Genomic DNA, 47,829 nt, shown 5'->3' with positions numbered 1-47,829 from the left:
ACTTTTGGCACGCTGTTGAGTTCTCAAGGAACGGACGCTTCCTTTGTACTCACCCTCTCGGGCTTTCCTCCGGGCGCTTCCCTTCGGTGTTTCTTTTTGTTCTTCGTTCTCGCGTTTCCGACTCTATCAGACTCTTTCGTGTCCGATTCCCTCGGCGCCTTTCCGGTTCCCGCTCCGGCCTTTCGGCTTTCGCGTTTCCCTTTCCGGCGGTTCCAAACTCTATCAGGACTTTCTCGGCTCCCTGACCACTCGTCTGCGAGCACGCAGAACCGGACCCAGGGATTAGGATCTGACTTGATAGATGCCGCCGAGTCCGGACGCTTGACCGCGTCGCTCGCCTCAGGCAGGACTACGACTGTACATCGGCCGTTGGGGCGGGCGCAAATCGTTTGTGCAGTGCCCCTACTCAGTCATCCGGGACCTCTCGCGCGGAACCGGGACTTTTTATGACTTACGCTTCTGAACAGTGCGTCGTCCAGGACAGGTAGTGACGGCGGCTACGTATCTCCACCCCCTGGGAGGCTTGCCATGACCAGCGTGACGTCCCCGCTTGCCGGACGCGCCATTGGGCTCTCTGCTGTACCGGACCCCGTGTTCTCCGGCGCGATGGTCGGGCCCGGCACGGCCATCGACCCCGCGCGCGAGCCCTCCGAGGCTGTCGCCCCCGTCGACGGCATCGTCGTCTCGCTTCATCCTCATGCCTTCGTCGTCGTGGACGACCAGGGTCACGGCGTCCTTACACACTTGGGTATCGACACCGTCCAGCTCAACGGCGAGGGCTTCGAGCTGCTCGTGAACAAGGGTGACACCGTGCAGCGCGGTCAGTCCATCGTGCGCTGGGACCCCGCGGGCGTCGAGGCGGCGGGCAAGTCTCCGATCTGCCCGATCGTGGCACTCGAGGCCACTGCCGAGTCCCTCTCCGGCCTCGTGGAGGATGGCGACGTTAAGGCTGGGGACGCTCTCTTCAGCTGGAAGTGACGTCATCGCCGTCCCTGACGGCAGGTAGGACATCCACCGCGGCGGCTGGGCCCGTCGCTCTATTGGAGACGGGTGAAATGGAGACAACGCTGCGAGGCGTCGGCGTGAGCCACGGAGTGGCGATCGGCGAGGTTCGGCACATGGGGACGGCGGTGCTGGAACCGCCTGCCAAGCAGATTCCCGCGGAGGAAGCCGAGCGCGAACAGGGGCGCGCTCGACAGGCTGTGGAAGCTGTCGCCGCCGACCTGAATGCGCGTGGCCATCTGGCGGGTGGCGAGGCACAGCACGTGCTCGAGGCGCAGGCCATGATCGCCCAGGACCCCGAGCTCATGGCTGACGTCGACCGACGCGTCACTGTCGGCAGCTCGGCGGAGCGCGCCATCTACGACGCGTTCTCCCACTACCGCGAGCTGCTCGCGGGCGCCGGCGAGTACATGGCCGGTCGCGTCGCCGACCTCGATGACGTGCGGAATCGTATCGTCGCCCGTCTGCTGGGCGTTCCGATGCCGGGTGTGCCGGACAGTGACGAGCCCTATGTCCTGATCGCGCGTGACCTCGCGCCGGCGGACACGGCGCTGCTCGACCCCGCGCTGGTGCTCGGCTTCGTCACCGAGGAGGGCGGGCCGACCAGCCACAGCGCGATTCTCGCCCGGGCGCTCGGTGTGCCCGCGATCGTCGCTCTGCCGGGTGCGGGTGAGCTGGCCGAGGGCACGGTTGTCGCCGTGGACGGCAGCACCGGTGAGATCTTCGTCGAGCCGAGTGCGGAGAAGAGGAGTCAGCTGGAGGCCTCGGCCGCCGAGCGCAGGGCCGCGCTCGCCGCGTCGACCGGTCCCGGTGCGACGTCCGACGGGCACAAGGTGCCGTTGCTGGCCAACGTCGGCGGTCCGGCCGATGTACCGGCTGCCGTTGAGGCGGGGGCCGAGGGTGTCGGTCTCTTCCGGACCGAGTTCCTCTTCCTCGACGACAGCACCAAGGCGCCGTCGGAGGAGAAGCAGGTCGAGGCGTACCGCAAGGTGCTCGAGGCCTTTCCCGAGGGCCGTGTCGTCGTGCGTGTGCTCGACGCCGGTGCGGACAAGCCGCTCGACTTCCTGACGCCCGGCGATGAGCCGAACCCGGCGCTGGGTGTGCGCGGGCTGCGGTCGCTGCTCGAGCACCCGGATGTGCTGCGTACGCAGCTGACGGCGCTGGCCAAGGCTGTTGAGGGGCTGCCGGTCTACCTCGAGGTCATGGCGCCGATGGTCGCCGACCGTATCGACGCCAAGGCGTTCGCCGACGCGTGCCGCGAGGCGGGGCTGCAGGCCAAGTTCGGGGCCATGGTGGAGATTCCGTCGGCCGCTCTGCGGGCGCGTTCGATCCTCCAGGAGGTCGAGTTCCTGTCGCTCGGCACCAACGACCTCGCGCAGTACGCCTTCGCGGCCGACCGTCAGGTGGGCGCTGTCTCTCGGCTCCAGGACCCGTGGCAGCCCGCGCTGCTCGACCTGGTCGCGCTGTCCGCCGAGGCGGCAAGCGCCGAGGGCAAGAGCTGTGGTGTGTGTGGCGAGGCGGCATCCGACCCGCTGCTCGCGTGTGTGCTGACCGGTCTCGGCGTCACGTCGCTTTCGATGGGTGCGGCGTCCATTCCTTACGTGCGGGCGACGCTGGGCAAGTACACGCTTGCTCAGTGCGAGCGTGCTGCGTCTGCCGCGCGGGCCGCGGACAGCGCTGAGGAAGCCCGGAAGGCCGCGCAGGCGGTTCTGTCCGGCGAGTAGCCGGAACCAGGTGTGTGAGGGGCGCTCCATCCGACATGGGTGGGGCGCCCCTCGGCGTTCAGTGGCGGTGTCCCCCTCCGGGATTGTCCTCTCCGATGGTCGGTGCGGCGCAGTAGTCGACGCCTGATTCCGGGGCGACGAGGTCACCTGACACCGCGTCGGTGCAGTAGGCGTCGAAGACCTCGGCGGCGGTGAGGGGCAGCAGTCGCTCGCCGTGCAGGCGCCAGCCCTGGACGCGGTCGCGTTTCCCGTCCGCGGTGGTGCGCATCACCACGCCCGCGGCGCTGTGCGTGGCGATCCCGACCGCGAGGACCGTGGTGAACTCCAGGGCTTCGGTCTCGTCGAGTTCCGCGTTGCCCTCGGTGTCCTGTGCCGCGTGCAGTGCGGCGAGGAGTGTCTCCTGGGCGGCGGGCACGCTGCAGACGAGGTGCCGGGTGCCGGGACTTGAGGTGTCGAGCAGCTGGACGAGCAGGTCCGATGCGCGGTTGAAGGCGGCTCGGCCGATGTCCTCGCCGCAGACGGCGCAGGCGCCGAGGCGGGCCAGGAGCATCGTCGCGTACTCCCAGGTGGCCCGGCGGACCGCTTCGTCGACGAGGTCGGGGAGCAGCTCGGCCAGGGGTTGGCCGTCATACGGCACGGTGGGCCCGGTGGCGGCGAGTTCGGCGGTGAAGCGGGTGCGGCTGGCCGGGGCGTCGGGGTCCAGGCCGGCCTCGGCGCAGTACTCCGCGTACTCCTCGGGGTCGAAGAGGGCGATGGCGGTGTGGCCGCCGTCGGATGCGAGTGACCTGAGGAGGCCTTCGGCTTGCCGGAGGTAGGTCGTGTGGTCGTCGAAGGTGAAGGTTCGGTAGCGGCGCATGGCCGCGAAGTCGTCCTCGTCGGCCAGCAGGCCGATGGTGCCGGCGACTTCGCGGCGTAGTGCGCGTCGCATGGTGGTGTGCTGAGTGCGAGCCATGATTCCCCCTGCGGTACGTCGGTCAATGCTCACTCAGAGTAATTGCGAGCACTGACAACGGCCGCTGGGCCGGAGGTCAGGAGCGTTTGCGGGCCAGTTCCTCGTAGAAGCGGAGGAGGTCGAGGTTGTCCACCGAGCCGGGGTTGACCGCCTTGTCCAGGGCGGTGCCTTGGAGCAGGCGCTTGACCGGGACCTCGATGCGCTTGCCGGTGAGGGTGTGCGGGATGCCGGGGACCTCGATGACCTCGTCGGGGACGTGGCGCGGGGAGAGCTGGGCGCGGATCGTCTGCTTGATGCGGTCTCGCAGGCCGTCGTCGAGGGTGGCGCCGGGGGCGAGGTGGATGAAGAGGGGCATCCAGTAGCCGCCGTCGGGCTGTTCGACTCCGATGACGAGGGATTCGCGGATCTCCGGGAGGCGTTCGACGGCTTCGTAGATGTCGGCCGAACCCATGCGTACGCCTTGGCGGTTGAGCGTGGAGTCCGAGCGGCCGTGGATGACGACCGATCCGTGCGAGGTCACGGTGATCCAGTCGCCGTGGCGCCAGACGCCGGGATAGGTGTCGAAGTAGCTGTCGTGGTAGCGGCTGCCGTCCGGGTCGTTCCAGAAGTGGATCGGCATGGAGGGCATCGGGTTGGTGACCACGAGTTCGCCGACCTCGTCGATGACGGGCTTGCCCTGGGGGTCCCAGGCCTGCAGGTCGGTGCCGAGGCCGGGGGCCTGGAGCTCGCCGATGTGGACGGGCAGGGTCGGTACGGCTCCGGCGAAGCAGGAACAGACGTCCGTCCCGCCGCTGACCGAGGCCATCCACAGGCCGCCGGGGGTGTCCTCGAACTCGTCGTGCAGCCAGCGGAATCCGTCGGGCGGGAGCGGGGAGCCGGTGGTGGCGACGCACTGGACGGTGGAGAGGTCGAAGTCGCGGGCGGGGTGCACGCCCGCCTTGCGGCAGGCCATGACGTACGCCGCCGACGTGCCGAAGAGGGTGGCCTTGGTGCGTTCGGCGATGCGCCACTGGGCGCCGGTGTCGGGATAGCCGGGGCTGCCGTCGTACAGGACGATCGTGGTGCCGGTGAGCAGGCCGGAGACGAGGAAGTTCCACATCATCCAGCCGGTGGACGTGTACCAGAAGAAGCGGTCGTCGGGGCCCAGGTCGCAGTGCAGGCCGAGCTGCTTGAGGTGTTCGACGAGGATGCCGCCCTGGGACTGGACGATGGCCTTGGGCAGGCCGGTCGTGCCCGACGAGTAGAGCACCCACAGGGGGTGGTCGAACGGGACCGGCTCGAAGACGGGGGCCGTGTCCGAGGCAGTGAGGGCGGCCCATTCCAGGGCGCCTTCGGGGGCCTCGGTGCCGAGCAGCGGGATGTGGACGACGGCGCGCAGGGTGGGCAGTTCGCGGCGCAGCTCGGCGACGGCGTCGCGGCGGTCGTGCTCCTTGCCGCCGTATCGGTAGCCGTCGACGGTGAACAGGACGACCGGTTCGACCTGCTGGAAGCGGTCGAGGACGCTGCGTGCGCCGAAGTCCGGGGCGCAGGAGGTCCAGACGGCGCCGACCGCCGCGGTGGCCAGGAGAGCGACGACGGCCTGCGGGATGTTCGGGACGTAGCCGCTGACGCGGTCTCCGGGGCGCACGCCCAGGGTGCGCAGCTCCGCCGCCAGGGAACCGACCTGGCGGCGCAGCTCGCCCCAGGTCACGGCGGCGGGCTCATGGGTCTCGTCAACGTGGAGGAGAGCCGGGTCGCTCGTGCGCGCGGGGTCCTCGGCGGCACGCAGGGCGTGCTCGGCGTAGTTGAGCGTGGCCCCGGGAAACCATTCGGCGCCCGGCATCGAGCGGTCGCCGAGCACGCGCGCGTAGGGCGTCGAGAACCGCACGTCGAACCAGTCGGTCACCGCTTTCCAGAACGTGTCCAGTTCGTCCACGGACCAGCGGTGCAGCGCCGCGTAGCCGCCGTCGGCGGGCGCTCCGTGGCGTTCGGCGGCCCATGCCTGGAACCGGGTGATCTGCGCGGCGGCGATCCGTTCCTGGTCGGGCTGCCAGAGCGGTGAGGGGTTCGCTGAGGACATGGATCGGCTCCCGGGCTCTACGCGTCGTATGCGTGTGTGGTGCGCGCGTGCTGGTTGTGCGCGCGACACGGCTGACAGGGACGATGCCACGTGATCGATTTCGACACCAGGGTGTGCCTCACACAGTCGGCGCGGCGGCTATGTGCCGTCACCCCAGGTGAACGGCAGTTGAACGATGCACACGCGCGGCGTCTTCGGTGGCAGGGTGAGCAGCATGAACGGTCGTGACCTGGTGCGTTCGATGAAGGCGGTCAGCTTGATCGGTACGGCGCAGGGGTTGCGTGCGGTGCGGTCCTCTTGGCGTAGGCGGCGGGTGGACGCGGCCGGGCTCGCTCCCCGGGGTGTCGAGCGGGCGCGGGTGCCCGGTCCGGTGACGGGGGTGGAGCCGGGGCCCGGAGGCGGGGTGGTGCGGTTCGCCCGTTCCGAGCTGCGGGTGCGGGTGACGACGGGCGGGGCGATCTTCTGGGGCTGGGACGGTGCGGAGCCCGATCCTTCGTACGCGCTCGTCAGCGGGAGCCCCGAGGCTGACCCCCGGGCGGTCCTGGAGCCGGACAAGGAGGGCGGCTGGCGGGTGGTGTCGGAGCGGGCGACGGTGATCGTCTCGCGGCTCGGCGCCGTGGAACTGCGGACGCCCGGCGGTCTGATGCTGCGCCGTGATCTGCCGCCTCGCTGGTGGGAGTCGGGCGGTGGTGCCGTGCGCTGGCTGCAGCGCTCGCAAGTGGCGGCGGACGCGCGGTTCTTCGGCCTTGGCGGTCGCGCGCGGGGGCCCCGGCTGCGGAACGGCAGGTACCGGCTGTGGAACACCGATCCAGGGGGTTCGTTCGGACCTGGTGACGGCCCCTTGTACATCACCATGCCCGTGCAGCTCGTCGTGGCCGATGTCGGCTGTCATCTGGTGTTCCACGACAACACGTGGGACGGCACCGTGGATGTGCGCGAGGGCGAGGAGGGCGCGGGGTCGGGGCACGACAGGGCGGGTTCGTGCGAGGTCCGCATGGCCGGCGGGCCGCTGCGGTGCTGGGTGATGGTGGGCACCCCCGCGCGCGTGCTGCACACCTGGGCCTCGCTCACCGGGCAGCCCGCGCTGCCTCCCGCGTGGGCGCTCGGGCATCACCACGCGCGGTGGGGATTCGGCAGTGAGCGCGAGGTGCGGCGGATCGTCGCCGGTTACCAGGAGCGGGGGCTGCCGCTGGACGCCGTTCATCTGGACATCGATCACTACGAAGCGCATCAGGTGTTCACCGTCGACAAGGAGGCCTACCCTCACTTGCCGCAGCTGGCCGACGACCTGCTCAAGGACGGCGTGCGTCTGGTGTCGATCGTGGATCCGGCGGTGAAGGCCGAGCCGGGCAACGAGGTCTACGACAGCGGCAGGGCGGCGGACGTCTTCGTGCGGGATGCCGCGGGGCGGACGGTGCACGGGGTCGTCTGGCCGGGGCAGGCGGTGTACCCGGACTTCACGGACGAGCGGGTGCGGGCGTGGTGGGGCGGTCTCTACAAGGAGCGGCTCGCCCAGGGGTTCGCGGGTTTCTGGCACGACATGAACGAGCCGGTGTCCTTCGCCGCTTTCGGGGAGCCGACGCTGCCCCGCTCGGCACGGCACGCTCTGGAGGGCCGCGGCGGCGACCATCGCGAGGCGCACAACGTGTACGGCCTCGGTATGACGCGCGCCGGGTACGAGGGTCTTGCAGAACTGCACCCCGAGGAGCGGCCGTTCCTTTTCTCGCGCTCCGGGTGGGCGGGAATGCAGCGCTATGGAGGCACGTGGTCCGGGGATGTGGCCACGGGGTGGCCTGGTCTGCGGGCGTCGCTGTCGCTGGTCCTCGGTCTGGGACTGTGCGGTGTGCCGTACTCGGGGCCTGATGTAGGCGGGTTCGACGGCAGTCCCTCGCCCGAGCTGTATCTGCGGTGGTTCCAGCTCGGGTCGTATCTGCCGCTGTTCCGTACGCATGCCGCGCTGCGGGCCGGGCGCAGGGAGCCCTGGGAGTTCGGCCCCGAAGTCCTGGAGCACGCGCGCGTGGCGCTCGTCGAACGCCGGCGGCTGCTTCCCTACTTCGTGACGCTCGCGCATCTGGCACGGCGTACGGGCACGCCGTATGTGCGGCCCCTGTGGTGGGGCAGTCCGGAGGATCGGGCGCTGCGTGACTGCGAGGACGCTTTTCTGCTCGGGGACTGCCTGTTGGTGGCGCCGGTGTTCGAGCCGGGGGCCGTTCGACGCACGGTTCGGCTGCCTGCGGGCCGTTGGTACGACACGGCGACCGGCCAGGCGTACGAGGGGCCTGCCCGAGTGCTCCTGGAAGCTCCGTTGTCCCGGATACCGGTGCTCGCGCGAGCCGGCGCTGTGCTACCGGTGCGGGGCGCCGACGGTGCGCTCGAACTGGAGGTGTGGGCGCCGGCGCCGGGGCGTACGGGAGGCGGCCTGGTGGTCAGGGACGCGGGGGACGGCTGGGAGCAGCCGGAGATCGAGCGGTTCGCCGCGCGGTGGGTCGGAGGCCGTGTGGTGGTCGAGCGGGACGGCCGGGCCGCCGAGGGTGCCGAGGAAGCGGCGGGCGATGTCGGGCTGCGGGTGACGGTGCGGGGAAGCGAGCAGCCTCAGATGTAGCGCCCTTCGAACCAGGCGCGCACCGCCAATGTGTGCAGGGGGAAGGCGAGTTCAGCCGGGCGGTGCAGCAGGTGCCATCCTTCGGTCTCGCCCGTGGCGGCGGGGTCCGGCAGCTCGGCCGCCGGGCGCTCGGGCAGGAGGCCGAAGAGCAGTAGGTAGCCGTCGGGTGCGCTGAGCGCCTGCGCGAGGCGGACGTCACGGCTCGCCGCACGGACACCGGTCTCCTCCTCCAGCTCGCGGACCACGGCGTCCCGCCAGTCCTCCCGGTCGTCGATGAATCCTCCGGGCAGGGCCACTCCCCCGCGCGCGGGGGCGATGGTGCGGGTCACGACGACAAGGGCGGTGCCCTTGGTGTCGTACACGGGTTGCAGTGCCACCGCCACGGGCAGCGGATTGCGGTAGGCCGCCGTGCCGCAGGCGGCGCAGGTGCGGGGCCAGGCGGATTGATGGCCCCCGTACGGTGCCCCGCAGCTCGAACAGTGGGAGCCCGGGACGGGTTCGGCGCGGTGCTGGGAGGCGGACACGCCGCGGACTGTATCTCTGTCGGATACTCCGGTGACGGTCTTTCCCCGCGGGGCCGGATCCTGATAGATGCAGGGTTCATGACAGGACTCGCCCCCGCGCTGCGGAATCTCGCCGTCACCGCCACCGCTCTCGCCGCCGTGGCCGCCGCTCCCCCGACCGCCCACGCCAAGCCCGAACCCAAGGCTCCAGATGAGTTCGTGGCGTTGCGCGACGTCGACTCGACGATCATCCAGGAGATGCGCTACCGCACGCCGCACAACTTCGTGGGTGAGCCCATCGACGGCTACAAGAAGCCGATGTGCATCCTCACGGAGCCCGCGGCGAAGGCCCTGCACAAGGCCCAGCGCACGCTGCTGCGCAAGGGCTACTCCCTGAAGGTGTACGACTGCTACCGGCCGCAGCGGGCGGTCGACCAGTTCGTGCGCTGGGCCGAGGACCTCGGCGACGTACGCATGAAGGCGGAGTTCTATCCCCATGTCGACAAGTCGCGGTTGTTCGAGGACGGTTACATCGCGGCGAAGTCCGGGCACAGCCGTGGCTCGACGCTCGACCTGACGGTCGTGAAGCTGCCCGCCCTGCCGACGCGTCCGTACCTCCCCGGAGAGCCCCTCACGCCCTGCTTCGGCCCCAAGGGCGAGCGTTTTCCCGACAATTCAGTGGACATGGGGACGGGGTTCGACTGCTTCGACACTCTCTCTCACACGGACGATCCCCGGATCACGGGAAAGCAGCGCGCCAACCGCGATCTGCTGCGCGGCGCACTGGCCAAGGTCGGTTTCGCCAACCTCCCCGAGGAGTGGTGGCACTTCACGTACAAGCCCGAGCTCTTCCCCGACACCTACTTCGACTTCCCCGTGGCACGCCGTTCGCTGCAGGGGAAGTAGCGAGTGCCGCGCTACTGACGGGATCCGGTTGCCCGTGGCACACTTCTGACGTCCCGTCAGATCCAGTGTCGTGGAGGAGCCTTGTCGCGTACGCGTACTCCCGTGGTCACCGGCTGGTTCGCCGGGGAGGGAGACAACTTCCGCCTTCTGGGCACGCGCTGCTCGGCCTGCGCCTGTGTCTTCTTCCCCCGCGAGGACGGCTTCTGCCGCAATCCCGGCTGCGCGGGCGGTGACCTCGACGAAGTGCCGCTCTCCCCGCGCGGGCGCGTCTGGTCGTACACGGACAGCCGCTACCGCCCGCCCGCGCCCTATGTGTCCGATCCGGAACTTCCTTGGCAGCCCTACACGTTGATCGCTGTGGAGCTGGCGGCGGAGCGAATGGTGGTGCTCGGCCAGTCGGTTCCGGGGGTCACCATCGCCGACCTGGAGGTCGGCATGGAGGTGGAGGTCGTCCCCGGCGTGCTCGACGAGGACGGCGGTGACGGCGAGGGCGGCGGGCACGAGGAAGAAGCAGCGACGACGTGGTACTGGCGGCCGGTGGGGGTGAGCGCATGACCAGCGAGGTGGCGGTGCTCGGCGCGGGCATGCATCCCTGGGGCAAATGGGGCCACAGCTTCATCGAGTACGGCACGGCGGCGGCCCGCGCGGCGCTCGCCGACGCCGGGGTGGACTGGCGCGACGTGAGTTCGATCGTCGGCGCCGACACGGTGCGCGGCGGCTACCCCGGGTATGTGGCCGGGGCGACGTTCGCGAAGGCGCTGGGCTGGCAGGGTGCGCGAGTGGCGAGCGTGTACGCCGCGTGCGCGTCCGGGGCGCAGGCCATCAACACGGCGCGTACGCAGATCCTCGCGGGCCTCGCCGATGTCGTCCTCGTGGTCGGGGCGGACGCGGCGCCCAAGGGATTCTTCCGGCCCGCCGGAGGGGAGCGGACCGACGACCCGGACTGGCTGCGGTTCCGCCTCCTCGGTGCCACCAACCCCACGTACTTCGGCCTGTACGCGCGCCGCAGGATGGCGGTGCACGGCGACACACTGGAGGACTTCGCCCAGGTGAAGGTGAAGAACGCGGCAGCGGGGGCACTCAATCCGAACGCGCGCTACCGCAAGCCCGTCACCGTCGACGAGGTGGCCGCGTCGGCCGTGGTCGCCGATCCCCTGCGGCTGCTCGACATCTGCGCGACCTCGGACGGAGCGGCCGCGCTCGTGCTCTCCAGCATGGAGTTCGCGCGGCGGCACGGCGCGACCAACCCAGTGCGCGTACGGGCCGTGTCGACGGTGACGCCGACGTACCCGACCACCGTCCTGGACCTGCCGGACATCGCGACGGACTCCGCCGCCGCCGTGGCGCCGGCCGACGGGACCTTCCGCGCCTCCATCGCGCACGCCGCGTACGAAGAAGCGGGCATCGGACCCGACGAGCTCTCCCTTGCGGAGGTCTACGACCTCTCCACCGCGCTCGAACTGCAGTGGTACGAGGATCTGGGGCTCTGCGGCGAGGGAGAGGGGGCCAAGCTGCTGCGGGAGGGGGCGACCTCTCCGGGAGGGCGCATACCGGTCAACCCCAGTGGTGGACTCGCCTCCTTCGGAGAGGCCGTCCCGGCACAGGCCATCGCCCAAGTGTGCGAGCTGACCTGGCAGTTGAGGGGCACGGCGGGGGCGCGACAGGTCATGGGGGCGCGTGCGGGGATCACCGCGAACCAAGGGCTGTTCGGGCACGGCTCTGCGGTCGTCGCGGTGCGCTGAGCGCTGTCACCGGCTCTCCTGCGCACCGGGCGGGGGAAGACCACGGGTGCCTGACGGGGGAAGGGCGCACGCCGGTCAACCGTTGCCGTCCGCGACCTTGACGCTCCATCACCACCGGTGAACACTTCCGGTGTCAGTCGGCATCGCCGCACTTCGGCTCCGCGCCACTCAGGGCCCCTGTACGCGCGAAGGTCTGCACGAACGGCCTGTTCAGCGGGTCATCCCCCTCTGGGCGATTCGACTGCGACGGCACGCTCGCCATGGAAGCCGAGCGGGGCGCGGGACACCCCTGCCTTCGGCTGAAGTCACCGGGCACGGCCAGGCAGTAGTCATGGGAACGCACCCTGCACGGGGTACCGGGGCCACCGCCCCGGGCGAGGGCCTAGGAGCCGCCATGTACTCGAACGGGGACATCTTCGTCGGTGAGATCATCGGCACCGCGATCCTGATTCTCTTCGGCGCCGGCGTGTGCGCCGCCGTCACCCTGAACCACTCGAAGGCGAAAGCCTCCGGATGGGTCGTCATCGCCTTCGGATGGGGCTTCGGCGTGCTCGCCGGCGCGTACACCGCGGGGCCTCTCTCCGGTGGTCATCTCAACCCCGCGGTCACGCTGGGCATCGCGATCGACACCGAAGAGTGGGGCAAGGTCTGGATCTATCTGCTCGGGCAGATGGTCGGCGCGATGCTCGGCGCCGTCCTCGCGTACCTCGTGTACTACGCGCAGTTCAACGCCAACGTCTCCCGGAACGTGAAGGACAAGCTGACGAGCGCGCACGAGCCGACGCCGACGCTCGGCATCTTCTCGACCATCCCGGAGATCCGTAACACGGCCGCCAACCTCGTGACGGAGATCATCGCGACCATCGCCCTGGTGCTGCCCATCCTCGCCTTCGGGCTCACCGAGGGGCTCGGCGAGTCCGGCACGCAGACGTTGATCGTGGCGTTCCTGGTGGTCGGCATCGGCCTCTCGCTCGGCGGGCCCACCGGCTACGCCATCAACCCGGCCCGCGACCTGGGCCCTCGCATCGTGCACACGTTCCTGCCGATCCCGAACAAGGGCACGTCCGACTGGAGTTACGCCTGGATCCCGGTGGCCGGGCCGCTGATCGGCGGAGCGCTCGCAGGTCTCATCTACAACGTAGCCTTCTGACGCTAGGGGTAGCCATGCCGGACAACTCCGAGAAATTCGTCGCCGCCATCGACCAGGGCACCACCTCCAGCCGCTGCATCATCTTCAACCACGCGGGCGAGATCGTCGCCGTCGACCAGCGCGAACACCGCCAGATCTTTCCGAAGCCGGGGTGGGTCGAGCACGACGCCACCGAGATCTGGTCCAAGGTGCAGGCCGTGGTCGCGGGGGCGATCGCCAAGGCCGGGCTCCGTGCCGACCAGCTCAGCGCACTCGGCATCACCAACCAGCGCGAGACGACGGTCCTTTGGGACCGCGCCACGGGCAAGCCCGTGCACAACGCGATCGTCTGGCAGGACACCCGGACGTCGGCTCTCTGCAACGAGCTGGGCGGCACGGACGGCCAGGACAGGTTCCGGGAGCAGACCGGACTGCCCCTGGCGAGCTACTTCTCCGGGCCCAAGGCCGCCTGGCTGCTCGACAACGTGCCGGGGCTCCGGGCCCGCGCCGAGCGCGGCGAGATAGCGTTCGGCACCATCGATTCCTGGCTGATCTGGAACCTCACGGGCGGCACGGACGGCGGCGTGCACGTCACGGACGTCACCAACGCCGGGCGCACCATGCTGATGAATCTGGCCACCCTCCAGTGGGATCAGTCGATCCTGGCCGCGATGAACGTTCCGGAGGCGGTCCTGCCGGAGATCAGGTCGTCGGCCGAGGTCTACGGCACCGCCGTCGGGCAGCTGGCCGGTGTGCCGGTCGCCTCCGCGCTCGGCGACCAGCAGGCGGCCATCTTCGGGCAGGCCTGCTATGACACGGGGACGGCCAAGAACACGTACGGGACCGGCAGTTTCCTGTTGCTCAACACCGGTAACCGGCCCGTCCCCTCCAAGAACGGGCTGCTCACCACCATGGGGTACAAGATCGGCTCCGAGGCGCCCGTCTACTGCCTCGAAGGGGCCATCGCGATCACCGGCGCCCTTGTGCAGTGGTTCCGCGACCAGCTCGGCATCATCCGCAGCGCCGACGAGATCGAGCCGCTGGCCGCGAGCGTGGAGGACAACGGCGGCGCGTACATCGTCCCCGCGTTCTCCGGTCTCTTCGCGCCCTACTGGCGATCCGACGCGCGCGGCGTCGTCACCGGCCTCACCCGGTACGTGACCAAGGCGCATCTGGCACGCGCCGTCCTGGAGGCGACCAGCTGGCAGACCCGGGAGGTCGTCGACGCCATGTACCAGGACTCCGGGGTGCAGCTGCGGACCCTGAAGGTGGACGGCGGCATGACCAAGAACAATCTGCTGATGCAGCACCAGGCGGACATTCTCGGGGTGCCGGTGATCCGGCCGAAGGTCTCCGAGACGACGTGCCTGGGCGCCGCGTACGCCGCGGGTCTCGCGACCGGCGTGTGGAACGACCTCGACGAGCTGAAGTCGCACTGGCAGCAGGACGTGGAGTGGACGCCGGTGATGGACGCGGAGGCCCGTGAGCGCGAGTACCACAACTGGCACAAGGCGGTGGAGCGGAGCTTCGGCTGGCACGAGGAGGGCGCGGGCTGAGCCCGGCGCCGAGCCGAGGAGGACCGCGGCCCGTACCCCGGTCGGCGGGGGTACGGGCCGTGGCTGTTTCGCGCGTTCACTCGCTCACGTGGTGGCGGGTTCCCTGGCCGCTGCGGCGGCCTCCATCGCGTGCTGGACGACTCCGATGAGTACTTCCTTGACGGACTGCCGCTCGCGCGCGTCGCACATCAGCACGGGAACGTCAGGATCGAGGTCGAGTGCCTGGCGCACGGCCTCGGCGGGGTAACGCGACGCGCCCTCGAAGCAGTTGACGCCGACGACGAAGGGTATGGAGCGGCGCTCGAAGTAGTCGACGGCCGCGAAACAGTCCTCCAGGCGGCGCGTGTCGGCGAGGACCACCGCGCCGAGCGCCCCGGTGGCCAGCTCGTCCCAGAGGAACCAGAAGCGGTCCTGGCCCGGGGTGCCGAAGACGTACAGGACGAGGTCCTCGCGGAGCGTGATGCGCCCGAAGTCCATGGCGACGGTGGTGGTGTGCTTGCCCGAGACGCCGCTGGTGTCGTCGACCGGGCGGCCCGCCTCGCTGAGCAGTTCCTCGGTGCGCAGCGGCTTGATCTCGCTGACGGCGCCGACGAGGGTCGTCTTTCCCACGCCGAAGCCGCCGGCCACCAGGATCTTCAGCGTCACCGGCTCGACGGGGGCCTTGCCGCGCTCAGAACGCTTGAAGATCATCGCTCGCTTCTCCTGGGTCGGTCGGGTCAGTGCTGTCGCTGGTTGCGGAGGTGTCGCGCGGGACGGGGCCGTATCCGCCGCCGCCTGGGGTTTCGATCACGAGTACGTCGCCGGGGCCCGCTTCCGCGAAGTCGCTGCCGTCCAGCGTCTGGACACCGCCGTCGGCGCGCTCCACGCGGCCTGTGCCGAGCGCTCCGGGGCTGCCGCCCGCCATGCCGTAGGGCGCCACCCTGCGGTGCTGCGAGAGCGTGGAGACCGTCATCGGCTCGCGGAAGCGGATGCGGCGCACGGCGCCGTCCCCGCCGCGCCACGCCCCGGTGCCGCCGCTGCCCCCGCGCACCGCGAACTCCTCGAGCAGCACGGGCAGACGCCACTCGAGCACTTCGGGGTCGGTGAGCCGGGAGTTGGTCATGTGGGTCTGGACAACGGACGCTCCGTGGAAGCCGTCGCCCGCCCCGGAGCCCGAGGCCACCGTCTCGTAGTACTGGTGGCGGTCGTTTCCGAAGGTGACGTTGTTCATCGTCCCGGAGCCCTCGGCCTGCACGCCCAGGGCTCCGTAGAGGGCGCCGGTGATCGCCTGTGAGGTCTCGACGTTCCCGGCGACGACGGCCGCCGGCGGCTCGGGGGCGAGCAGGGAGCCCGGCGGCACGATGATGCGCAGGGGCCGCAGACAGCCGTCGTTGAGCGGGATGTCCTCGGCGACCAAGGTGCGGAAGACGTACAGGACGGCGGCGTTGACCACCGCGAAGGGTGCGTTGAAGTTGGTGGGGAGCTGGGGGGACGTGCCGGTGAAGTCGATGGTCGCCGAGCGGGCTTCGCGGTCGACCGAGACGCGGACCCGGATGACGGCCCCCGAGTCGGTTGGATATGCGAACTCGCCCTCTTCCAGGGCGTCAATAACACGGCGTACCGCTTCTTCCGCGTTGTCCTGTACGTGCCTCATGTACGCCTGGACGACATCGAGCCCGAAGTTCTCGGTCATGCGGGCGACTTCGTCGACGCCCTTCTGGTTGGCGGCGATCTGGGCGCGCAGGTCGGCGAGGTTGGTGGCCGGATTGCGGGAGGGGTAGGGGGCGTCGGTGAGCAGGCTCAGGGTCTCGTCCTCGCGGAACCGACCACCCTCCACCAGGAGCCAGTTGTCGAAGAGGATGCCCTCCTCCTCGATCGTGCGGCTGTTCGCCGGCATGGAGCCGGGGGCGATACCGCCGATCTCCGCGTGGTGCCCGCGGGAGGCCACGTGGAACAGGACCCGCTCCCCCGGGGTGTCGAAGACCGGCGTGATGACGGTGACGTCCGGGAGGTGGGTTCCGCCGTGGTACGGGTCGTTGACCGCGTAGGTGTCCCCGGGGCGCATGCCGCTGCCGCGACGCTGGATCACCTCCTTCACGCTGGTGCCCATCGAGCCCAGGTGCACCGGGATGTGCGGGGCGTTGGCGACGAGATTGCCGTCCGGGTCGAAGAGGGCGCAGGAGAAGTCGAGCCGCTCCTTGATGTTGACCGACTGGGCCGTGGACTCCAGGCGTGCGCCCATCTGTTCGGCGATCGACATGAAGAGGTTGTTGAAGACCTCCAGGAGGACGGGGTCGGCCTCGGTGCTCGCTGCGGAACCCTCGGGCACCGCCACGCGTTCCATGACCAGGTGTCCCTCGCGTGTCATGGCCGCCTGCCAGCCGTCGTCCACGACCGTCGTGGAGCTGGCCTCGGTGATGATCGCGGGTCCGTCGACCCTCTCGCCGGGCGGCAGTTCCTCGCGGCGGTGCAGGGGCACGTCGCGCCAGGCGCCGCCGGTGTGCAGGCTGACGGTCTCCGGAGTGCCTTGGTGCGTGTCACCGGCGAGCACGGAGAGGTCGGGCTGCTCGGTCAGGCCGGTGGCCTCCACGGAGAGTGCCTCGACGACGACGGGGCGGTCCAGGGCGAAGGAGTAGGTGGTGCGGTGGCGTTCCTCGAAGACGCGGATCATGCTGTCCGGCTCCGCGAGCTCCACGGTGAGCGTGGTGTCGGTGCCGTCGTAGCGCAGTTGGGCGCGGCGTGTGACGCGGATGCGGTCCTCGGGCACGTCCTCGGCGAGGAGTTCGGCGCGAGCCGCTTCCTCCAGGTCGTCGGCGGTCTTCAGGACACGGGGCATCGCGGACGGTTCGAGGCGGGCCTCCACGGACTGCTCGCGCATCGCGGTGGTGTCGGCGAGGCCGATGCCGAGCGCGGAGAGCACTCCCGCCATGGGCGGTACGAGGACGGTGCGGATGCCGAGCGAGTCGGCGACCATGCAGGCGTGCTGGCCGCCCGCGCCGCCGAACGTGGTGAGGGCGTAGCGGGTGACGTCGTGGCCCTTCTGGACCGAGATGCGCTTGACGGCGGCCGCGATGTTGGCGACCGCGATCTGCAGATAGCCCTCGGCGACCTGCTCCGGAGTGCGGTCGTCCCCGGTGTGTTCCCTGATGTCGTGGGCCAGCTCGGTGAAGCGGTCGCGCACGAGCGTCTCGTCGAGCGGCTGGTCGCCGTCGGGGCCGAACACCCGTGGGAAGTGGGTGGGTTGGATGCGTCCGAGGACGACGTTGGCGTCGGTGACCGTGAGCGGGCCACCGCCCCGGTAGCTCGCGGGGCCCGGAGCGGCGCCCGCCGAGTCGGGGCCCACGCGGTAGCGGCTGCCGTCGAAGTGCAGCACGGACCCCCCGCCCGCCGCCACGGTGTGGATGTCCAGCATCGGGGCGCGCAGCCGTACGCCCGCGATCCGCGTGGTGAAGACCCGTTCGTACTCGCCCGCGTAGTGCGACACGTCCGTGGACGTGCCGCCCATGTCGAAGCCGATGACGCGGTCGAAGCCGGCGCGCTGCGACATGCGGGCCATGCCGACGATGCCTCCGGCGGGCCCGGACAGGATCGCGTCCTTGCCGCGGAACTGGCCCGCTTCGGTGAGACCGCCGTTCGACTGCATGAACATCAGCCGTACGCCGTTGAGCTCATCGGCGACATGCTGGACGTAGCGGTGCAGGACGGGCGACAGATACGCGTCGACGACCGCCGTGTCGCCGCGCGGGACCAGCTTCATCAGCGGGCTGACCTCACTGGAGAGTGAGACCTGCGGAAAGCCCGTGCGGAGGGCCAGTTCGGCGATGGCCTGCTCGTGGGCGGGGTGCAGATGGCTGTGCATGCAGACCACCGCGACAGCCCGGATGCCGTCTTCGTAGGCCTCGCGCAGCGGCCCGGCGAGCCGCTCCAGGTCGGGCGCCCGCAGGATCTCGCCCTCGGCGGTGACCCGCTCGTCGGCCTCGATGACCCGGTCGTACAGCAGCTCGGGCAGGACGATCTCTCGGGCGAAGATGTGGGGGCGGTTCTGGTAGGCGATGCGCAGGGCGTCGCCGAAGCCGCGGGTGATCACCAGGGCGGTCGGCTCGCCCTTGCGCTCCAGGAGGGCGTTGGTGGCGACGGTGGTGCCCATGCGGACGACGTCGATGGGTACGTCCGCCATGTCGCCGGTGGCGCCGGGGGCGGCGCCAAGGAGCTCACGGATGCCCGCGACGGCCGCGTCGGCATAGCGGGAGGGGTTGTCCGACAGGAGTTTGTGCGTGAGCAGACTCCCGTCGGGACGCCGGGCGACGATGTCCGTGAAGGTGCCGCCCCTGTCGACCCAGAACTGCCAGCCAGTCACGTCTCACTCCCGCTTCCGCGCTGTTCAGAGCGCCCGGAGGCCGTTGATCACGTCGCGCAGAATACTCTCGTCCGGCAGTTCCGCAGGAGGTACGGGACGTGTCACGTGCACCAGTTCGTCGTCGACGAGATCGCCGATGAGGACACGGATCACGCCGATGGGAAGGTCCAGTTCGGCCGCCAGTTCGGCGACCGACTGAGGGCTGTCACGGCAGAGCCCGACGATGTCCACGTGCTCCGGAGACAGCGTCCTGTCCGCCTCCGGGTCACCGGCACGGGCCTCGGCGATGACGACCGCGATCAGATCGAGGCGGTGCTGGGCCGGACTGGTGGTGCGGCCGCGCGTCATGGCGTACGGCCGCACCACAGGCCCGGCGTCGTCGTCGAACCAGCGATGCGTCCCCTGTGTCCCTTGACCGTCTTCGCTCATACCCTCCCGCTACCCTCCCGTGGGCAGGTCGGTGCGCGGCGCCGTACCCAGATGCACACCCACCCTCTTGACCAGCAGCGTCATCTCGTACGCCACCAGTCCTACGTCGGAGTCCGCGTCCGCAAGGACGGCGAGGCAGCTGCCGTCGCCCGCGGCCGTGACGAACAGGAACGCGTCGTCGAGCTCGACCACCGTCTGGCGGACCCGGCCCGCCTCGAAGTGGCGTCCGACGCCCTTGGCGAGGCTGTGGAAGCCGGAGGCGACAGCGGCGAGGTGCTCGCTGTCCTCCCTGGTCAGGTCCTGCGATACGCCGGTGGGCAGGCCGTCGCCGGAGAGCACGAGCGCCTTGCGGATGCTGGCGACCCGCTGCACCAGGTCGTCGAGGAGCCAGTTCAGCTCCCTCGCCGCCCCGGGATTGGCGATGCGTGCGTCGGCCTTCGGTGCGGTCATCGACCGTCCCCCTCAGATGTCGTTCCTGGTGCTGTGCCGTCATGGGCGTCTTCGCCCGCGGCGTTCTCTTCACGGCCACGCTGCCAGCCACGCTGGAGCGAAGCCATCCGGCTGCGTACCTCGTCGGCGTCGCGCTCCTCGGGCCTGGTCGCGGCCGGGGCCGAGTCGCGCTCCGTGCGCTGCTCCGGCCCGTCCTTCAACTGTGGGGCGAGATTGGCCTGGCGGACCCGCCGGGGCAGTCCGCCGGGTGCGGTGGTGGGCGCGGGCGCCTGGGACTCCGTACGCGAGGACTCCGTACGCGCGCTCTCCGTACGCGAGGACTCCGTGCGACGGCTGCGTCGCGGGAGGTCCGGCGGGGCGTCGGCCGCGGTGACGTCGCGGTGCGGCGGGGAGAGGTCGGGCCACGCGGACTGCGGCTCCGGGCGGCGCGGCAGGTCGATGGGCTCGGCCGCGGGACGGCCACTGCCGCGGTCGCGGTCCACGGCGCCACCCTGGGGGCGCCCCAGGGGGGCCTCACGGCGCTCGGGGCGCTCCGGTGCCGCTTCGTCGTCCTCCGCCGCGCCACGGGGCCTGTTGTGCGTCACGGGGCGACCGTGGGAGGAGACCAGCTTCGGGGTCCTGCGGCGGGGCAGCCGTACGGGGTCTTCGGGGGCCGTGTCGTCCTCGGGGGTGGCGAGGCCGCTGCCACGGCCGATACCGCCGCCGTTACCGCTGCCGCGCGAGGGCAGGTCGTCGGGGTGAGTGGGCTCGCGCTCGCCCGTCTCCCGCTCCTCGCGGGCCTGTTGGTGCTGCTCGTCCCCCTGGACCCCGGCCGTGCGGCGGCGCGGGCGGAAGAGTCCGCCGCGCTCGCTGTCGGCGTCGTCGAGGTCGCCGAGCGCGCCGGGGAAGGGGTCGAGGCCCGCCATGCCGACCGGCGCCTCCAGCTCGACGGGACCGTCGAGGAGGGACGCGGGAAGGCCGGGCAGTTGCACCGGCACCTGGCCGAGCGCCGCCTGCTTGTCGCCCGCGGCGTCGCGGCCCAGGGCCTCCTTGGGCCGCGGCCTGTCGAGACGGAACCCGATGCCGTTCGTGTCCGGTACGTCGTCCGTCAGGAGCGTCTCCGGGATGAACACGACGGCTGTGGTCCCGCCGTACGGAGAGGGCTGCAAGGAGACGCGTACGCGCTGGCGCTGGGCGAGGCGGCTCACTACGAAGAGGCCGAGGCGGTCGGTGTCGGAGAGCTCGAACTCCGGTGTCTCCGCGAGGCGGAGGTTGGCGTCCAGGAGCGCGTCGGCCGCCATGCCGAGCCCCCGGTCGTGGATCTCCAGGGTGAAGCCGTTGGCGACGTGCTCTCCGAGGACCTGCACCGCGGTGTGCGGGGGCGAGAACACCGTGGCGTTCTCCAGGAGTTCGGCCATCAGGTGGGTGAGGTCGGCGACCGCGGGCCCGGTGACGGCGATGCGCGGCAGACGGCGCACCTCGATGCGTTCGTAGTCCTCGACCTCGGCGACGGCCGCGCGCACGACGTCCATGAGCTGGACGGGCTTGCGCCACTGCCGGGACGGGGCGGCGCCGGAGAGGATCACGAGACCCTCGGCGTGCCGCCGCATGCGCGTGGTGAGGTGGTCCAGGCGGAAGAGGTCGGCGAGTTCGTCCGTGTCCTCGGTCCTGCGTTCCATCGTGTCGAGCAGGGTGAGCTGCTTGTGCAGGAGCACCTGGCTGCGCCGGGCGAGATTGACGAAGACCTCGGAAACGCCGCGGCGCAGGTCGGCCTGTTTGACGGTGGCCTCGACCGCGGCGCGCTGCAGGGTGTTGAGGGCCTGGCCGACCTGCCCGACCTCGTCCTTCTCGTACGTCAGGCGCGGTGCCTCGGTCTCCACGTCGACCTGTTCGCCCGCTGCCAGGCGACGCAGCACGCCGGGCAGCCGGACGCCGGACGCCTCGTGGGCCTCCAGGCGCAGCCGGCGCAGGTCGCGGATGAGGCTGCTGCCGATGCGTACGGACATGAAGACCGAGAACAGGAGCGCGAGCAGACCGAACACACCCGCCACGACGACCCGCACGATCACGCCGACCGCCACCGGCTCGACGCGGTCCTGGAAGCGGTCGCCCGCCGCCTGGTCGCGCTCGGCGAGGTCCTTGAGCGCCTTGCCCGAAGCGGCGTCCCAGCGCGCCGAGGTGACGGCGCGCGGGGTACCGGGCGAGGACTCGACGACGGCCTTCTCGGCGGACCTCAGCTGGGTCGTCTCCGCGCCGTTCCAGTAGCGCTCGTAGCCGGCGCGCTCGTCCTCCGGCAGCTGCGCGAGGTTGACCTCGTACAGCAGCGTGCGCTGGGCCCTGAGATCGGAGACCTCCCGGATCTCGGCCTTGGTGAGCCGGCGGGCAACCAGTGCGGAACCGAGCAACGCGTCTTCGCGGGAAAGCAGCTCACGCGCCCGTGTGACGCCGACGAGTGCCCGGCCCTGCCGGTCCATCTTCACGTCGTCGAGGCCGTGCAGGGTCATCAGGAAGCCGTAGCAGGGGTCGATCAGCTTCGTGTACATCTTCAGCGCGCCCGCGCGGGTGATCGTGCCTTCCTCGACCGTGCGGCGCAGCGACTCGATGCCCTCGAAGGAGTCGAGGAGCGACGCGAGCCGGTCCGCCGACTGTCCGGTGACCTCGTCCCGCACGTCCGGGTGCTCCGCGTTGTGCACCGCCTCGGCGATCATCTCGTCGGTGGCCCTCTGGCTGCGGCGCAGCGCGGCGAGCGCGTCGGAGGCGCGGGGGTCGGCGAGATAGACGAGGGTCTGGCGGCGTTCCTGCTGGACGACCCTGGCGGTGCCCTCGATCGGGTAGCCGATCTTGTCGACGGCGTTGGAGACGTCGATGAGGTCCTTCGCCGACTGGCCGGTGAGGTAGGTGGCGAAACCCCATATCGCGGTCAGGGAAATGAGCGGCACCAGCAGCAATGCCACGATCTTCCGGCGGATGGACTTCCCGCGAAAGCGCATGGCCTCCCCCAGATCGGCCCCCTGTGGCCGCGCAATGGCCAGGGGCACACATGTGCGTCAACAAACGGCGTGAGCCTACTACTGACGCAGGAGCAACTCGAAGGCACGTCCGGACGGATTTCAGCCGTGACGCAAAAGGGACGTCATCAGTTGTCCCTCCAATTCGGGAGATTGCATCCCGCGTGTGGCACATGCCACTCGGCACAGTCCGCCTTGCCCCTGGACCCAGTTGGCCGGATCTCTTCGCTTTTCCGAACCCCCGCGGGAATCTTCCCGGCCTCTCATTCGTCTTTCAGTACGGGAGTTGGGGACAGCGGGCGCCAGAAGACCGCATGCCGTCATCAGGTGGCGTAAAGCTGCGTATACCGGGCAGCCACTGGAGAGTCGGGTTCGCCGGCATCTCATCGAACGGCCCGCGGGGGCATCGGGGGAGGGACGCGTTGATGGGCACGGCAGAGCGCCAGAGGACGACCGAGGATGAACGCGAGGCATCCAGACGTCAGTCCGGCGAGGACCGCAGGGAGTTGTGGATCGAGGAGCCGGCGCGCAGACGGCGCCTGCCCGATCCGGTGCGCACGGCCGCGGTGCGAGCCGTGATCATCGTGGCGCTGACCCTGATACAGGCGATGACGGCGTTCCTGTGCGCGCTGGCCGGATCCTGGCTGTCCTTCCCGATGGTGCTCAGCAGCGTGGCCAGCACTGTCGTCGCCACCTGGGGCGTCCTGGACGTCTGGGTCACCCGCCAGGTGTGGAACCAGCGGCACGGGGTGGTGTCGGTGCCGAGCAGCACCGCGCGTCAGCTGCGGCGCGAGCGGCGCCGAGCCCGTCGGCAGGCCCGCGCGGCGGGGCGCAGCGACGAACGGATACGGCGGCGTGGCACGGCAGGGCAGCTGTCGCACCCCTAGGTGCGCTTACGGCAGGTGCGCTCCGGTCGGGGGCGCTCCCGGGCTGTCAGGCCGCGACCGGCACCTCCGTCAGCAGTCCGCGCCGCATTCGCATGAACGGACGCGGCCGGTCCACCGCGAGGACGGCAGTGGTGCGCCCCTCCCGCTCGTACGCGACCAGGAAGCTGCCCTCCTCCGGAGAGCCTTCGAGGAGACGCACGGTGTCCTCGGCGTGCCGCCGTCCGGCGAACTGGATGCGGGAGCCGTACTGATCGGACCAGAAGTACGGCAGCGGGCGCACGGCCTCGGCGGTGTGACCCGCCAGCAAGTTGCGTACGGCGACGCGGGGTTGCTCCGTGGCGCTCGTCCAGTGCTCGGCCCGCGCGCCGCCCACGCGGGCGACATCGCCCACCGCGACGACGTGCGGCAGCCCGGTGACGCAGCCGTCGTCGCAGAGCACTCCGTCCCCCAGGGCGAGCGTCGAACCGGCGAGCCAACCGGTGTTGGGGGTGGCCCCGATGCCGACGACGACCACATCGGCGGGGAGCAGACGGCCGTCGGCCAGCTCGACCGCGCGTACGGCCCTCTCGCCGTGCAGCGCGGCGACGCCCGTGCCCGTCACGAGCTCCGCTCCCCCGCACGCGTGCAGGCCGGCGCAGAACGCCGCCATGTCCGCGCCCAGTTGCGGGAGAAGCGGCAGCGGGGCGGCCTCGACGACCGTCACCTCGTGTCCGAGCGCCACACACGAGGACGCGGTCTCGGCGCCGATGAATCCCCCGCCGATCACGACGACCCGCTGCCGCCCCGCGGTCAGCCGTGTGCGCAGGGCGCGGGCGTCGTCCAGGGTGCGCAGGGTGTGCACTCCCTCCAGGAGGGGCCCCGGCAGCCGCCGCGCGGACGCCCCGGTCGCGATGACGACGCCGTCACTCGCGACGGTCCTGCCGTCCTCCAGGACGACGGTGCGGCCACGCGGGTCGAGGCCCCTGGCGCGCACCCCGAGCAGCCACTCGGCGGCGAGTTCGTCGATCTCCTCATCGTCGGACAGGGCGAGTTGGGCCTCGTCGGCCTTGCCGATGAGGAAGTCTTTGGAGAGCGGCGGCCTGTCGTACGGTTGATGCGGCTCGTCTCCGATGATCACGAGCCGTCCGTCATATCCCTGGGCGCGCAGCTCGCGGGCCGCGTAGAGCCCGGCGAGCGAGGCGCCCACCACGGTGATGGTCCTCATGCGGCGGAACCTTCCTCGGCCACGAGGTGGACGTGGATCGTGCCGTCGTCGACGCTCACCCGGTGGGTGCGCACGGCGCGGCGGGCGGGCAGACAGGTCGGCCGCCCGGTACGGAGATCGAATGAGGCGGCATGGAGCGGGCATTCGACCAGGCAGCCCTCGAGCCAGCCCTCGGAGAGAGAGGCGTCCTGGTGGCTGCAGGTGTCGTCGATGGCGTAGATCTCGCCATCGGCGTTGAACACCGCGATGGGAGGTGTGGTGTCGACACGGACGGATTCGCCCGCGGGGAGGTCTTCAAGGCGGCAGACGGGAATCATGGGCCCCCCTCTTGATCTCTCTCGGCCCGGTCCTGACACCTACTCGGCCCAGGACCCTTCGGTAACATGATGTTTCGCATGGCGCACGAGGGAGCGCTATGCGCAACAGAATCCGGTCGGGATGCCCACCGCGTCAAGGGCTTCCCGAAGATGCGGCTTCAACGGGCCGCGAGGTGGTGAGAGTTGAGATATGGCCGGCACGCGGAAACAGCCTGATCAGAACGAGGAGCCGCGCGAGAATCCCCCCGAGAAGCGAACCGGGACCCGCGAAAGGCAGCCGAAAGCGGCACCGGGATCCGTCCAGTCCGTGGACCGCGCGGTCAGCGTCCTGGAGATACTCGCCCGGCTCGGCGAAGCCGGGGTCACCGAGATCGCCGATGAGTTGGGGGTGCACAAGTCGACGGCCTTCCGGCTGCTCGGCGTCCTGGAGAACCGGGGCCTCGTGGGTCAGGCCAAGGACCGCGGGAAGTACTTCCTGGGGGCCGGCGTACTGCGCCTCGCGGGGGCGGCGGCAGTGCGTCTGGACATCTCGCAGGAGGGCGGCCCGGTCTGCCGCGACCTCGCCGACGAGCTGGGCGAGACGGTCAACATCGCGATCCTGGACGACGACGCCGCGGTCAACATCATGCAGGCGCGCGGCCCCGCGTCCGTGACCGCGCAGAACTGGCTGGGCAGGCGCACCCCGCTGCACGCCACCTCCAGCGGCAAGATCCTCCTCGCCCATCTGCCGACGACCCTGCGCGAGGGCCTGGTAGCGCGGACGCTGCCACGCCTGACCGAGCACACGGTGACCGGGACGGTGGCGCTGCGCGGCGAACTCGAGGCCGTCGTCGACCAGGGGTTCGCCATCGCCGTGGAGGAACTCGAGGTGGGCCTGGCCGCCGTGGCGGCACCGGTGCGCGCGCACGACGGCAAGGTGATCGGGGCGCTGAGCGCGTCCGGGCCCGTGTACCGCCTGACGGAGGACCGTCTCACCGAGCTCGCCAAGCGCACGGTCGCAGCGGCGGTGGAGCTGTCGCGGCGGATGGGCTACGGCTTCTGACGGATCACAGCTGGACGCGCGGGACGAGGGCGGAACCGGGAATTCCTGGTGCCGCCCTCTTCGCGTCTCCGCACCCGACCCGGTCGCGTGTCGCTCGTGTTTCGCCGTGCCCAGGTGATTTGCCAAGGGTTAACTCCCACCCCTTGACGGCCTCTTGATGGCGTTCCCACTATGTCTCTCATAGCGCAACCCGTCGTGCAGTGCGCAACAGCAGAGGAGTCTGGCCGTGCCACACGAGGTCCGTGCCGTCGTCGCCGTGAAGAAGGGCGCACCCGTCGAGGTGCAGACGATCGTCGTGCCAGATCCCGGACCGGGAGAGGTACTCGTCTCCGTGCAGGCCTGCGGGGTCTGCCACACGGATCTGCACTACCGGGAAGGCGCGATCAACGACGACTTCCCGTTCCTGCTCGGCCATGAGGCCGCCGGCACCATCGAGGCGGTCGGCTCCGACGTCGCCGATCTCGCCCCCGGTGACTACGTCGTGCTCGCCTGGCGCGCGCCCTGCGGAGCCTGCCGCTCCTGTCTGCGGGGCCGCCCCTGGTACTGCTTCGACTCACGCAACGCCGCCCGGCCCATGACCCTCCTGGACGGAACCCCCCTGAGCCCCGCCCTCGGCATCGGCGCCTTCGCCGAGAAGACCCTGGTCGCCGCCGGGCAGGCGGTGAAGGTGGACCCGGCGGCCCGCCCCGAGGCCGCCGGGCTCGTCGGCTGCGGAGTGATGGCCGGCTACGGGGCAGCCGTGAACACCGGCGGAGTGGGCCGCGGCGACACCGTGGCCGTCATCGGCTGCGGCGGCGTCGGCAACGCCGCGATCGCCGGTGCCTCGCTGGCGGGCGCGCGGCGCGTCATCGCCGTCGACATCGACGAGGCCAAGCTCGACGGGGCGACCCGCTTCGGCGCCACGCACACCGTCAACTCCCGCGGCACGGACCCGGTCGAGGCCGTCCGCGAGCTCACCGGCGGTTTCGGGGTCGACGTCGCGATCGACGCGGTCGGCACCCCCTCGACGTACAAACAGGCCTTCTACATGCGCGATCACGCGGGTGTGCTCGTGCAGGTCGGTGTACCCGATCCGGAGATGCGCATCGATCTGCCGCTGATCGACCTCTTCTCGCGCGGCGGCGCCCTCAAGTCCTCCTGGTACGGCGACTGCCTGCCGACCCGGGACTTCCCGATCCTCGTCGACCAGTACCTCAGCCGTCGGCTCGACCTCGGCGGCTTCGTCTCGGAGACCATCACGCTCGACCGGGTCGAGGAGGCGTTCGGCAGGATGCACCGCGGTGAGGTCCTGCGTTCGGTGGTGGTCCTGTGAACGCCACCTCCGCGCCCGCCGACCGGGCCGCCCGCCCGCCCCGCGTCGTCGTCATCGGCGCAGGCATCGTCGGCTGCTCGCTCGCCGACGAGCTGACCGCACGCGGCTGGACCGACGTCACGGTCCTCGAACAGGGCCCGCTCCCCGCCCCCGGCGGCTCGACGTCGCACGCCCCCGGCCTGGTCTTCCAGACCGGCCCGTCCAGGACCCTGACCGCTTTCGCGACGTACACCGTCGAGAAGTTCGGGGCCCTGGAAGTCGACGGCCTGTCCTGCTTCAACCCGGTCGGGGGCCTCGAACTCGCCACCACGCCCGAGCGCTGGGCCGACCTGCACCGCAAGGCCGGGTACGCCGCCTCCTGGGGCATCCGCGCGGAACTGGTCGGCCCTGGCCGGTGCAAGGAGATGTGGCCGCTCATCGACGAGAGCAAGGTGCTCGGCGGCCTGCACACCCCCGACGACGGCCTCGCTCGCGCCGTACTCGCCTGCCGCGCGCAGATCGAGCGGGCACGCGCGCGTGGCGCCCGTTTCCTCGACCGGCACACCGTGACCGGCGTGGAGCAGGAGGAAGGACGCGTCACCGCCGTCGTGACCGACCGGGGCGCGTTCCCGGCCGACCACGTCGTGTCGGCGGCGGGCTTCTGGGGGCCGGTGATCGGGCGCATGGCCGGCGTCGACATACCCCTCCTGCCGCTCGCCCATCAGTACGCCAGGACCGAGCCGCTCCCCGAGGTCGCGGGCGTCAACGACCCGCGCACGGAAGCCTCGAAGCCGATCCTCCGCTTCCAGGACCGTGATCTGTACTTCCGTGAGCACACCGACCGCATCGGCATCGGCTCGTACGCCCACCGCCCGCTGCCCGTCGACGCGTTCACCGTCCCGACGTTCGACGACGCACCGGAGATGCCGTCCTCGTACCCCTTCACCGAGGAGGACTTCGCGCCGAGCTGGGAGGACTGCGGCTGGCTGCTGCCTTCGCTGCGCGACACCGACGTCGCTGAAGGCTTCAACGGCGTCTTCTCCTTCACGCCGGACGGGATGCCGGTCCTCGGCGAGTCCCGCGCGCTGCGCGGCTTCTGGCTGGCCGAGGCGGTGTGGGTCACGCACTCCGCGGGCGTGGCCAAGGCCGTCGCCGAGTGGATGGTCGACGGGCGGCCCTCCATCGACGTACACGACTGCGACCTCACGCGCTTCGAGGACGCCCAGCGCTCCCCCGCCTACGTGGCCGACCGCGCCGCCCAGCAGTTCGTCGAGGTCTACGACGTCCTCCACCCGCTGCAGCCCATGGAGCACCCCAGGCCGCTGCGGGTCAGCCCCTTCTACGCCCGGCAGCAGGAGTTGGGCGCCGTCTTCCTGGAGGGCGGCGGCTGGGAGCGTCCGCACTGGTACGAGGCGAACGCCCCGCTCCTCGCGGACATCGAGGTCCCCGAGCGCGACGCCTGGTCGGCCCGTCACTGGTCGCCGATCGCGGCCGCGGAGGCGAAGGCGACCCGCGAGAAGGTCGCCCTCTACGACATGACGCCGCTGCGCCGCCTTGAGGTTTCGGGCCCCGGCGCGCTCACCTTCCTGCAGCGCATGACCTCCAACAACCTGGCCAAGAAGCCCGGCGCGGTGACGTACACCCTCCTCCTGGACGAGGCGGGCGGCATCCGCTCCGATCTCACGGTGGCCCGGCTCGCCCCGGACCGTTTCCAGGTCGGCGCCAACAGCCCGGCCGACCTCGACTGGCTCCTGCGCCACGCCCCCGACGACGTGCACCTGCGGGACATCACATCGGGCACGTGCTGCATCGGCGTCTGGGGCCCGCTCGCCCGCGACCTCGTGCAGCCGCTCACCCGCGACGACTTCTCGCACGAGGGGTTCGGCTACTTCAGGGCCAAGGAGACCTACATCGGGCATGTCCCGGTGACGGCGATGCGTCTTTCGTACGTCGGTGAGCTGGGCTGGGAGCTGTACGCGAGCGCCGACACCGGGCTGCGGCTCTGGGACACGCTCTGGGAGGCGGGACAGGAGCACGGCGTGATCGCGGCCGGGCGGTCGGCCTTCAACAGCCTGCGGCTGGAGAAGGGGTATCGCGCCTGGGGTCATGACATGACGACCGAACACAACCCCTACGAGGCGGGTGTCGGCTTCGCGGTCCGCATGGACCGTGGCGACTTCGTGGGGCGTGCCGCACTCGAACAGCTCGGCTCCCCCGCGACCCCCTCGCGGAAGCTCACCGCTCTTCTGCTCGACGATCCGGCCGCCGTGGTCCTGGGCAAGGAGCCCGTGCATGTCGATGGGGTCCCCGCCGGGTACGTCACCAGCGCCTCGTACGGCTACACGCTGGGCCGGTGTGTCGCGTACGCGTGGCTGCCGCCGCTGGAGGCGGGCGCGGGTGTGCACGTCGAGTACTTCGGCGAGAAGGTGCCCGCGACGGTCACCGAAGAGCCCTTGTTCGACCCCAAGATGACCCGCATCCGCCGGTAGCCGGTCCAAGCCCCAACAGCGCTCTGGAGGAAGCTCCGTGTCCCCCACCTATGACGTGATCGTGATCGGCCTCGGCGGCATGGGCAGCGCCGCCGCCCACCACCTTTCCGCGCGCGGCGCCCGTGTCCTCGGCCTGGAGAGGTTCGGGCCCGTCCACAACCGCGGCTCCAGCCACGGCGGTTCACGCATCACCCGGCAGTCCTACTTCGAGGACCCCGCCTACGTCCCCCTGCTCCTGCGCTCGTACGAGCTGTACGCACGCCTGGAGCGCGACACCGGCCGCGAGATAGCCACCCTGTGCGGCGGTGTGATGCTCGGCCGCCCCGAGAGCCGCACCGTCTCCGGTTCGCTGCTCTCCGCACGGCAGTGGGACCTCCCGCACGACATGCTCGACGCCCCCGAGATACGCCGCAGGTTCCCCACCCTCAGCCCGCGCGACGACGAGGTGGCGCTGTACGAGGCGCGGGCCGGGCTCGTCCGCCCCGAGAACACCGTCGCCGCGCATCTGCAGCTGGCCACGCAGCAGGGCGCCGACCTGCATTTCGAGGAACCGATGACGCGTTGGGAGCCGTACCGGGACGGCGTCCGCGTGCACACCCCCGAAGACACCTACACCGCAGGCCAGTTGGTCGTCTGCCCGGGCGCCTGGGCGCCACAGCTCCTGACCGACATCGGAGTGCCGTTCACCATCGAGCGGCAGGTCATGTACTGGTTCCAGCCGACCGGCGGCGTGCGGCCCTTCCTGCCGCAGAACCACCCCATCTACATCTGGGAGGACACGGACGACACGCAGGTCTACGGCTTCCCGGCCATCGACGGCCCCGACCTCGGTGCCAAGGTCGCCTTCTTCCGCAAGGGCACGCCCTGCACGCCCGACACCATCGAACGCACGGTCCACGAGCACGAGGTCGGCGCGATGACGGAGCACATGAGCGGCCATATCCCGTCCCTGCCCGGCCAGTTCCTCAAGGCCGCGACCTGCATGTACTCCAACACACCGGACGAACACTTCGTCATCACCCGCCACCCGGCCCACCCGGAATCGGTCACCGTCGCGGCCGGGTTCTCCGGGCACGGCTTCAAGTTCGTGCCGGTCGTCGGCGAGATCGTCGCCGATCTGGCGCTGCGGGGCACCACCGACCACCCCATCGAGCTCTTCGACCCCAGCCGCCTTGCCGCCGCGCCCGCTTGAGGAGTACGCCACCGTGACGACGACCCCTGAGGCCCCGTCCGCCGCCAGCCTGATGACGACGCTGCCGGGCCACTTCTACACCGACTCCGAGATCTTCCGGCAGGAACAGGAACGCGTCTTCGAATCGCTCTGGTTCTGCGCGGTGCGCGCCGCCGACCTCGACAAACCCGGTGCCTTCCGCACGGTCCAGGTCGGCCGAGAGAGCGTACTGGTCACCCGCTCCCGCTCCGGCGAGCTGCGTGCCTTCCTCAACATCTGCCGGCACCGCGGCGCCCGGCTGTGCACACAGGAGTCCGGTGAGGTGCGCCGGGCGCTCCAATGCCCGTACCACGCATGGACGTACGACCTCGACGGCAGGCTGATCGCCGCGCCGAACCTGGTGAAGATGCCCGACGTCGATCGCACCGAGTACGGCCTGGTCAAGGTCGCACTGCGGGAGTGGCTCGGCTATGTGTGGGTGTGCCTGGCCGACGAACCGCCCTCTTTCGAGGAGACCGTCATCGGCGCCGCGGTGGAGCGCCTGGGCGACACCGCGTCCATCGAGCACTACGGAACCGAAAGGCTCGCCCTCGGCAAACGCGTCACGTACGACGTGCGCGCCAACTGGAAGCTGATCGTCGAGAACTTCATGGAGTGCTATCACTGCGCGACCATCCACCCCGAACTGACCGACGTACTGCCGGAGTTCGCGGACGGGTTCGCCGCCCAGTACTACGTCGGGCACGGCGCCTCGTTCGGTGAGGAGGTCAGCGGATTCACCGTCGACGGCAGCGCGGGCTTCGAGCGTCTCCCCGAGGTCGCCGATGACCAGGACCGCCGCTACTACGCGATCACGATCAAGCCGACCGTCTTCATCAACCTCGTCCCCGACCATGTGATCCTGCACCGGATGTTCCCGCTGGCGGAGGATCGCACGGTCGTCGAGTGCGACTGGCTGTACGCACCCGAGGTCGTCGCGTCCGGCGTCGACCTCGCCAAGTCGGTGGAACTGTTCCACCGGGTCAACGAACAGGACTTCGAGGCCTGCGAGCGCACCCAGCCCGCGATGGCGTCACGCGCCTATCGCGGGGGCGGGGTGCTCGTGCCGACCGAGCACCACATCGGTCTCTTCCATGAGTGGCTGGCCGGTCGCCTGGCCTAAGGGGTGGGCGCGGGGCGCTTGTACATGCGCGTCGCCGTGATCTCCCCGTGCACGGTCTCCTCGGCCGGGTCCTGCTGCGGCAGACCCGGCCGCAGGTGCTCCTCGACGCTGATGTACTTCAGGCCCGCACGCAGGTCAGCGTCGTTGCGCAACCGGATGACCAGCGGGAACTCCGCGAGCGCGGTCGTGTCGAACAGGCCCGTGGTGTAGAGCAGTTGCACGCCGAGCGCGTCCGACACGGCCCGCTGGAGCTCCAGGAGATACGTGGCGTTGGCGCGGCCGATGGGATTGTCGAGGAAGAGCGTGCCGGCGTGCCGGTGCTTGTCGCGGCCCCGGTCATTGCTGCGGAGGGCGGCCATCGTGCAGTACAGGGCGATGGCCGCGGTGAGCAGCTGGCCGCCGGAGAAGACGTCGCCCATCTGGCCGACCGGCACCCGCTCGGCGCGCAGCACGGCGTCCGGCTTGAGGATCTCGACGGCGATGCCGCGCGGCTCGAGGGCGGCCTGAACTCCGCGCAGCAGCAGGGACATTCCGTCCCGCCGCATGTCGGAGTTCTTCTTGACCGCGGCCCGCGTGGCCTCGTCGATGACCTCGCCGAGGCGCTCGGTCAGCGTCGCCTGGTCGGGCTCGTCGAAGCGGACGCGCAAGAATTCCTGGCCCGACCACTCCCCGAGACCCTCGGGCAGCTGCGAAAGGCGCTGAGCCGACCGCAGGGTGGCCAGCGAGGACTCCACGAGCCCGCGCAGCCGGTCCACGATGCTGTCGCGGTTGCGCTCCAGCTGCTCCAGCTCGTCGGTGAGCACGCGCAGGCGGGGCGCGAAGGCGTCCGCCCACTTCTTGGCGTGCTCCGGCAGCGCGGACGCGGGCAGTTCGCGGATCTGCTGGCGGGCCGGGGTGCGCACCTGCTCGTAACGCGTGGAGTTCGCGTGCCGTACGAGGATGTCGCCGGCCTCGCGGACCGCGGTCTCGGCGGCGGAGAGGTCGGCGGCGCAGCCGCGCAGTGAGCGCCGGGCCTCGGATGCAGACTGGCGAGCCTCTTCGAGCGTGCCGGGGTAGGGCTCCGGCTCCTCGGCGGCTTCCTCATCTTGGTGCTGCTCACGCATCAGGTCGCGCAGGAGAGCCGCTGTCTCGTCGAAGCCGCCGGCCGCGTCCTCCGTGGCGCGGTGGGCGTGCAGGAGGGTCGCGTGGGCGTCCTTGGCCTGGCTCAACGCTTCGGTGTGGGCGGCAAGTTCGGTGGTGGCGGTGCGCAGGAGTGCCTGCGCGTGCTCGGCGTCGGCGGGGACGAGGTCTTCGGGGAGCTCGGTGTGGGCATCGGCGTCGTCCTGCGGGGCGAGCCGCTCGGCCTCGCCCCGGAGCCTGCCGAGCTGCTCGCTCGCGGCGGACGCGCGGGTCTCGATGAGCTGGACCTGGGCCTCGGCGCGGGCGGACGCGGCCTGCCGGGAGGGGCCGTCGGAGCCGTCCGTGCCCTCCAGGAGCAGGGCGGCGCGGGTGCGGACCTTGTTGCTGAGGCGGTCGAGCTCGGCGAGGGCGCTGCTCTCGTCGCTCTCGGCGCGGGCCTGTTCGGCGCGCAGGTCGGCGCCGACGCCGACCTTCTCGTAGAGCTGGGACGCGGCGCGGTAGGCCTCGCGGAGGGCGGGCAGCGACGACTTGGGGGCGCTGGTGTCCTCGGGTACGTCCTCGGGGGCGCCCGCGATTTCGGCGCGTTCGGCACGCAGGGCGCGCGCGGTGCGGCGGGCGTCGTCGGCGGCGCGCTGGGCGGAACGGCGATCCTCGTCGGCGGCGCGGGCGCGGTCCAGGCAGGTCTGGGCGCGGGCCTCCGACTCGACGGCGTCATCGGCGAGTTCGCGCAGCTTGGTCTGCCAGCCCGCGCGCTCGCGCAGGCGGAAGGCGAGCCCCGCGAGTGCGTCGGCGACGCGCCGCGCGCGCTGGGCGGCCTCCTGCCGCTCGTCACGCGTGCGTGCCGCTTCGGACGCCGCCTCGTCGGCCTCGGCCCGGATTGTGCGGGCCTCGGTGAGTTCGGCCTCGGCCTCTTCGGCGAAGGCGCGGGCGCTGCGTGCGGCGGCGGCGAGCTCTTCGATGCGTCCGGCCGGGCAGCCGCCGCGCCAGGAGGCGAGCCGCGCGGCGAGCTCGCGGTCCTTGGCGAGGCGCACGGCGAGCGCCCGGATCTCCTCGTCGCGCTGCGCCGCCCGCGCGCGCAGGGCCGTGCGCTCTTCGTCGGCGGCGTGTTCGTCGTGCATGGCGGGGTTCGGCGGGACGAGGAAGACGTCCCCGCCTTGTGACGCGCCGCCTTGTGCGTCCGCACCGGGGGTCGGCGCGAGGAGGGCGGCCGCGGTGCCGACGGCGACGGCGGAGCGGGGCAGCAGGGCGGCGCCCGCGAGGGCTTCGCGGGCCCGTGCGTGGGTGGCGGGGTCGGTGATGACGACGCCGTCGACCAGCTCGGGCCTCGCGGCGAGCACGCGCGCGTGGTCGGTGGGGTCGACGGCCTGCGCGAGGTAGCGCCAGCCGGGCAGGGCGGGGATGCCGTGCTCACCGAGGAACTCGACGGTGGCCAGGACGTCGGGTCCCGGCGGAAGGAGCCCGCCGTCACCGAGGGCGCCCAGGATCCGGGAGTCGTCGGCGGCGGCGGTGCGCAGTTCGAAGAGCTGCCGCTCGGCGGACGCCACCCCGTCGTCGAGGAGGGTGCGCAGGTCGTCGGCGTTGCGGTCCAACTCCGTGAGGGAGAGGGGGCCTTCGCTCAGGGGGCTGGTGCCGGTGGCGGTGCGAGGGCCTGCTCCAAGGGCCGATCCGGCGCGAGCGCCGGAGGGCGCGGCGGAGCCGGAGGTCTCCGTGACGGTGCGGCCTGCTCCGTCTCCGGAACCGGCACGCGCGCCATCACCGGCAGCGCTGCCGCTCGCTGCCGCGGCGGCCGACGATCCTCCCCCCGATGCCTCACCCGGACCAGCAGCCCCGTCGGCCTCCTCACCCGCCCCCCGGCGCGGCTGCGGCACCCCACCCGGGGAGACGGCCCCCGGAAGACCGAGCAGCTCGGCCAGGCGCTCGTCCTCGGCGATCGACTCCGCGGCGCGGCGTTCCGCGTCGTACGCGTGCTCGGCCGTGTCCGCGGCGTCCGACGCGCGCGCCGCGGTGAGTTCGGCGCGGGCCTCGGCTGCGGCTGCCTCCTTGGCGTGCTCGGTGGCGCGCAGGGAGGTCTCGCGTGCGGTGTCCCAGGCGGCCGCCGCGGTCTTCTCGGCGTCGCTCGCGGCCAGCGCGGCACGTGCCGGGTCGGCGTCCGGTGCGGTGTCGTCCAGCCATCCGGCGCGGACCGCCTCCGCGGTCTCCTGCTCGACTTCGGTGAGGCGCTGGCGCAGGTGTCCGGCCTCGCTGCGGGCGCGCTGCGCCTCGGTCGCGGCGACGGTGGCGTCGCGGTGGGCGGCCTCGCCCGTCTCCTGGAGCGCGGCCGAGCGCTCCTCCTCCTCGTTGGCCAGCGACTCGGCGCCCTCGGCCGCGGTGTGCAGGACACGGACGAGGTCGGCCGCCGCCTTGGAGCGGGCGGCGAGCGCGGGCGCCGCGTCCCGCTCGGCCTCCAGGATCGCGGAGGCCACGCGCGCGGAGCGGTCGGCGGCGGCGCGGTGGCGCAGGACCGCTTCGGCGGCCTGCCAGGCGGAGTGCAGCTGACGCGCGTCGGCCAGCTCGCGGCGCTGCGCCGCGGCGGCCTTCTCCGCGACCGTGAGCGCCAAGGAGGCGTGCCGGAAGGCGAGTTCGGCGGAGACCAGCGCGGACCTGCCGCGCGCTTCCTCCGCGGTGGTGACGGTGTGCGCGGCGGCGGTGACCCGCTCGGCGAGATCCCCCGCGCGGCTCCGCTCATCGACGCCTCGCGCCGAGAGGCGGCGGGCGAGCGTGCGGGTGCGCCGCTCGGCACCCGCGTGCACGTCACGCGCGCGTGAGCGCGTGTCGGCGGCGTCGACGATCCGTCCGAGGAGGTCGACGGAGCCAGCGGTGAACTCCCGCTCGGCGATGAGTTCGGAGCGGCGGCCCAGCTTGTTGCCGAAGCCGTGCACGAGGTCGGCGAGGCCGTCCGTGTCGCGCGTGTCCGTGACGGCGCGCAGCAGCAGGTCGGTGAAGTCGGAGTCCTTCTTGACCGCGAAGAGGCCCGCGGCCTCGCCCTCGTCGGCGTTCATCTCGCGCTGGTAGCGGAAGAGTTCGGGGTCGAGGCCCAGGTCGCCGAGGTGTTCGTTCCAGCGGTCGTGGATCTCCTCCCAGTGCACTTCGAGGTGGGGGTACGCCTTGCCCGCCTCGGTCAGCGCGTCCCGGAAGCCCTTCATGGTGCGCCGCCGCCCCTGGGCACCCGACGCGCCTTCCGCGGAAGGCCGTACGGCGGTGGACTCGGCGACGGGCAGCGAGTCCAGGCTCATGCCGGGTCCGGGCCGGAAGGAGTACCACGCCTCGGCGAACTTCCGCGGGTCGTTGGAGACCTGCCGCCCGCGCCACTCGCTGACCTTGCCGACGACGACGCACTCGCCGGTCAGCGTGTGCTGCCATTCCAGGGCTACATGGCCGCAGTCGTCGGCGAGCAGGAACTTGCGCAGCACTCCGGAGCTGGCGCCGCCCAGCGTGTTCCGGTGGCCCGGCAGCATCACCGAGAAGATCAGCTTGAGGAGGACGGACTTGCCGCCGCCGTTCTCCAGGAAGAGCACGCCCGCGGGCGCAGGGCGGCGCGGAGGGCCGACCGGCTCGTCCTCGAAGAACTGCGCCTGGGCGGGCGCGGGGGCGGGCACTTCCGCGCCGACGCCGCGCAGGTCAAGCACGGTGTCGGCGTAGCGCGCACCGGCGGGGCCGATGGAGTAGAGGCGGACCCGGGACAGCTCGTACATGGCGGCGGACTCTCGTCGTAAGTCGTGCGGAACAGCAGGAAGTTGCGGGGTGACGTCGGAACGTCGGCGCGTTCAGGAGTGGAAGGGCAGGCCCGCGTCGGCGGCCAGCTCCAGATCGTCCGTCTCTTCGGGGGGCAACAGGGTCGCGGACCCATCCGTGACGGGCACGATGCCGAGCTCCAGAAGCTCGGCCATGGCAGCGCCGCCCGCCATGTCGCGCACCTGCAGCTGATAGCGGGCGGTGGTGCGGTACGTGCCCCCGGAGTCGTCGCCCGTGCGCTGCAGGAACCCGGAGTCGGTGAGGAACGCGACGGCCTTGCCGATGATCCCGGTGGTCGACCCGGCGAGGCGGCGGGCGTCCTTGGTGGCACCCGTCGAGCTGCGCCGGGCCCAGATCCGCCAGGCGGCCTCCAGACCGGGGGCGTCGGTCTGCGGGTCGGAGTTCTCGCCCTGCTCCTCGGCTCGCTCCTCCAGGCGGTGGCAGGCCTGCCGTACGAAGGCGTCGACTCCGTTGACCGTGACCCGGCCGATGTATCCGTCGTCGGCGAGGTCCTCGGGGCGCGGGAACGCGAGGGCGGCGACGGCGAGATGGGCCAGGCCGTGCAGGAAGCGGTCGGTGGAGTCGGCGGCCGTACGGCGTGCGTAGTCGCCCATGCGGACGGCGAACACGGAGTCCTCGGCGGCCGTCACGGCCATCCCCGCGCGCGGGGACACCTCCAGGACGACGAGCCCGAGCCCGGCGGCGACGGCGTCGGCGAGCCGCGCGAACGGCGGGTCCTCGCGGTACCTGCGCAGCAGCTCGGCGTACTCCTGGTCGCGGGCGGGCTGGAGCTTGGGCTGGAGTCCGAAGGCGACGAGGCGCGCGGCGTCGGCGGCGTCGGCCGGGGTGATGGCGGCGGTCGCGGCGGGCGGCGCCGATGTCTCCGGTTCGCCCCACGCGGTGTGCTCTGCGGGGTGCTCGGTCACGGCTTGTGCTCCTTGCGGCGGTCGTACGTGCGAGTCGTGCGGGTGTCGGGAGTGCTCACGCCGTCTCCGTCCGGCCGGCCGCCATGCCGGCGGCGTCGAGCAGCGCCGTGCCCACGATGAGGTCGGCGCCGCCGAATTCCGGGTCGTCGAGTTCGGTGCCGTCGTCCACCGCGAACAGGAGCTTCTCCTCGCCCTGGCGGTAGGCGGTGCCGACCGGCGGGCTTGCCGCGTGCACGGCGAGCAGGGCGACCAGATACGGCAGTTCGGTGTCGCGTTGGCGGGCGTCGGCGAGCAGTCCGGACAGGCGCCGGGGCGCGTCGGCGGGCAGGTCGAGCAGCTCCATGGCGTCGGCGAGCTGCTTTTCGCTGAACCGGCTGTCGTCGGGCGTGGCGATGAGATCGGGCTCGGGCATCTCCATGCCCAGGTGCTCCCGCTCCTGCGGCGGCGTGAGCAGTACGTCGACCAGATCCCCGACGCGGACGGACACGGGGGTGCGCAGCCCCGTCCCGCGCGCGAAGAACGCGCCGGTCACGCGGCTCGCCTGCTCGACCGGGAGCGGCAGGACAGGAGCGACGAGCTGCCCGTACAGATCGAGGCCGGTGCGTGCGGTGGGGGCCGCGAAGGCCTGGCGGTCCTGTTCGGCGCGGAACAGCGGGCCCGCTTCGAGGAGGCGGGACTGGAGCTGTGTGTGGCGGCGGATGCAGTCCTTGACGATGTCGACGAGCTCGGCGGCGCGGCGCTTGTGCTCGGGGTCCTCGGACTCGTCGCGTGCCTTGCGGATGTTCGTCAGGATGGCGTTCTCGTGGCGATAGCGGTCGGCCACGTGGTCGAGCGCCTCCGCGATCATGTCGGGGACCGCCTGGAGCCAGTCGACCGCGCGGACGTTGCGCCGGGTGGCGTCCAGGGCCCTGCGGAGCGTCTCCGAATACTGCACCGTCCGATACCGCGCCTGCTCGGCGGCGAGCTGGGCGTCGGCGAGGCGGCCACGGCTGATGAGCACCTCGAGCTTCACCTCGGCGGCGATCTGGGCGCTCGTGACGTCGGTGTCGAGGGCGCCCACGAGAACGTTGACCGCTTCGTCCGTCGTACGGAGATAGACACTCCCCCCGTACCCGGGCACTTCCTCGATCAGCTTGAAGTCGTAGTCCCTGCGCACATAGGTGCCATCAGGCGCGAAAGTGCCGTACACGGCGCGGAAGCCGCGGTCGACGCTGCCGACGTTGATCAGGTTCTCCAGGACCCAGCGGGCCACGCGCTCGTGCTCGGCGACGGGTCGGCGGGGGGCCTGGGCGCCGACGCGCGGGAGCAGCCTGGCCACTATCTGCTCGTGGTCGGCGCCCGTGTCGAAGTCCATGTTCAGTGTGACGAGGTCGATGGCGGAGAGGGCCACTTCCGCCATCGCGTACACCGAGTACTCGCCCGCGAGGTTGGCCTTGCGCACGTCCAGGTCGTGCAGCGGCGCCGTGCAGGCGAGCGCGCGGAGCCGCCGCGCCAGGCCCTCGTCGGCGGCCGGGCCCAGAGCGGGCCTCGGCCCCGCGCTGAGCTGGGGCGGAGCGGTGTCCGTAACGGCAGGCGAAATCACGCTGCACAGACTAGATCCTCGGTCTGACAACGGTCGAAACGGCGCAGATCTGACAGCGCCCTTCCGGTGTCCGCCTGCGGTCAGGCGCCTGCCCGCCCGCCCTCCGCCACGCGTCGGCCGTAGACCTCGACGAGGCCGCGGCGCGAGTCGTCCAGGTAGACGGCGAGCAGCCGTTCGGCCTCCGCGGCGTCCCCCTCCTGGAGGGTCTGCAGTATCTGTCGATTGCGTACGAGGTACGGCTCGTGCAGTCGGCGCGGATCGTCCACCACGTGGAAGGCCAGGCGCAGTTCGGCGAAGACGCTGCGCATCACCTCGTCGGTGCGGGCGCTCCCGGCGAGCGCGACCAGCTCCCGGTGGAAGTGGATGTTCGCGGTGGAGACGCCCTTCCACTTGCGCTCGCGGGCCGCCTTCGTGCCGTCCGCGACAGCACTGGCGAGTCCGTCGACGGCGAAGGGCGGGTCGCCGAGGCCGCGGACGACCGCACACTCCACGAGGCGCCGGGTGCGGTAGATGTCCTCGACATCCTCAATCGTGAGAACTCGGACAAATACCCCGCGATTGAGCTGATGGACCAGCAGTCGTTCGTGCGTGAGAAGACGGAAGGCCTCGCGCAGCGTGTTGCGCGAGACGCCGAGCGCGCCACCGATGCTGTCCTCCGACAGGCGCGCTCCCGGCGGGAAGTAGCCCTCGGCGATGCGGCTCCGAAGGATGTCCGAGACCCGCTCCGCGGTGCTGGTGCGCCCCAGAAGCGCGCGGTCGTCGGCCAGTCCGCTCCCGTCAGCCATTCCCTCAGCCATGCCCGGATTCAATCGCAGATACAAGAACGAGACAACATGGGTATTGAGGGATCGTTCAACGATCCTCTACCTTGTCGAGCACGGCCCGGTCCCCGCCCGTGCCGCACGCCCTGCCCGAGCCCCACCCCTTGCCCGCTCCGCACCCTCCGTCCCCCTCCTGCGAGGTGCCCATGAGCACACCCCCTCCGTCCCAGGCCGTGTCGACCGACACCCCTCCCGTGGACAGCGAAACCCCCGACGACGACGGCGCGTTCGGCTGGCTGCGCGCTCTGGGCCCGCGCGGCCGCCGCGCCTTCGCGGGCGCCTTCGGCGGCTACGCCCTCGACTCCTACGACTACTTCACGCTGCCGCTGACCATGGTCGCGCTGGCCGCGTACTTCAATCTGGACAGCGGCCAGACCGGCTTGCTCACCACGGTCACGCTGGTCGTCTCCGCGATAGGCGGCGCGGTCGCCGGGGTCGTCGCCGACCGGATCGGCCGCGTCAAGGCACTGATGATCACGGTCATCACGTACGCCGTCTTCACCGTCGCCTGCGGCTTCGCGCCCAACTACGAGACCCTGCTGGTCTTCCGCGCCCTCCAGGGCCTCGGATTCGGCGGCGAGTGGGCGGTCGGCGCGATCCTGGTCGCCGAGTACGCCACCGCCAAGAACCGCGGCCGTACGCTCGGCGCGATCCAGAGCTCCTGGGCGGTCGGCTGGGCGCTCGCAGTGATCGTCTACACCCTGGTGTTCCAGTTCCTCGACGAGGACATCGCCTGGCGTGTGATGTTCTGGACCGGCGCGCTGCCCGCCCTGCTCGTCGTCTACGTGCGACGCAACGTGCAAGACGCCCCCGAGGCGGCAGAGGAACGCAAGAAGAGCGCGGACAAGGGGTCGTTCACCGCGATCTTCAAACCCGGCCTCCTGCGCATCACGCTCTTCGCGGTGCTGCTGTCCACCGGCGTACAGGGCGGCTACTACACGCTCGCCACCTGGGTGCCCACATACCTGAAGACCGAGCGCGGACTCACGGTGGTCGGCACGGGCGGGTATCTCACGTTCCTGATCTCCGGGGCCTTCATCGGCTACCTGGCCGGCGGCTATCTCACCGACATACTCGGCCGCAAACGGAACATCACGCTCTTCGCCTTCCTCTCCGCGGCCAGCATCCTCGCCTACACGAACATCCCGGACGGGGCCAACGGCCTTCTCCTTGTGCTCGGTTTCCCGCTCGGCTTCTGTATGTCGGCCATTTTCAGCGGCTTCGGTTCGTTCCTCAGCGAGCTCTACCCGGCCGCCGTACGTGGCACGGGGCAGGGCTTCACGTACAACACCGGTCGCGCCGTGGGCGCCGTCTTCCCCACCATGGTCGGCTTCCTGGCCGACAGCTGGGGCGTGGGCGGCGCGCTGGTCTTCGGTGCGATCGGCTACGCCATCGCCGTGCTCGCGCTGTTCGGGCTGCCCGAGACACGTGGGAAGGAGCTGGTGTGAGCCTGTCGACCACGGCGGCGCAGAGCCCCGAGGAAGCCCGCGCGCTCTTCCGTTCGGGCACGAGCGGACCGACCGCGGGCTGGGCCGCCGGCCACACCCAGGCCAATCTGATCGCCGTGCCCGCCGACTGGGCGTACGACATGCTCCTGTTCTGCCAGCGCAACCCGAAGCCCTGCCCGGTACTCGATGTCACGGACGCGGGCTCCTGGACCACTCCCCTGGCGCCCGCCGCCGATCTGCGGACGGATCTGCCGCGCTACCGGGTGTGGGAGGACGGTGAGTTGGCCGACGAGCCCACGGACGTGGTCGACCGGTGGCGGGACGACCTGGTGTCGTTCCTCATCGGCTGCAGCTTCACCTTCGAGTGGGCGCTGACGGAGTCCGGCGTTCCGATGCGCCATGTCGAGCAGGGCCGCAACGTCTCCATGTACGTGACCGCCCGCCCCTGCCGTGCGGCGGGCCGGCTGCACGGTCCCATGGTCGTGTCGATGCGCCACGTGCCGCCCGCGCACCTCTCGGCGGCGATCAGGGAGACCTCCCTGCTGCCCGCCGTACACGGCAGCCCGGTGCACTGCGGCGACCCCGCGGGGCTCGGCATCGACGACCTGACCCGGCCCGACTTCGGCGATCCGGTGACCGCCGAACCCGGTGACATCCCGGTGTTCTGGGCATGCGGAGTGACACCGCAGGCGGCGGTGATGGCTTCGCGGCCGCCGTTCGCGATCACGCACGCGCCGGGCCAGATGTTCATCACCGACGCCCGTGACGAGCAGTACCGGGTGGCCTGAGCGGGCCACCGAGCAGAAACAGGAGATCTACGCAGATGACGGAAGCCTCGGCCGACGCCGTGATCGATCTGAACGCCGACCTCGGTGAGGGCTTCGGCCGCTGGCGCCTGACCGACGACGAGGAGCTGCTCTCCGTCGTCACCAGCGCCAATGTGGCCTGCGGCTTCCACGCGGGGGACGCGGTCACCATGCGCCGCGTGTGCGAGCGGGCCGCCGAACGCGGGGTGCGGATCGGGGCCCAGGTCTCCTACCGCGACCTGGCGGGCTTCGGACGCCGCTCCATGGACGTCCCGGCCGACGAGCTCGCGGCCGAAGTGGCGTACCAGATCGGCGCACTGGAGGTCTTCGCGCGGGCGGCCGGCGCGCGCGTGTCGTATGTGAAGCCGCATGGTGCGCTCTACAACCGCGTCGTCCACGACGAGGAGCAGGCGCGCGCCGTCGTCGAGGGGGTCCTCCTGGCGGATGACGAGCTGCCCGTACTCGGGCTGCCCGGATCGCGCTTCCTGGAGGTGGCGGGCAAGGCCGGACTGCCCGTCGTCACCGAGGCGTTCGCGGACCGGGCGTACACCCCGGAAGGAACACTCGTGCCGCGCGGCAGCGACGGCGCCGTCATCACGGAGGCGCAGGCCGTCGTCGAACGCTCCGTGGGGATGGCCCGGTTCGGCGCTGTCACCGCCCGGGACGGCCTGCGGATCGACGTCCGCGCGCGCTCGCTGTGCCTGCACGGCGACACTCCGGGTGCGGTGGCCCTCGCCCGGCAGGTCCGGGCACGCCTCGAAGCGTCGGGTGTCCGCGTGGAGGCCTTCGCGTGAGGGTGCTTCCGGTCGGCGACCTGGCACTGCTCGTGGAACTCGCCGACGGCGACGAGGCGCAGGCGCTCCACGCCGAGCTGCTGCGCCGCAGGGCCGCGGGCCTGATCCGCGTACGGGAGATCGTGCCCGCCGCGCGCACGGTGCTCCTGGACGGCCTTGACGACCCCGCCCGCGTCGGCGCGGAGCTGGCCGCCCTGGAGATTCCGCCGCTGTCGTCGCGCGCGGAGGACGTACGGGAGATCCCCGTCCGCTACGACGGGGCCGATCTGGCGGATGTGGCAGCGCACTGGGGCGTGCCGGTGACGGAGGTGGCGCGGATCCACTCGGCGGCCGAATACCGGGTCGCCTTCTGCGGGTTCGCTCCCGGCTTCGGCTATCTCACCGGGCTGCCGGAGCGCTACGACGTGCCTCGGCGGGCCACACCTCGTACGAGCGTCCCGGCCGGCAGCGTCGCCCTGGCGGGGCCGTACACCGGGACGTATCCGCGCTCCTCGCCCGGCGGCTGGCAGCTGATCGGCACGACCGATGCCGTGCTGTGGGACCACGCGCGCGTGCCTGCCGCACTGCTCACCCCCGGGGTACGGGTGCGCTTCGTGCCCCTGCCCGGAGCACAAGAGCCGGAGGAACGATGACGGACCGTGCCTTCGCCGTCGTACGGGCCGGGGCGCTGACCACCGTTCAGGACCAGGGCCGTCCCGGACACGCCCATCTCGGGGTGCCGCGCTCCGGGGCCCTGGATCCGGCCGCGGCCCGCCTCGCCAACCGCCTCGTCGGCAATCCACCCGACGCGGCCGTCCTGGAGACCACGCTCAACGGCTGCTCCGTGCGGCCGCGTTGCGCGGTGACGGTGGCGGTCGTGGGAGCGCCCTGCCCGGTGACGCTCGACGGCCGCCCGGCGGCGTGGGGCACGCCCGTGCGGGTCCCGGCGGGCGCGCTGCTCGACGTCGGAGCGGCCCTCTCCGGAGTACGCGGCTATGTCGCGTTCAGCGGCGGAGTGACCGTCGACCCGGTGCTCGCGAGCCGCTCCACGGACCTGCTCTCCGGGCTCGGCCCGCCGCCGCTCGCGGACGGCACCGTCATCCCTCTGGGGAAGGCCGCCACCCCCCACGCGCGCGTGGACACCGTCCCGCACCCCGCACCACCCCGTGAGTTGGTCCTGAGGGTGACGCCCGGTCCGCGCGCCGACTGGTTCACTCCCTCGGCCGTGCGCACACTGACCACGCGCGCGTACCGGGTGTCGTCGGCGAGCAACCGTATCGGCCTGCGCACCGAAGGGCCCTCCCTGGAGCGCGCGTTCACCGAGGAGCTGCCCAGTGAGGGCATGGTGCTCGGCGCCGTCCAGGTGCCGCCGGACGGCAGGCCCGTGGTGTTCCTCGCCGACCACCCGACGACCGGCGGCTACCCGGTGATCGCGGTGGTCAGGGAGGCGGATCTGGCCGGGGCGGCCCAGGCGGTGCCGGGGACGCCGGTGCGCTTCGTCCCGGCGGCACGGCGCTGATGTTCCCTGGGGTCTCCTCTGCTACGCGGCCTCCGGCTGCTCGACCGCGGTGAGTGCGGCGAGGGCCGCCGTCACCGCGTGGGTGGCGCTCAGGTCGAGCCGGGCGCTGCTGCCCCGCACCTGATGGCGTACCTCGTCGGCCGCGAGGGTGAGCAGCTGGGGCAGCAGATCCGTGCACCGCCGTGCCACCCAGCCGGTCCCGGCGGTGGCCAGCCACAGCAGGCTCGCCGACCGGGTGGGTGAGGGCAGTTGGGGCGCGCACGTGGGCGGGTGACCCGTCGCGAGGCCCCGGGCCGCGAGCAGCGCGTGGAAGCGCGCGGCGACGAGGCGGTGGCCCCCCTCCCCGGGGTGCAGCCGGTCCGCGCTCCACAGGGTGCGGTCGGCCACCCACTCGTCATCGGCGAGGTGCAGGTGGGCGGCGCCGTACCGCTCGGACAGCGCGTGTACGACGGCGTTGACCGCGCGTTGCCGCCGGGCCAGCGGGCGGGCCAGCGCGCCCGGGAGGCCGAGCATGGCCCCCGGGTCGGGTAGACAGGCGGTGAGCAGCTGGGCTCCTTGCTGTGCGCAGGCACCGTAGATCCCGTCCAGCCGCGCGGCGACGGCACGGATGTCGAACGTGCAGCGAAGGGTGTCGTTGACGCCGACGATCACGGACGCCAGGTCGGGGCGCAGCTCCAGCGCCGCGGGGAGCTGACACTGGAGCACGTCCGAGGTCTGGGCTCCGCTGACGGCGACGTTGTGGAACGCGACGTCGCCGCAGGACGCGGCCAGCAGCGCCGCCCAGCCTCGCCACCCCTCCTCCACGGGGTCCCCGACGCCTGCGGTGAGCGAGTCCCCCATGGCCACGAAGCGCAGCGGCTTCACGAGGCACGCCCCTCATGGGAAGCAGGCCCGCTAACGGCGGCCCCGGCCCCGAGCCCCGCCTCGTGCGCCCCCAGGAACGCCGCAACCGCCCCCCTCCCACCCGAAGCACTCCGCACGCGCGCGTGCCGTCTCCCTGCGGATGTGCTCCGGGCGAGCCAGGAGCGCCCGCACGGCGCTCGCGAACGCCTCGCCGCTGTCCGTCGCCACCGCACCCGCACCGCCCACGATCTCCGGGAGCGCCGACGAGGCGCTGGCCACCACCGGCGTACCGCACGCCAGCGCCTCCAGGGCCGCGAGGCCGAACGTCTCGCAGGGGCCGGGGGCGAGGCAGATGTCAGCGGTGGCCTGCAGCGCCCCCAAGGCCGCGCGATCCGCGAGGTGCCCAAGGAACGTCACCGGCAACCGCCGCTCGCGCGCCCGCAGTTCGAGACGCGCACGCAGCGGCCCGTCCCCCGCCACCACGAGGACCGCCGGAACACCCCGGCCACGCAGCACCTCCAGGGCGTCCAGCGCCACGCCCGGCCGTTTCTCCACCGACAGCCGGGAGCAGAGCACAAGGAGCACCTCGCCCCCGGGTGCGTAACGGGCACGCACGCGTGCATCACGCAGCCCCGGACGGCAGCCCGCGAGGTCCACTCCCAGTGGCGCGCGCACGACATTGCGCGCCCCGATGCGGACGAACTCGCGCTCGGCCCACTCCGTGGTGCACACGACCCGCGCGTAGGCGTGCGCGGTACGGGAGTTGAGGGCGTCGGCGGCACGCAGGGCGGCCTGCCGCGGCAGGCCCCAGGAGCCGAGGACACCGTGCGCCGTCTCGTGGGAGACCATCACGGACGGGATCCTGCGATGCCGGGCCCACGCCCCGGTCCAGCGCAGTGTCGTGCGGTCGGACACCTCGATGCGGTCGGGGGCGAGTCGTTCGAGGGCCCGGGCCGCCCTGCGGCGGTCCGTGAGGACGCGGTAGCCGCCGGTGCCGGGCAGCAGGGTGCCCGGCAGGGTCACGACGCGGCCCTGGTCGGTGTCGCGGACGCCGGACCGCTCGCCGGGCACGATCAGCACGGGATCGTGCCCGGCCGCGCGGTAGCCGCGCCCCAACTCCCGCAGCGCGGTGCGCAGTCCGCCCGACGAGGGCGCGACGAAGTTGGCGAGGCGCACGATGCGCAAGGCATCGGAGCGCGGCCCGCCGGGCCGTACCGTGGCCTCCCTGTACAGGGCCGCCCTCATGCCGCCACCGCCGTCCGCGCCGCGAGCACCTCGGTGTAGTGGTCGACGAGCTGCTCGCCCACCGCGCCCCAGGTCCGCCCCTCGACGGCCGCGCGCCCGGCCCTGCCGTACGCGACACGCAGCCCCGGGTCGGCGGCGAGAGCCCAGACCGCGTCGCGCACCGCGAGGGCGTCCCGGGGCGGCACCAGGACTCCGGTGCGGCCGGGTACGACGAGGTCGAGCGGTCCGCCGGCGGCGGGCGCGACCACCGGCACGCCGCTGGCCATGGCCTCCTGCACGGTCTGGCAGAACGTCTCGTGGGGCCCGGTGTGCACGAAGAGGTCCAACGAGGCGAAGATCCGGGCGAGTTCGCTCCCGGTGCGGCGCCCCAGCATGACGGCGCCCGGCAGCGCCGCCCGGACAGAACCCTCGCTGGGGCCGTCGCCGACGACGACCAGCCGCACGCCTTCCAGGGCGCACACCCCGGCGAGGAGTTCGACCTGCTTCTCGGGAGCGAGCCGCCCTACGTAGCCGACGATCAGCTCACCGTTCGGCGCGAGTTCACGGCGTACGGCCTCGTCGCGAAGGGCGGGCCCGAACCGGGCGGTGTCCACACCGCGCGGCCACAGCCGCACCCGCGGCACTCCGTGCGTGACGAGATCGCGCAGGGCGGCGGACGACGGCGCGAGCGTGCGGTCGGCCGCGGCGTGGACGGCGCGGATACGGCGCCAGGCGGTTGCCTCCCCCATCCCCATGTACGTACGGGCGTAGCCGCCCAGATCCGTCTGGTAGACGGCGACGGCGGGTACGCCCAGGCGCGCGGCGGCCGCCATGCCCCGCGCACCGAGAACGAACGGGCTGGCCAGATGGACGAGTTCGGCCCGGTGCGCGCTCAGCGCGGCAGACAGACGGCGGCTGGGCAGCGCCACCCTGACCTGCGGGTATCCGGGGAGAGGCAAGGAGGGGACGCGGATGACGGGGCAGGGCGCACCGGCATCGGCCGGGGCGTTCGCCCCGGCCGCGGGGGCCGGGGCGATGACGAGGGGGTCGTGACCGC

Annotated in this window: 35 protein-coding genes and 1 pseudogene (1 of these 36 cut by a window edge); 19 read left to right on the top strand and 17 right to left on the bottom strand. The window is 71.6% G+C overall.

The genetic code is table 11. The features are described 5' to 3' along the window. Positions 1–528 precede the first annotated feature (528 nt). Complete coding sequence (locus ACZ5WE_RS16510) at positions 529–978, top strand: PTS sugar transporter subunit IIA (RefSeq protein WP_467686270.1); 450 nt, start codon at positions 529–531, stop codon at positions 976–978. 77 nt (positions 979–1,055) lie between these two features. Then, complete coding sequence (gene ptsP / locus ACZ5WE_RS16505) at positions 1,056–2,726, top strand: phosphoenolpyruvate--protein phosphotransferase (protein WP_467686272.1); 1,671 nt, start codon at positions 1,056–1,058, stop codon at positions 2,724–2,726. A gap of 58 nt (positions 2,727–2,784) precedes the next feature. Here the strand turns inward: ptsP and ACZ5WE_RS16500 are convergent, their stop codons facing one another. After that, the gene (locus ACZ5WE_RS16500; RefSeq protein ID WP_467686274.1) at positions 2,785–3,678 is read right to left on the bottom strand and encodes a hypothetical protein; all 894 of its coding nucleotides are present in this window, start codon (positions 3,676–3,678) and stop codon (positions 2,785–2,787) included. A 76-nt stretch (positions 3,679–3,754) separates the two neighbouring features. Beyond that, positions 3,755–5,737: an acetoacetate--CoA ligase gene (locus ACZ5WE_RS16495; RefSeq protein WP_467686275.1), complete on the bottom strand. Its 1,983-nt coding sequence runs from the start codon at positions 5,735–5,737 to the stop codon at positions 3,755–3,757. 214 nt (positions 5,738–5,951) lie between these two features. Between ACZ5WE_RS16495 and ACZ5WE_RS16490 the strand changes: the two genes are divergently transcribed. After that, positions 5,952–8,339: a glycoside hydrolase family 31 protein gene (locus tag ACZ5WE_RS16490; protein WP_467686277.1), complete on the top strand. Its 2,388-nt coding sequence runs from the start codon at positions 5,952–5,954 to the stop codon at positions 8,337–8,339. Here the strand turns inward: ACZ5WE_RS16490 and ACZ5WE_RS16485 are convergent. Then, complete coding sequence (locus ACZ5WE_RS16485; protein WP_467686279.1) at positions 8,330–8,863, bottom strand: NUDIX domain-containing protein; 534 nt, start codon at positions 8,861–8,863, stop codon at positions 8,330–8,332. The genes ACZ5WE_RS16490 and ACZ5WE_RS16485 overlap by 10 nt on opposite strands. Before the next feature lie 78 nt (positions 8,864–8,941). Here ACZ5WE_RS16485 and ACZ5WE_RS16480 point away from each other — a divergent pair, with 78 nt between their 5' ends. The 5 genes from ACZ5WE_RS16480 to glpK all read left to right on the top strand — a co-directional run bounded on the left by ACZ5WE_RS16480 (position 8,942) and on the right by glpK (position 14,175). Beyond that, a complete protein-coding gene (locus ACZ5WE_RS16480) occupies positions 8,942–9,748 on the top strand; it encodes a M15 family metallopeptidase (RefSeq protein ID WP_467686281.1) in 807 nt (268 codons plus the stop codon). Positions 9,749–9,850: 102 nt separating this feature from the next. Continuing rightward, positions 9,851–10,303: a Zn-ribbon domain-containing OB-fold protein gene (locus ACZ5WE_RS16475; RefSeq protein ID WP_467687088.1), complete on the top strand. Its 453-nt coding sequence runs from the start codon at positions 9,851–9,853 to the stop codon at positions 10,301–10,303. After that, positions 10,300–11,490, top strand: coding sequence for a lipid-transfer protein (locus ACZ5WE_RS16470; RefSeq protein ID WP_467686283.1), 1,191 nt, complete (start codon positions 10,300–10,302; stop codon positions 11,488–11,490). Before ACZ5WE_RS16475 ends, ACZ5WE_RS16470 begins: the two co-directional genes overlap by 4 nt. 394 nt (positions 11,491–11,884) lie before the next feature. Further along, positions 11,885–12,640, top strand: coding sequence for an MIP/aquaporin family protein (locus tag ACZ5WE_RS16465; RefSeq protein WP_467686285.1), 756 nt, complete (start codon positions 11,885–11,887; stop codon positions 12,638–12,640). A 14-nt stretch (positions 12,641–12,654) separates the two neighbouring features. Next, complete coding sequence (glpK, locus tag ACZ5WE_RS16460; protein ID WP_467686287.1) at positions 12,655–14,175, top strand: glycerol kinase GlpK; 1,521 nt, start codon at positions 12,655–12,657, stop codon at positions 14,173–14,175. A gap of 84 nt (positions 14,176–14,259) precedes the next feature. On the opposite strand, the gene ACZ5WE_RS16455 is transcribed toward glpK, so the two are convergent. Genes ACZ5WE_RS16455 through ACZ5WE_RS16435 form a run of 5 tightly spaced genes read right to left on the bottom strand, consistent with a single transcriptional unit; the run spans position 14,260 to position 22,359 of the window. Further along, on the bottom strand, positions 14,260–14,865 hold the full coding sequence (locus tag ACZ5WE_RS16455; RefSeq protein WP_467686288.1) for a GTP-binding protein: 606 nt from the start codon (positions 14,863–14,865) through the stop codon (positions 14,260–14,262). Further along, positions 14,846–18,511 carry a hydantoinase B/oxoprolinase family protein gene (locus ACZ5WE_RS16450; protein ID WP_467686290.1) on the bottom strand — a complete coding sequence of 1,222 codons (3,666 nt, stop codon included), beginning with the start codon at positions 18,509–18,511 and terminating at the stop codon, positions 14,846–14,848. Before ACZ5WE_RS16450 ends, ACZ5WE_RS16455 begins: the two co-directional genes overlap by 20 nt. A gap of 24 nt (positions 18,512–18,535) precedes the next feature. Then, positions 18,536–18,940 (bottom strand): DUF742 domain-containing protein, encoded by a 405-nt coding sequence (locus ACZ5WE_RS16445; protein WP_190084953.1) that lies wholly within the window; start codon positions 18,938–18,940, stop codon positions 18,536–18,538. A gap of 9 nt (positions 18,941–18,949) precedes the next feature. After that, positions 18,950–19,390: a roadblock/LC7 domain-containing protein gene (locus tag ACZ5WE_RS16440; RefSeq protein ID WP_363211111.1), complete on the bottom strand. Its 441-nt coding sequence runs from the start codon at positions 19,388–19,390 to the stop codon at positions 18,950–18,952. Continuing rightward, positions 19,387–22,359: a sensor histidine kinase gene (locus ACZ5WE_RS16435; RefSeq protein WP_467686292.1), complete on the bottom strand. Its 2,973-nt coding sequence runs from the start codon at positions 22,357–22,359 to the stop codon at positions 19,387–19,389. Before ACZ5WE_RS16435 ends, ACZ5WE_RS16440 begins: the two co-directional genes overlap by 4 nt. A 443-nt stretch (positions 22,360–22,802) precedes the next feature. Here ACZ5WE_RS16435 and ACZ5WE_RS16430 point away from each other — a divergent pair, with 443 nt between their 5' ends. Continuing rightward, the gene (locus ACZ5WE_RS16430; RefSeq protein ID WP_467686294.1) at positions 22,803–23,264 is read left to right on the top strand and encodes a hypothetical protein; all 462 of its coding nucleotides are present in this window, start codon (positions 22,803–22,805) and stop codon (positions 23,262–23,264) included. A gap of 46 nt (positions 23,265–23,310) precedes the next feature. Here ACZ5WE_RS16430 and ACZ5WE_RS16425 read toward each other — a convergent pair whose 3' ends face one another. Both ACZ5WE_RS16425 and ACZ5WE_RS16420 read right to left on the bottom strand, forming a co-directional pair. Then, a complete protein-coding gene (locus tag ACZ5WE_RS16425; RefSeq protein ID WP_467686296.1) occupies positions 23,311–24,468 on the bottom strand; it encodes an NAD(P)/FAD-dependent oxidoreductase in 1,158 nt (385 codons plus the stop codon). Further along, the gene (locus ACZ5WE_RS16420; RefSeq protein WP_160503688.1) at positions 24,465–24,785 is read right to left on the bottom strand and encodes a bifunctional 3-phenylpropionate/cinnamic acid dioxygenase ferredoxin subunit; all 321 of its coding nucleotides are present in this window, start codon (positions 24,783–24,785) and stop codon (positions 24,465–24,467) included. Before ACZ5WE_RS16420 ends, ACZ5WE_RS16425 begins: the two co-directional genes overlap by 4 nt. A 307-nt stretch (positions 24,786–25,092) precedes the next feature. On the opposite strand from ACZ5WE_RS16420, the gene ACZ5WE_RS16415 reads away from it, so the two are divergent. The 5 genes from ACZ5WE_RS16415 (at position 25,093) to ACZ5WE_RS16395 (ending at position 31,940) form a co-directional block, all read left to right on the top strand. Further along, positions 25,093–25,827 (top strand): IclR family transcriptional regulator, encoded by a 735-nt coding sequence (locus tag ACZ5WE_RS16415; protein ID WP_467686298.1) that lies wholly within the window; start codon positions 25,093–25,095, stop codon positions 25,825–25,827. Between the two features lie 226 nt (positions 25,828–26,053). Then, positions 26,054–27,139, top strand: coding sequence for an S-(hydroxymethyl)mycothiol dehydrogenase (locus tag ACZ5WE_RS16410; RefSeq protein ID WP_467686300.1), 1,086 nt, complete (start codon positions 26,054–26,056; stop codon positions 27,137–27,139). Continuing rightward, the gene (locus tag ACZ5WE_RS16405) at positions 27,136–29,607 is read left to right on the top strand and encodes a GcvT family protein (protein WP_467686302.1); all 2,472 of its coding nucleotides are present in this window, start codon (positions 27,136–27,138) and stop codon (positions 29,605–29,607) included. Before ACZ5WE_RS16410 ends, ACZ5WE_RS16405 begins: the two co-directional genes overlap by 4 nt. A gap of 37 nt (positions 29,608–29,644) precedes the next feature. Then, on the top strand, positions 29,645–30,799 hold the full coding sequence (gene solA / locus ACZ5WE_RS16400; protein ID WP_467686304.1) for an N-methyl-L-tryptophan oxidase: 1,155 nt from the start codon (positions 29,645–29,647) through the stop codon (positions 30,797–30,799). Between the two features lie 13 nt (positions 30,800–30,812). Then, positions 30,813–31,940 carry an aromatic ring-hydroxylating oxygenase subunit alpha gene (locus ACZ5WE_RS16395; RefSeq protein ID WP_467686306.1) on the top strand — a complete coding sequence of 376 codons (1,128 nt, stop codon included), beginning with the start codon at positions 30,813–30,815 and terminating at the stop codon, positions 31,938–31,940. Here the strand turns inward: ACZ5WE_RS16395 and ACZ5WE_RS16390 are convergent. The 4 genes from ACZ5WE_RS16390 to ACZ5WE_RS16375 form a co-directional block, all read right to left on the bottom strand. Continuing rightward, positions 31,937–36,790: a coiled-coil domain-containing protein gene (locus tag ACZ5WE_RS16390; protein WP_467686308.1), complete on the bottom strand. Its 4,854-nt coding sequence runs from the start codon at positions 36,788–36,790 to the stop codon at positions 31,937–31,939. The two genes, ACZ5WE_RS16395 and ACZ5WE_RS16390, sit on opposite strands and share 4 nt — an antisense overlap. Positions 36,791–36,862: 72 nt before the next feature. Beyond that, positions 36,863–37,756 carry a hypothetical protein gene (locus ACZ5WE_RS16385; RefSeq protein WP_467686310.1) on the bottom strand — a complete coding sequence of 298 codons (894 nt, stop codon included), beginning with the start codon at positions 37,754–37,756 and terminating at the stop codon, positions 36,863–36,865. Positions 37,757–37,811: 55 nt separating this feature from the next. Continuing rightward, positions 37,812–39,338: a hypothetical protein gene (locus ACZ5WE_RS16380; protein ID WP_467686311.1), complete on the bottom strand. Its 1,527-nt coding sequence runs from the start codon at positions 39,336–39,338 to the stop codon at positions 37,812–37,814. An 80-nt stretch (positions 39,339–39,418) separates the two neighbouring features. Continuing rightward, the gene (locus ACZ5WE_RS16375; protein WP_467686313.1) at positions 39,419–40,135 is read right to left on the bottom strand and encodes a GntR family transcriptional regulator; all 717 of its coding nucleotides are present in this window, start codon (positions 40,133–40,135) and stop codon (positions 39,419–39,421) included. 170 nt (positions 40,136–40,305) lie between these two features. Between ACZ5WE_RS16375 and ACZ5WE_RS16370 the strand changes: the two genes are divergently transcribed. Genes ACZ5WE_RS16370 through ACZ5WE_RS16350 form a run of 5 tightly spaced genes read left to right on the top strand, consistent with a single transcriptional unit; the run spans position 40,306 to position 44,705 of the window. Next, a complete protein-coding gene (locus ACZ5WE_RS16370; RefSeq protein WP_467686315.1) occupies positions 40,306–41,607 on the top strand; it encodes an MFS transporter in 1,302 nt (433 codons plus the stop codon). Continuing rightward, positions 41,604–42,395 (top strand): putative hydro-lyase, encoded by a 792-nt coding sequence (locus tag ACZ5WE_RS16365; protein WP_467686317.1) that lies wholly within the window; start codon positions 41,604–41,606, stop codon positions 42,393–42,395. The genes ACZ5WE_RS16370 and ACZ5WE_RS16365 overlap by 4 nt, the downstream gene beginning before the upstream one ends. Positions 42,396–42,430: 35 nt before the next feature. Then, entirely contained in the window at positions 42,431–43,207 is a 777-nt protein-coding gene (locus ACZ5WE_RS16360) for a LamB/YcsF family protein (RefSeq protein ID WP_467686319.1), read from the top strand. Next, a complete protein-coding gene (locus ACZ5WE_RS16355) occupies positions 43,204–43,839 on the top strand; it encodes a 5-oxoprolinase subunit B family protein (protein ID WP_467686321.1) in 636 nt (211 codons plus the stop codon). The genes ACZ5WE_RS16360 and ACZ5WE_RS16355 overlap by 4 nt, the downstream gene beginning before the upstream one ends. Beyond that, positions 43,836–44,705 (top strand): 5-oxoprolinase subunit C family protein, encoded by an 870-nt coding sequence (locus ACZ5WE_RS16350; RefSeq protein ID WP_467686323.1) that lies wholly within the window; start codon positions 43,836–43,838, stop codon positions 44,703–44,705. Before ACZ5WE_RS16355 ends, ACZ5WE_RS16350 begins: the two co-directional genes overlap by 4 nt. 21 nt (positions 44,706–44,726) lie before the next feature. On the opposite strand, the gene ACZ5WE_RS16345 is transcribed toward ACZ5WE_RS16350, so the two are convergent. From ACZ5WE_RS16345 to ACZ5WE_RS16335, 3 genes and pseudogenes are all read right to left on the bottom strand, one after another. Continuing rightward, positions 44,727–45,569: an SGNH/GDSL hydrolase family protein gene (locus tag ACZ5WE_RS16345; RefSeq protein ID WP_467686325.1), complete on the bottom strand. Its 843-nt coding sequence runs from the start codon at positions 45,567–45,569 to the stop codon at positions 44,727–44,729. Beyond that, positions 45,566–46,793: pseudogene (locus ACZ5WE_RS16340) on the bottom strand (glycosyltransferase). Before ACZ5WE_RS16340 ends, ACZ5WE_RS16345 begins: the two are co-directional and overlap by 4 nt. Then, positions 46,790–47,829: the 3' portion of a glycosyltransferase family 4 protein gene (locus tag ACZ5WE_RS16335; RefSeq protein WP_467686327.1), read on the bottom strand. Its footprint extends 91 nt past the window's final position; only the last 1,040 of its 1,131 coding nucleotides appear in the window; its start codon lies beyond the right edge, outside the window; the stop codon is at positions 46,790–46,792. Before ACZ5WE_RS16335 ends, ACZ5WE_RS16340 begins: the two are co-directional and overlap by 4 nt.

This window comes from Streptomyces sp. NPDC033180 (assembly GCF_055577645.1).
The sequence above is the reverse complement of the archived record's forward strand: the minus strand, read 5'-3'. Positions and strand labels throughout refer to the sequence as shown.

Excerpts from the sequence above, each read along its gene's own strand:
- ACZ5WE_RS16510 (WP_467686270.1), top strand. The coding sequence starts at position 529 with ATGACCAGCGTGACGTCCCCGCTTGCCGGACGCGCCATTGGGCTCTCT.
- ptsP (WP_467686272.1), top strand. The coding sequence starts at position 1,056 with ATGGAGACAACGCTGCGAGGCGTCGGCGTGAGCCACGGAGTGGCGATC.
- ACZ5WE_RS16500 (WP_467686274.1), bottom strand. The coding sequence starts at position 3,678 with ATGGCTCGCACTCAGCACACCACCATGCGACGCGCACTACGCCGCGAA.
- ACZ5WE_RS16495 (WP_467686275.1), bottom strand. The coding sequence starts at position 5,737 with ATGTCCTCAGCGAACCCCTCACCGCTCTGGCAGCCCGACCAGGAACGG.
- ACZ5WE_RS16490 (WP_467686277.1), top strand. The coding sequence starts at position 5,952 with ATGAACGGTCGTGACCTGGTGCGTTCGATGAAGGCGGTCAGCTTGATC.
- ACZ5WE_RS16480 (WP_467686281.1), top strand. The coding sequence starts at position 8,942 with ATGACAGGACTCGCCCCCGCGCTGCGGAATCTCGCCGTCACCGCCACC.
- ACZ5WE_RS16470 (WP_467686283.1), top strand. The coding sequence starts at position 10,300 with ATGACCAGCGAGGTGGCGGTGCTCGGCGCGGGCATGCATCCCTGGGGC.
- ACZ5WE_RS16465 (WP_467686285.1), top strand. The coding sequence starts at position 11,885 with ATGTACTCGAACGGGGACATCTTCGTCGGTGAGATCATCGGCACCGCG.
- glpK (WP_467686287.1), top strand. The coding sequence starts at position 12,655 with ATGCCGGACAACTCCGAGAAATTCGTCGCCGCCATCGACCAGGGCACC.
- ACZ5WE_RS16455 (WP_467686288.1), bottom strand. The coding sequence starts at position 14,865 with ATGATCTTCAAGCGTTCTGAGCGCGGCAAGGCCCCCGTCGAGCCGGTG.
- ACZ5WE_RS16445 (WP_190084953.1), bottom strand. The coding sequence starts at position 18,940 with ATGAGCGAAGACGGTCAAGGGACACAGGGGACGCATCGCTGGTTCGAC.
- ACZ5WE_RS16440 (WP_363211111.1), bottom strand. The coding sequence starts at position 19,390 with ATGACCGCACCGAAGGCCGACGCACGCATCGCCAATCCCGGGGCGGCG.
- ACZ5WE_RS16435 (WP_467686292.1), bottom strand. The coding sequence starts at position 22,359 with ATGCGCTTTCGCGGGAAGTCCATCCGCCGGAAGATCGTGGCATTGCTG.
- ACZ5WE_RS16430 (WP_467686294.1), top strand. The coding sequence starts at position 22,803 with ATGGGCACGGCAGAGCGCCAGAGGACGACCGAGGATGAACGCGAGGCA.
- ACZ5WE_RS16425 (WP_467686296.1), bottom strand. The coding sequence starts at position 24,468 with ATGAGGACCATCACCGTGGTGGGCGCCTCGCTCGCCGGGCTCTACGCG.
- ACZ5WE_RS16420 (WP_160503688.1), bottom strand. The coding sequence starts at position 24,785 with ATGATTCCCGTCTGCCGCCTTGAAGACCTCCCCGCGGGCGAATCCGTC.
- ACZ5WE_RS16390 (WP_467686308.1), bottom strand. The coding sequence starts at position 36,790 with ATGTACGAGCTGTCCCGGGTCCGCCTCTACTCCATCGGCCCCGCCGGT.
- ACZ5WE_RS16375 (WP_467686313.1), bottom strand. The coding sequence starts at position 40,135 with ATGGCTGAGGGAATGGCTGACGGGAGCGGACTGGCCGACGACCGCGCG.
- ACZ5WE_RS16370 (WP_467686315.1), top strand. The coding sequence starts at position 40,306 with ATGAGCACACCCCCTCCGTCCCAGGCCGTGTCGACCGACACCCCTCCC.
- ACZ5WE_RS16360 (WP_467686319.1), top strand. The coding sequence starts at position 42,431 with ATGACGGAAGCCTCGGCCGACGCCGTGATCGATCTGAACGCCGACCTC.
- ACZ5WE_RS16350 (WP_467686323.1), top strand. The coding sequence starts at position 43,836 with ATGACGGACCGTGCCTTCGCCGTCGTACGGGCCGGGGCGCTGACCACC.